Genomic DNA, 55,275 nt, shown 5'->3' on the forward strand with positions numbered 1-55,275 from the left:
TGCCCCTGGCCCACCCGGCGGCTCGCCAGGACAACCAGCACCTCACCCCCAGCCCCCTCAGCACCCTGCTGCAGACGCGTATCTCGGACGGGCTGCCACCGGCTCAGGCCCTGACGGACGTGCTGCTCGCCCTGGCCCCCCTTCACCCCGGCCCAGATCTGGCGGCACTGGCGCAGCTGGGCGACTTCAACCGCGCCCTCGCCGAGCTGGCCCTCGCCGCCTTAGATGACAAGGCCACCCTGCCCACCTTTGCCGCCAGCGAACGCCGCCTGCAGATCTGGCAGGGGCTGGTCACCCTGCTGCCCGAGCTCGCCCGGCACTTTGCCGCAAGCCCCGAGCTACTGAGCCAGCAGGCCAGACTCGCCGCCGTGCTGATGCAGCAGCAACCCCGGGCGTTGGTGACCGCAGGTGGCGTCACCACCTACACGGACGGGGTGGATTATCTGCTCGACCAGGAGCCTGCGGATCACCCGGGCCAGGAGGCGAGCCTGGGCCAGGCGCCCCTGCGCTATCGCAAGCTGGACGGCAAGGGGCAACCCCTGGCGGACAATGCCGACGAGTGGGAGTGCGTGGAGGATCTCAACACCGGCCTCGTCTGGGAGAAGAAGCTGGCGGATCCGGACAGTCCGAGGGATCTGCACCGCACCTTCGCCTGGGAGTTCGACGACTATCACCCGACCCAGGAGGAGCGGGATTACGCCTGTCCCGAGGGGGAGGCCATCTGCACCACGGAGCAGTACCGTCAGTGGCTCAATGCACAGCAACTGTGCGGCATCACCCACTGGCGCCTGCCCCACGCCCGTGAGCTGATGAGTTTGCAGCACTACGGCTCCCTCGCCCGCCAGGATGGCCAGCTCGTCACCCTGGATGTGCGCTACTTCCCCGATGTCGGCACCGGACTCAATGGCTTCGATGGCTATTACTGGAGCCAGACCCTGACCCCGTCCCGCCGGCTGGAGAGCGCGCCTCTGAGCGCCATCGCCCACATCTTCCTCGGCGAGGACGCCGGTGCCGACTATCCCACCCCAGTTCAAAACAGCAATGACGCCAACGGTCTGCAACTGCGCCTGGTGGCCGAGGTAACCCGATGAACAAGTATCTTCTGACCCTGCTGCTCACCCTGTGCAGCCCCCTGGCACTGGCCATCGCCATCTGCGACGACGCCCTGCCCCGTACCAGTCCCACCGCCCGTTTCCAGGATCACGGCAACGGCACCGTCACCGACAGGGGCACCGGTCTGACCTGGATGCGCTGCCAGCTCGGCCAGACCTGGCGCAACCAGAGCTGCGAGGGGGAACCTACCCGCCTCTACTGGCAACAGGCACTGCAGACGGCGGAACGGATCCGTACCGAACCGAGCCATGCCCTGTATGGCTTTGGTGGTCATCACGACTGGCGCCTGCCCACCATCAAGGAGCTCGCCAGCATTCTGGAGTCCGCCTGTTACAAACCGGCATTGAACGAAACCATCTTCCCCCGCGCCATGGCCGGGGATGGCAAGGAGGTGAACGACGGCTATGTCTATCTCTGGTCCTCCACCCCGGTGCCGGCCCTTCAGGGCGTCGCCTACCTGGACATCACCAGCGGCTCCGTCGCCCAGCGCGCCCCCCGCGCCTGGGCGAAACAGGTCCTGCTGGTGAGGTGACAGCCTGACCATGGGGGCCACCCGGCCCCCTGTTTGACACGAGACAAGAAGCGCCAGGGTGACCCTGGCCGTCAAAAAAGCATCAAATTGCGTCATGTGATGCCTGTTCAGGGCGGTTTTGCACGCCGCAGCGCTGGCATGAAACCGGCAGAGCGGTTAGTCTAGCGGCGTTGAACCAATCCCAAGAGGTACAGATGAAAACCGTGTTGCGTTTTAGCCTGCTGGGCGCCTTGCTATTGGGTGGCCATGCCTTCGCCGCCGAACCGAAAAAATTTGATATCAGCATGTTCCCCGCCGCCGAAGTGAACCAGGAACGTGTCGTGATCCGTCTGCCGGAAGTCGAGAACGAAGCCGACATGATGGTCGAGCTGCAAGTCGGCAAGAAGATGCTGGTCGACTGCAACCTGCCCCGCTTCGCGGGCAATCTGGAACAGCACAGCGTCAAGGGCTGGGGTTACAACTACCTGACTCTGGGCCAGGTCACCGGCCCCGTCAGCACCCTGATGGCCTGCCCGGACGGCCAGAAGAAGGAGAGTTTCGTCCAGATCTACGGTCAGGGCTTCTTCGTGAACTACAACTCCAAGCTGCCCTTCGTCATCTATGTGCCCCAGGAGTACGAGGTGCGCTATCGTCTGTGGCGTGCCGACAACCTGGCACAGCCAGCCATGATTGAGTGAGTGCCGCGCACTCGGGTTCAGCTCAGTCATGATGATAAGAAGGCGCCATACGGCGCCTTATTTTTAGCGTCCGAGCCCGTTTTTGAGCGGTTTTTCCTGTACAAAATCTGACATAACTCCACTATTTTTCAGGCTTTTTTGTGCAGCACACCGCAAAATGCCCCCTCGGGATGCGACAAACTCTGTTCGATAAAAGATATTTATTAACATAGTAAGAAAATTGATTTTGCACTCTGCGACGGCCTGATGATACTTGCCCGCAAAGGTCAAACTAACCAGAACAAGAGCACTATGAGCTTCGAATCAGACAAGCGTTTCAACGACTTCAAACATTTTCCCCGTGGCCTGCGTCGCAGTGGCGAATTCACCGTGGCCGAAGCGGACAGTCTGGAAAAATATGGCACCGTGATGCTGGCGCTCTATCAGGGCAACCTGGCCCCGCGCGATGACGTAGAAAGTGCCTTTATCGAACAGGTCAAATCCGGCGCAGCCGGCAACAACCCCCACGCCAAGGTGTGGTTCAAATACCTGAAGGTGATTGGTCCCAAGCGCGTGCACCGTCTGTGCACCGTCGCAGGCGGCGCCAATGAAGATGCGGGTGGCAGCTTTGAAGGCGGCGGTGGCGGCAGCGACGAGTCCCTCGATTAATGGATACCGAGCTGCTTCGGACCTTCATCGAGGTCAGCAAGACCCGGCACTTTGGCCGGGCGGCTGAAAATCTCTACCTGACCCAGTCGGCGGTGAGCTTCCGGATCCGCCAGCTCGAGCAGCAACTCGGGGTCAGTCTGTTTGCCCGTCATCGCAACAACATCCGCCTGACTGCCTCCGGTGAGCGTCTGCTGCCCTACGCAGACGCCATTCTGCATACTTTGGGGCGCGCCAAGCAGGACGTGGCCCTCTCCCCCGGTTTCAGCCAGCAGCTTGCCATCGGCGCCCCCGCCGTCTTCTGGGAGCTCGACTTCAACGACTGGCTCAACCATGTCTATGCCCTGGCCCCCGGCCTCGCGGTGCGCCTCGAAACGGCCTCCCGCGAGCACCTCTGTCGCCAGTTGCTGGAGCGCTCCCTCGATCTCGCCCTGCTCTCCGAGCCGACCAAGATCGACGAGATTGCCCTGCACCCCATCGGCGAGCTGGTGTTCGAACTGGTGAGCCGGGAGCCAGCCGCAAACGCCGACAGCCTGATGCAGATGCCCCACATTCATCTCGACTGGGGCACCAGCTTCGAACCGCCATCGAGCCGATTGCAGAGCCTGCAGAAGACCCCAGTTCTGCATTCGAGCTCCGCCAGCATGGCCCTGCAATTCGTGCTGGCCAACGGCGGCGCCGCCTACTTGCCAAGGCGCATGGTGAGCCCCTTCCTGGAGCAGGGGCAGCTTCATCTGGTGGAAGGGGGCCAATCCCTGAGCCGCCCGCTCTACCTCGCCTATCTGGAGAAATCCGACCGCCGGGAGCTGATCGATCAGCTGCTGACCCTGCCGCTGGGCTGGCATGACGCCGACTTGCGCCAACCGCCTGCCGAATGAAAGAGGGCGATTTCACGCCCAGACCTCTGTTTTCATCTACCCTGGTTATCGGTGCAGCACAAACAACATGAAAAAGGGGCCATCAGGCCCCTTTTGTATGGATGTCTTTGTGCATCAGCCGTGATGGCGACGGTCGTTGGCCTGGGCCAGCAGGGTGCGGCTCTCGCGCAGGAACTCCTCCGCCCGCTCGCCGAAGAAGCCGGAGACCTGGCTGAAGGCCTCGATGAAGCCCTCCCTGTCGCCCCGCTCCAGCAGGCCCAGCGCCTCGCCGAAGTTCTGGTAGTAGCGGCGGATCATCGCGAGGTTCTGGGGCGACGACAATATGATGTCGGCGTAGAGATGGGGATCCTGGGCGAACAGCCGTCCCACCATGGCCAGCTCCAGCCGGTAGATGGGAGAGCTTAAGGCAAGCAGGCGGTCGATGTTGGCCTGCTCGCGGGAGAGATGCCAGCCGTAGGCAAAGGTGGCAAAGTGGCGCAGCGCCTGAATAAAGGTCATTGCCTCGTCGTGGGCCCTGGCCTCCACCTGCTGCAAACGCGCCCCCCAGATGGTCATCTGTTCCAGCAGCCACTGGCTGGCGGCGGGATCGCGTCCCTGACAGCAGACGATCACCTGCTTGGCGAGGCTCGCCACGTCCGGCCCGAACATGGGGTGCAGCCCCAGCACCGGCCCCTGGTGTACCGCCAGCATATGGGCAAGCGGTTCACTCTTGACGCTGGTCACGTCCACCAGCAGGCAGTTCTCAGGCAGGTTGCCGAGCCGGTCGATCACCTGGCAGGTGACGTCGATGGGCACCGCCACCATCACCAGTCCGGCGCCGTGCAGGATCTCGTCGGCGCGCGGCCAATCGGCCTGACCCAGGGTTTCGACCCGGTAGCCCGAGAGGCTGAACAGGTTGCCGAACAGGCGGCCAAGCTGCCCCTGGCCACCGATGATCACCACCTTGCCGAGCTCAGGCTTCATGCACTTGAAGTGGTGCTCCTTGTCGCTGGCGGACTCCAGAATATAGGACTCGCGCATCACCCGGCGCAACACATCCTCGATAAGGTCCCCCGGCACCCCCAGTGCCTCAGCCTCGGCGCGGCGGCGGGCCAGCATGCTCGCCTCCCGATCCGGTGCATAGATGGGCAGGCCGTGCCGGCTCTTCACTTCCCCCACTTCCCCCACCAGGGCGAGACGGGCAGCCAGCAGATCAATCAGCTGCTTGTCCACCGCATCTATCTTGTCCCTGAGGGCATTCAACTCTTCCGCCATGTCCAGTCCCTGCTGGCGCCGCCCGCAGCGACGCCCTGTCATTCAAGAGGCAACAAGGTATCACTGCGTGGGCAGTGATACCTCGATGGTTCAATCAGTTACAACAAGATACCACGGCTTATGCCGATGTTCTGGCCAAAAGTGGTGCCGCCAGCTGGCTGTGGCAGCGGGCCAGCAGCGCATCCGTGGTCTCCCAGTCGATGCAGGCATCGGTGATGGAGACGCCGTAGCGCATCTCGCACTTGGGCTGCTCGCTGGACTGGTTGCCTTCGAACAGGTTGGATTCGAGCATCACCCCGATGATGGAGCGGTTGCCCTCCTGGATCTGGTGAATGACGTTGTCGGCCACCTTGGGCTGCAGCCGGTGATCCTTGCTGGAGTTGCCGTGGCTGCAATCCACCACCAGACCGGGCAGCAGGCCCGCCTTCTCCAGCGCCTCTTCCGCCAACGATACATTGACCGAGTCGTAGTTCGGGTGCTTGCCGCCGCGCAGGATCACATGGCCATCCGGGTTACCCTGGGTCTGCAGCAGCGCGACCTGACCCTGCTGGTTGATCCCCATGAAGGCATGAGGACTGGAAGCGGCCTGCAGCGCATTGATGGCGGTGCCGAGGTTGCCGTCGGTGCCGTTCTTGAAGCCGACCGGCATGGAGAGGCCGGACGCCATCTCCCTGTGGGTTTGGGATTCGGTGGTGCGGGCACCGATGGCCGACCAGGAGAAGAGCTCCGCCAGGTATTGCGGGCTGATGGGGTCGAGCGCCTCGGTCGCCAGCGGCAACTCCAGCTCGGCCAGCCAGCAGAGCAGCTCGCGGGCGCGGTGCAGACCCAGCTCCACGTCAAAGGTGCCGTCCAGGTTCGGATCGTTGATAAAGCCCTTCCAGCCGACCGTGGTGCGCGGCTTCTCAAAGTAGACCCGCATGACAATGTAGAGAGAGTCCTGATAGGCATCATGCAGCGCTTTGAGTCTGGTTGCGTACTCTTTGGCGGCGTCCATGTCGTGGATGGAGCAGGGACCACAGATCACCAGCAAGCGGTGATCGCGACGGTGGATGATGTCGGCGATGGTATTGCGGGCCCCTTGCACGAATGCCAGCGCGCGATCGGAGATGGGCAGTTTCTCCTTGAGCTGGGCAGGCGTGATCATCACTTGTTCGGACTGGATATGGATGTTGTTCAGGGGATCTCTTTGCATTTTCTCATTCTCTCTACTGTTTCAAGCCAAGGGTGCTGATCGTTCATTTATGTTTACACAAGTCAGCACTTTGTTACGCAACCGCCCCCACCTTACCAAGGAAAAACAAACAATCAAGTGAAACTAGCGTCTTTGCACGCTAACAGATGGATAAATGACCAAGAAAGCAGAATGAAACAACTCAAAAGTAGCGACTCGCGAGGCCAGAACAGCCTCAAATCGTAAACATTAAATTACACCCACCCATTTCAATATCATCTATCTGCCCCCTCTCATGACCCCTTATCCGGCCCCTCATCCCGGCGATAATGCCGGGCACAAAAAAGCGGGGCACCTGGCCCCGCTTGCATTCCCGTGTTGCTCTTCTTTTATTATTTGCCGTGGGCCTTGATAGCCTCGACCGCCTTGTCGGGGAAGTCGCTGAATACCCCATCCACATCGGCCTGGTAGAGGAAGATGTTGAGCAGGTCGGTGAAGTCTTTCGCATAGGCCGGGATCTGCCCCTCATCCTGACGGAAGGTATAAGGATGCACCTTGAGGCCGGCCGCGTGGGCCTCTTTCACCATGCCGGTGAAGACCGGCTTGCCAGGAGTGCCCGGCTCGGTCACCACCATGGGTTTCCAGGGACCGATCCCCTCGGCATAGGTGGCGATGGTCTTCATGGCCCCCGGCTTGAACATCCAGTCATAGCTGTAGGGGGTCGCCTTGCCCTTGGCGTCATAGACCATGGTCTCGTTCCAGTCGGTCTCGGCCATCAGCTGCACCAGCTTGAGATCCATGCCCATGGCGGGCATCAGCTCGCCGTTGATGCGCTTGAGCTCATTGGCATCGAAGCACTGCAGATAGACCTTGTCGCTCTTGCTGGTGTAGCCGTACTCCTTGAGCACGTTCAGCACCGCCCTGGAGATGTCCTTGCCCTCGTGGCGGAACAGCCATGGAGCCTTGATCTCCGGGTAGATGCCGATGTGCTTGCCGGTGCTCTTGTTGAGCCCCTGGATCATCTCGATCTCTTCCTGGAAGGTGTGGATCCTGAAGCTGGACTTCCACAGCGGGAAGCGCGCCGGATAGACCGGCACCTGCTTGCCGTCCACCAGCTGGAACGGCTCAGTCATGCGCAGGGAGCGCACCTCGTCCAGGGTGAAATCCACCACATAGTAGCGACCGTCCGGGCGGGCCCGGCCGGGGAAGCGCTCGGCCACGTCCGTGATGCCATCGAGGAAGTGATCGTGCATCACCACCAGCTGGTCATCCTTGGTCATCACCAGGTCCTGCTCCAGATAGTCAGCGCCCATGCCATAGGCCAGGGCCTTGGATTCCAGGGTGTGTTCCGGCAGGTAACCGGAGGCACCCCGGTGGGCGATCACGATTTTGCCTTCGTCGGCCGCCAGTGCGGGCAGCGCCAGGGCGGCCCCGAGGCCAAGGGCTATCAGGGTACGGTGAGGTTGCTTCATCAAGAGGTCTCGTTGTTATGGTGTGTAGGATGCAGGTAATTGTTATAGCAGGGGTTTATTGCAGTTTGACGGCGGGCGGCAAAGGCCGCCCGCCATGGGTCATCAGCAGGCTTCGGGCAGGGCGTGGTGGTGCTCGAGCAGCCAGGCAGCCAGCTGCTGCTGTTCGGACTCCGACAGGCGCAGCCCCAGCTTGCTGCGGCGCCACAGGATGTCCTCCAGGGAGTGAGCCCATTCGCGCGCGATGAGATAGCGCACTTCGGATTCATACAGCCCGGCGCCAAAGTGCTGGCCGCGCTCCTCCTTCAGCCAGAGGCGGGCATGAGCGCCATAGGCTTCGGCGATGCGCAGGGCGCTGCGATCGTCGAGCCAGTCGAATTCCAGCGCAAAGGCACGCGCCAGTTCACGCACCGAGCAGTCGAACTCGCCACCGGGCAGCCGGCAGGAGGCGGTCCAGTCCTCTCCCATCTGGCTGAACCAGGGCTTGAGCTTGTTGCAGGCGGCCTGGGCCAGCTTGCGATAGGTGGTGAGCTTGCCGCCAAACACCGACAAGAGCGGCGCGCCGTCGGATTCACCACTGAGCTCGAGCGTGTAGTCCCGGGTCACCGCCTGAGGTGAATCGGACTCGTCGTCACACAGGGGGCGCACCCCGGCATAGGTCCACACCACGTCTGCCGGGCTTATCTGCCTGGTGAAGTGGGCATTGACCACCTTGCACAGGTAGTTGATCTCGGCATCGCTGATCTTGGCTTCCCGCGGGCTGCCTTTGTGCTCCACGTCCGTGGTGCCGATGAGGGAATAGTCCTGCTGGTAGGGGATGACGAAGACGATACGGTTGTCCTCGTTTTGCAGGATGTAGGCCTCTTCGCGCTCATGGATGCGCGGCACTATCATGTGGCTCCCCTTGATGAGGCGAATGCCGCGGGGGGATTTCTCGCTCAGGCTCTCGTCATAGAAGGTCTTGACCCAGGGGCCCGCCGCATTGACCAGACCACGGCAGCTGACGGTGAACTGCTCGCCCCCTTCCCGCTCCAGCGTCAGGGTCCAGTGCTTGGATCCGCGCACCGCCTTGACGCAGCGGGTACGGGTCTGGACATCGGCGCCCTTGTCCCGCGCCAGCATGGCATTAAGCACCACCAGCCGGGCGTCGTCGACCCAGGCGTCCGAGTATTCAAAGCCCTTGTTGATACCGCTCTTGAGACCGTCCTGCGGCAGGAAGCGCAGGCCGCAGCTCCCCTTGAGCTTGTCCCGCTTTGCCAGGTTGTCATAAAGGAAGAGACCGGCGCGGATCATCCAGGCCGGACGCAGGTGCGGGCGATGAGGCAGACGAAAACGCATGGGACGGGCGATGTGGGGAGCCATACCGAGCAGGACCTCCCGCTCCGCCAGCGCCTCTTTCACCAGCCGGAATTCGTAATGTTCGAGATAGCGCAGGCCGCCGTGGATCAGCTTGCTGGAGTTGGACGAGGTGGCAGAGGCGAGATCGCTCGCCTCGAACAGCGCCACCTTCAGCCCCCGCCCCGCCGCATCTGCCGCGATGCCGACCCCGTTGATGCCGCCGCCGACGACGACCAGATCATAATGTTCGCTCATGTTCACCTACTTTCTTATTTTGTGTTTGCCATGACAGCAATGTTTGATTTCGCTCATATTAGAACATGAAAAACCAATAAACGAACATTTCGTGAGAGAAATGTGATCGCGATTGTTTTCACAATGCTAAAAATGCTGCCAGTCGGTGACGGCCTGGCCAGGCTAAGGTCTGCCGGAAACAGCCATTTCGGGCAGGGAGGAGAACAAAGAGTCCCGGATGGGGGCGCCCATGGGGCAAGGTGATGAACGCGATGGCGTGAATCCCTCGCAGGCGCCTGGCGTCGGTGCAAACCGGGTGCCCGAGTGCGGGGACAACATCAGGGGTCAAAGAAGGTGTGTCAGCGCCAGGAACTGGCCGCTTAGGCGCCGCAAGGGAGACGCCGCAGGCCGGGAGGGGGCAGAAAAAAAAGCGGCCGCCCCGAGGCGGCCTGATGCCTGTACGGGGAAGCTCAGCAGATATGGCAGGCGATCTGATGCTGGGACATCAGTCGCATCAGCTTCTCCGGCGGCTCCTGATCCGTGAACAGGGCGTGGATCTGGTTGAGGTTGCCGAGGTTGACCATGGCGTTGCGGCCAAACTTGGTGTGGTCGGCGGCAAGGAACACCTGGCGGGAGTGGGCGATGATGGCCTGGGCGATCTTCACCTCGTGATAGTCGAAATCGAGCAGGGAACCGTCGCTATCGATGCCCGAGATGCCGATGACGCCGTAGTCCATGCGAAACTGGCCGATGAAGTCGCGGGTCGCCTCCCCGACAATGCCGCCATCCCGGTTGCGAATTTCGCCGCCGGCGATGATGACGGTGAAGTCATCCTTGGCGGTCAGGATGCTGGCGACGTTCAGGTTGTTGGTGACCACGCGCAGCTCCCGGTGGTCGAGCAGGGCCCGGGCGATGGCCTCGGTGGTGGTGCCGATGTCGATAAAGAGCGACGAGCCGTCGGGGATGTTGGCGGCCACTTCCCGGGCGATGCGCTCCTTCTCCTTGAGCTGCATCACCTTGCGGGCGCTGTAGGCGGTGTTGACGGTGCTCGAATGCAGTGAGGCCCCGCCGTGATGGCGCCGGATCTTGTTCTGTTCGGCGAGATCATTGAGATCCCGGCGAATGGTCTGGGGGCTGACGTCAAAATGGGTCACCAGATCGTCGGTCGAGACGAAACCCTGCCGGGTCAGGACGTCCAGGATCTCCAGATGTCGTTGGGTTTGCTTCACGCTTGCACTCCGCAGATGAGACGAAAAAAGGCCCCGGCAGGTGCGGGGCCTTTGGCAGTGTACCTGATCCCTTTTCCAATCGATAAGGGCAGGATCACGTTTTATGCCTTATGGGCAGCCGCCTTGGCGGCAATCGACTCGTTCTCGTGCTTGAGGGTCATGGCCAGCAGGATGATGGAGAGCACGCAGGAGACGGTGAGCACCATGAAGCCGCCGTCCCAGCCGAAGTGGTCAACGGTATAGCCCAGCATGGCGTTGGCCGCGACCGCGCCACCCAGATAACCGAACAGGCCGGTGAAGCCCGCCGCGGTACCGGCCGCCTTCTTGGGCGCCAGCTCCAGGGCGTAGAGGCCGATCAGCATGACGGGGCCATAGATGAGGAAGCCGATGGCGACCAGGGCCATCATGTCGATGGTCGGGTTGCCCGCCGGGTTGAACCAGTAGACCAGCACGGAGAGGGTCACCAGCACCATGAACAAGATGCCTGCCGGGGCACGGCGGCCCTTGAACATCTTGTCGGAGATCCAGCCGCACAGCAGGGTGCCCGGGATCCCCGCCCACTCATAGAGGAAGTAGGCCCAGGAGGAGTGATCCACGCTGAAGTCCTTGGCCTCTTTCAGATAGGTGGGCGCCCAGTCCAGCACGCCGTAACGGATGAGGTAGACGAAGGCGTTGGCGATGGCGATGTACCAGAGCAGCTTGTTGTGCAGCACGTACTTCATGAAGATCTCCTTGGCGGAGAACTCCTGCTCGTGGCTTTCGTTGTAATCCTTCGGGTAGTCGTTCTTGTACTCCTCGATGGGGGGCAGACCGACCGATTGCGGGGTATCGCGCATCACGAAGAAGGCGATCACCGCGATGGCCGCCGCCGCCGCCGCAGGCACATAGAAGGCGCTGCGCCAGTCGTTGAACCAGCCCATGCCGAGGATGAACAGGGGGCCTATCATGCCGCCGCCCACGTTGTGGGCCACGTTCCAGACCGAGACGATCTCACCCCGCTCCTTCTGCGACCACCAGTGCACCATGGTGCGACCGCAGGGAGGCCAGCCCATGCCCTGTGCCCAGCCGTTCAGGAACAGGAGCACGAACATGATGCCAATGCTGGAGGTAGCCCAGTGCATGGTCCCCATCATGAACATGATGCCTGCCGAGAGCAGCAGACCGGCGGAGAGGAAGTAGCGCGCGTTGGATCTGTCCGACACGTTCCCCATCAGGAATTTGGAGAGACCGTAAGCGATGGAGACGCCGGAGAGGGCCAGACCCAGATCCCCACGGGAGAAGCCCTGCTCGATGAGGTAGGGCATCGCCAGACTGAAGTTTTTCCGTACCAGGTAGTAACCCGCATACCCGAAGAAGATCCCGAAGAACACCTGCCAACGCATGCGTTTGTAGAAGGGATCCACCTTGTCGGCCGGCAGCCGGTCGATATGGGGTGCAGGCCTGAAGAGACTAAGCATGTTCTGCTTCCTTTTATTGTTGTTCTGGGCGGTTGAGGACGCCCCGCTCATGCCGGCGATCAGACGCGTCTTGATTCGCAAGCGAGCCTATTGTGCTCATTTGTGAACATTTAATCTGTGATGAGCGCTAAATTATTGCAGTTTTATTACAAAAATTGTGACGCAGTGAGTGAACGCGCATCCAGGGTCAGCCCACGCATGGCGTGGCTTTTGGCTACTCACTAAGGAGTAATATGGCCGACAACTGTTGCTTTTCGTCACATTTTCTTAGCAATGAATGGGATCTTGCCCACATTTCCGGTGGCGGGGGTATGGTGAATTGACGCAGAAGGTTTATTTTCTCTCTCGTCCAAGAACGAGCGCAAACGAGCATAACGTTTGCGCAAGCTCAAAAAACAAGAAGAAACGTTTTCGGGCGCAATGAATGGAAATGGAAGATAACAAAACGGAACATCAAACCTACTGTGGGTGGATATAAGGAATAACAACTATGAGCATACAAAGACCCAATACCCTGCTTGGCGAGTGCCTTGCCGAGTTTATCGGCACAGGCCTGCTGATCTTCTTCGGCGTCGGTTGCGTGGCCGCCCTGGTGCTGGCTGGCGCCAACTTCGGGCAATGGGAAATCTCCATTACCTGGGGCCTGGGTGTCGCCATCGCCATCTATGTCACCGGTGGCATCTCCGGTGCCCACCTCAACCCTGCCGTGACCCTGGCCCTGATGACCTTCTGCGGCTTTGACAAGCGCAAGGTGGTGCCCTTCATCATCGCCCAGATAGCCGGGGCCTTCGCCTCCGCCGCCCTGGTCTACGCCCTCTACAGCAACCTGTTCACCCAGTGGGAGCTGACCCACAACGTGGTGCGCGGCAGCGTCGAGAGCCTTGGCACCGCTGGCATCTTCTCCACCTACCCCAATGCCCTGCTCTCCAACATGCAGGCTTTCGCGGTCGAGATGGTGATCACCGCCGTCCTGATGCTGGGCATCATGGCACTGGGTGACAACAACAACGGCGCCCCCAAAGGCTTCGCCGCCGCCCTGCTCATCGGTATCCTGATCGCGGTGATCGGCGCCTCCCTCGGCCCCTTGACCGGCTTTGCCATGAACCCGGCCCGTGATTTCGGCCCCAAACTGTTCGCCTTCGTGGCTGGCTGGGGTGACGTGGCCCTGACCGGTGGTCGTGACAACCCCTACTTCTGGGTCCCCATCCTTGGCCCCATCGTCGGCGCCCAGATCGGTACCGCCCTGTATGTGAAAGTGCTGGCTCCCTGCGTCCCGGGCAACCGCGTCGCCACCGAAGAAGCCGCCAAGCTGTCTAACAAAGAAGAGGCCGCCGCCTGAGAGCGGCCCTCCCCAACGTGTAACAACGTGGAAAATAAAAACGTGGAGAACATCATGTCTGCTGAAAAGAAATTTGTCGTTGCGCTGGACCAGGGCACCACCTCCTCCCGTGCCATTGTCTTCGATCAGGACGCCAACATCGTCGCGACCTCCCAGCGCGAATTCACCCAGCACTACCCGAAAGCGGGCTGGGTCGAGCACGACCCCATGGAGATCTGGGCGACCCAGTCCTCCGTCTTCACCGAAGTGCTGGCCAAGAGCGGCCTGCACAGCGAGCAGATCGCCGCCATCGGCATCACCAACCAGCGTGAAACCACCGTCGTCTGGGAAAAGGCCACCGGCAAGCCCATCTACAACGCCATCGTCTGGCAGTGCCGCCGCACCGCGGCCATCTGTGAAGAGCTCAAGGCCCGGGGCCTTGAAGAGTACGTTCGCGAAAACACCGGCCTGGTGCTGGATGCCTACTTCTCCGGCACCAAGGTGAAGTGGATCCTGGACAACGTGGAAGGGGCCCGCGAGAAGGCAATGAACGGCGAGCTGCTGTTCGGCACCATCGACACCTGGCTGGTGTGGAAGATGACCAACGGCGAGGTGCACGTCACCGACCCGACCAACGCCTCGCGCACCATGCTCTACAACATCCGCGACCTGAAGTGGGATGAGCGCATGCTGGACGAGCTGGGCATCCCCGCCTCCATGCTGCCGCAAGTCAAACCCTCCTCCGAGGTCTATGGCTACACCACCCGTGGCGGCGGCGCCCGCATCCCCATCGCCGGTATCGCCGGTGACCAGCAGTCCGCCCTGTTCGGCCAGCTCTGCTTCGAAAAAGGGATGGCCAAGAACACCTACGGTACCGGCTGCTTCATGCTGATGAACACCGGCACCGAGCCGGTTCGTTCCAGCAACGGCCTGCTGACCACGGTCGCCATCGGCCCGAAAGGGGAAGTGAACTACGCACTGGAAGGGGCGGTCTTCATGGGCGGCGCCACCATCCAGTGGCTGCGTGACGAGCTCAAGATCATCCACGATGCCCGCGATACCGACTACTTCGCGAGCAAGGTAGGCGACACCAACGGCGTCTACCTGGTGCCGGCCTTCGTGGGCCTGGGCGCCCCCTACTGGGATCCGTATGCTCGCGGCACCATGGTCGGCCTGACCCGTGGCGCCAACCGCAACCACATCATCCGTGCGGCGCTCGAATCCATCGCCTACCAGAGCCGCGACGTGCTGGATGCCATGCAACAGGACTCCGGCATCAAGCTGGCAGCCCTGAAGGTGGATGGCGGCGCCGTGGCCAACGACTTCCTGATGCAGTTCCAGGCTGACATGATGCACACCCCTGTGGTGCGTCCGACCCGCATCGAGACCACCGCCATGGGCGCCGCCTTCCTGGCCGGCCTCGCCGTGGGCTTCTGGAAGAGCTCCGAAGAGCTGGAAGACAAGTTCAGCGTGGACCGCGAGTTCATCCCGCAGATGGACCGCGACGATCGCGCCAAGCGCTACAGCGGCTGGAAGAAGGCGGTGGAACGTTCACGCCGCTGGGCCGAAGAGGAGTGATGGGGTAACCGACGCATCCTTGAGATGAAAAAAGCAAAGAGGCCGACAGCGATGTCGGCCTCTTTATATTGGCGAGCGCGAGTGTTCTGACTGCCCCCGACCCCAACCCTTCCCTTGCCAAGGGGTGGAAGAAAATGCCCCCTCCCCCCTCGTGGAGGGGGAGGCCGGGAGGGGGTTTGAACTGTCGGCATACCCTCTACAACGCTTCAGCGCCGAGCTGCTCTTTCAGGAAATCGAGCCAGACCCGCAGCCGGATGTCCCGCTGGGCATCGGAGTAGAAGACCGCATGGATGGGGCGCGAAGCGCCGCTGTTGCTGCGGGCCAGCACCTCCACCAGCGCCCCGCTCGCCCTGTCATCTCCTGTCATGAAGTCCGACAGGCAGACGATCCCCTGCCCCGCCAGCGCCAGCTGACGCAAGGTTTCCCCGCTGCTGGCCCGCAGGGTCGGGGTGATGGCGAATCGGTCCCCCTGCTCCTCGCTCAATAGGGGCCAATGATTGAGGTGATCGGGGTGCAAAAAACCGAGCAGCTCGTGGCCAGCCAGCAAGTCAGCTGGCTGGCGTGGGGTACCGCGTGCCTTCAGATAGTCGGGGGAGGCCAGCAGCCGCAGCCGCGAGCGGCCAAGGGGCAGGGCCCGCAGGGAGGAGTCCGTCAGCTCGCCGATGCGAATGGCCATGTCCACCCGCCGCTCCATCAGGTTGATGAAGCCCTCGGAGCTGTGCAGTTGCAGCTCGATGGCGGGGTAGCGGCGGCGAAACTCGCCGATGATGGGCACCAATCTATGCAGGATGAAGGGGGTGGCGGCGTCCACCCGCAATATGCCCTCCGGCTGCTCCCGGCGCATCAGCAACAATCCTTCTGCCTCGCTCATCTCGGTCAGGATCTTCACCGCCCGCTGATAGAACCAGCTCCCCTCCTCGGTCAGGCTGACCCGCCTCGTGGTGCGGTTGAGGAGCACGGTGGCGAGCTTCTCTTCGAGGCGCTTGATGCCGCGGCTCACCACGGAATTGTCCATGCCGAGATTCTCCGCCGCCTGGCGAAAGCTGCCCGCCTCCACCACGGCCACAAACAGGGTCAATTCATCGGAATGGGTCTTCATTGTTGTCATCCTGGCAAGAGTAATGGGTCTTTATAGGTGCAATGGCCGGGAGTTGGCAAGACAGGCGTCGCTTCGTATCGTGACGCACCACCTGTTTTATCTGCGCCCTTGCCAGTACAATGCCGCCAACCGGCACCGTATGGCGCCACACTATGACAGGGACGATCCATGACATTCGACAACAGGCTGGCCGCCGCCCATCGGGAGCTGGCCGAGAAGGGCGTGCAAACGCTCAACTACAACCCGCCGATCATCTGGCTGCTGCGAAAGGCGGGGTTCACCATCAGGCCGCCCCACTACGAACGCTTTCTGATCAACGTTCTTGCCTTGGGACTCCCCATCGGCGCTATCTGGGGGGTGTTGATGTGGTGCCTCGGCTGGCAGGATGAGGTGAGCCCGGGGTTTGCCCTGCGCCAGAGCCTGCTGTTTGGCATCGGGCTCGGTCTGCTGATGGGGACCTGGTTCTGGTTTCGGCGCAAACAGCTCAAGCTGACCCCCTGGGACGCCTTGCCCCACTCAACGATCCGCACGCAAAAACGCTGGCAACCGAAATAATCACCGACAAGGAGAGCCCATGACCAAGGCCCATGAAAAACTGAACTATGTGGAGTTTGCGGCCAGGGATCTTGCCGCCACCAAAGCCTTCTTCATCGCCGCCTTTGGCTGGCAGTTTGCCGACTACGGCCCCGATTATTGCGCCTTCGAAGGGGAAGGGCTGGATGGCGGCTTCTACCGCGCCGAACCGTGCAGCCAGAGTGCTCAGGGCGGGGCCCTCCTGGTGTTCTACAGCGCCGATATCGAGGCGACCCAGAGCAAGGTAGCCGGCGCAGGGGGCACCATAGTGCGCCCCCTGTTCGATTTTCCCGGTGGCCGCCGTTTCCACTTTGTCGAGCCCAGCGGCAATGAATTTGCGGTCTGGTCGGAACCGGCGTCCTAAATGGTGAGGGGCGGTAAGGAAAAGTCCTTCCATCCCGGCCAGTTCACAAGAATATGTTAATATCTTGTATGCCGATTAAGATAAGAATTCATAATCTATCGCGTGATCTTATGTTGCTGCTCAATGTTATAGATAAACTTTATTTTTAACTCCGGCCCCTCCCGCTTTAATGAGATGGCTTCAAGTTATAACGATTGGTAATTAAAACAAACCATTGAAAAGACAAAATATGGATATGTCATGACCCTACTGAAAAAGTCTATAATAGCAGACGTTATACAAACATTAGATAGCTCTGAATTTTGTTCAGAAGACTTTAAATTGTCTTTCCCTGAAAATGGAAGCACCTTGTTATCCATAGTCTTCTTAGCAAAAGAGCAATATTATTTCTCTGTTAAGGAGGATAAGAAATCTGTTACTTCTTTTGCTAATCATGCTTTGATTGCACTAGGAAGAAACACTACAAATGAATACATTGATGAATTTAAATGCCACATGTCTCCGGGGAAATATAAAAATACAGAAATAGTTTCTCATAGCGAACTTGATAGTGCCATATCTCACATTCACACATGGACTAGACACATCAGAGAAGAATTAGTTAGCGCAAAATATGCAAACAATACAACACCAGATGATTTCCTTAAAGATATTCACCAATCGATTGATGAGTCTATAGAAAACCCCGATGATTATTTTAGCAAATCAGAGGCTGAGGCACTTCATCAAAAATTAGACTCCTTGCAAGCAAGGCTATCCGAATTAGAGTCAAAATACAATTTAACTGCAGCAGACAAAATAAAATTAGAGGCTACTATAGAAAAAACAAAGTCTGATATCGATGCTTTCCCAAAAGGTATTTGGTACAAAACAGCTGTAAGCAAGATCACCAAAACAATAAAGGAAGTTTTGAAAACTAGTGAGGGGCGCCAAGCCTTATATGATATGACAAAAAAACTTATAGATAGTCTCTAACAAATTTTTAGCCACCGCCCTTTGTCGGTGGCATTTATGTGTCCCATTGCTGCTCTTATCTCAATAGTGTTTTGCGACTGCTGCCCTGTATCCCCCAGTCTGGGGCGGGCATACTGACTCCCGTCTTAACGAGGAGGTTCAGATGCCATCCCCCCTGATTGTGATTGCCCAGCTTGACGCCAAACCCGAATTCGCCGCCCAGTTTCGCGCAGCCCTCGAGCCGCTGATCGCCGCTACCCTGCAAGAGCCAGGGTGCCTTCGCTACCAGTTGCATCAGAGCCTGGAGAGCCCCCACAGCTGGATGCTGTACGAGGAGTGGGAGAGCGAAACCGCCCTGCTCGCCCACCAGCAGCAGCCCCACTACATCGCCTTTGCCAGCCTCGCCTCCCCCTGGTTTGCCAACCGGGTCGTGAGCCGCTACCGGCGCGCCTGACTGCCTCCGCCCTCGGCGCAGGCAAAGCCCATCATTTGAGCGTAGAAACACTAACCTGAGGAATTTGATGATGAAGATGCCCAACCTGGGTCTTGGAACCTTCCGCCTGAAAGATCAGCCCCTTCGCGACTCCCTGCTCCAGGGGCTGGAACTTGGCTACCGTCATATCGATACCGCCCAGATCTATGACAACGAGGCCGAAGTGGGCCAGTTGATGAACGAGAGTGGCGTGCCCCGCCAGGATATTTACCTGACCACCAAGGTGTGGACCAGCGAGTTCGGTCCGGGCAAGGTGATCCCGAGCCTGGAAGTGAGCCTGGAAAAACTCGGCACCGACTATCTGGATCTGGCGCTCATTCACTGGCCCTCCCCCCAGGATGAGGTGCCGATGGCGGTCTATCTGGAGCAGCTCGCCGAGGCCAAAGCCCGGGGCCTGACCCGGGAGATCGGGGTCTCCAACTTCACCGTGGCCCAGCTCAAACAGGCCATCGAGATTTTGGGGCCGGGCGTCATCGCCCACCAGCAGGTGGAGATCCACCCCCTGCTGCAAAACCGCAAGGTGGTCGAATTCTGCCAGGAGCACGATATCGCCATCACCGCCTACATGCCGCTCGCCTATGGCAAGGTGCTCGCCGAGCCGCTGCTGATGGAGATCGGCCAGCGCCACGGCGTCTCGGCAGCCCAGGTGTCGCTGGCCTGGCTGCTGGCCCAGGGCATGACGGTGATCCCGAGCTCTACCAAACGGGAGAATCTGGCCGCCAACCTGGCTGCGCTGAAGGTACGGCTCAGCAGCGACGAGATGGCCGCCATCGCCACCCTGGATCGCGGTGAGCGCTGCGCCAACCCGGACTTTGCGCCGGATTGGGACTGATCCCCCTCATCCCCAGCCCTTCTCCCGCAAGGGGAGAAGGGAGCAAAGAAAACCCGACACCGTCGACGAGAACACCAGCGGGAGGCCCAGTGCCTCCCGCTTTTTTTGTCCCCAATACCGCGCGTCACCGCCGCCCGAGTCCTCCTCCAACACCTTCCCTCAATCCTTTACCTCTTACCTCATTTCTCTTTCCTCTTTTCTCTCTGTCCCGGCTCGCTCTGCACGGGTTGCCGCCGTGCGCGTTGTCTCTGCACCCACCTCGCGCGCTACAGCCGCTCTTGCCGCAGTTGCCTCGACCACTCCCACTACCCCATTTCACGGCCCCATTGCTGCTGATTTGGCAAAAGTAATTTGACGTTGCCGTCATTTTTACCAACAAACACCCTCGGCATACTGGCGCCATTCTCCCGTCGGGAGTCCCAATCCAAGGAGTTGTTATGCCACTGGCGTTATTTGCCCTCACCTTAAGTGCCTTTGCCATAGGCACAACCGAATTCGTGATCGTGGGGCTCATCCCCACCATCGCCGAGCAGCTCAATGTCTCGCTCCCCTCGGCAGGCCTCCTGGTCAGCCTCTATGCCCTTGGCGTCGCCATCGGCGCCCCCGTGCTCACGGCACTCACCGGCAAGCTGCCGCGCAAGTGGCTGCTGGTGGGGCTGATGGCCCTCTTCACCGTCGGCAACCTGCTGGCCTGGCAGGCCCCCGGGTACGAGAGCCTGATTGTGGCCCGCATCCTCACCGGGCTGGCCCACGGGGTCTTCTTCTCGGTAGGCAGCACCATCGCCACGGGTCTCGTGGCCAAAGAGAAGGCGGCCAGCGCCATCGCCATCATGTTCAGCGGCCTCACGGTCGCCCTGGTGACCGGCGTCCCGCTTGGCACCTGGATTGGTCAGGTTTTCGGCTGGCGCGAAACCTTCCTGGTGGTGAGCCTGCTCGGCCTCGTCGCCATGGTGGGCAGCCTGCTGCTGGTACCGGGGAACCTGCCGAAGGGGGCCGCCTCCAGCGTTCGCGAGCAGCTCTCGGTGCTCACCAGAAAGCCCTTGCTGCTGGTCTACGCCAAGACGGCGCTCGGTTACGGCGGTGCCTTCACGGCGTTTACCTTCCTCGCCCCCATCCTCCAACAGGTGAGCGGCTTTAGCGCCAGTGCGGTGAGCCTGATCCTGCTGGTGTACGGGGTATCGGTCGCCGTCGGCAATATCTGGGGCGGCAAGCTCGCCGACCGGATGGGCCCATTGCCCGCGCTGAAGCTGCTGTTCGCCGGGCTCGCCGTGGTGCTGCTGGTGCTCACCTTCACCGCACCGCACCCGGTGCTGGCGGTACTGACCGTGCTGGTGTGGGGCGCCTTCGCCTTTGGCAACGTGCCGGGTCTGCAGGTACTGGTGGTGAAACAGGCCGAGCGCCACACCCCCAATGCCGTGGATGTGGCCTCCGGCCTCAACATCGCCGCCTTCAACGTCGGCATTGCGCTGGGCTCCGTGGTCGGCGGTTTCGTGGTGGAGCACCTCGGCCTGATGCACACCCCCTGGATTGGCGCCCTCATCGTGCTGCTGGCCTACGGCCTCACCCATGTCAGCGAAGCGGGCGAGCGCCGCGCCGCCCTTGCCTGACCCCGGGCAAGCAAAAGGCCGACATCCTGTGTCGGCCTTTTTTCATGGGCAAGATGCGAGGCTCAGGGCTCCTTGAGATCCTCATCGGCGGCCCAGCGCGCCTCCAGCCAGAGCAGATTGACCAGCCCGCAGAGCAAGGCGAACCCCAGCCCCAGCAACCAGGTGAAATACCACATATCGCGTTGATCCTTGTGTTGAAGCGGATTAGTAGAGGCTGTGGCCGTGCTGGCGCACCTGCTCGGCGCTGACCCTGCCGCGCACCACCCGGTAGACCCAGAGGGTGTAGCCGATGTTGACCGGCATCAGTACTCCGACGATCCCCAGCATGATAAGCAGGGTGCGCTCGCTGGAGGTGCTGTCCCACAGGGTCAGGCTGCTGGCCGGATCCAGGGACGAGGGCAGCACGAAGGGGAAGAGCGCGATGGCCACGGTCAGCATCATGGCGGCGCAGGCACCACCGCTGGCCACGAGAGCCAGCCCGGACTTGCCGAGGCGGCTTGCCAGCGCGCACACCAGGGGCAGCAGGAGCCCGAGCACAGGCACAGCCCAGAGCACCGGATGGGCAACAAAGTTGCCAAGCCAGCCTGCCGGCACCGCCACCACCTCTTTCATCAGCGGAGTGAGGGCGCCGTTGAGATCGCCGATGGCCGTGATGCGATACCCCGCCATCTCTCCAAGCCAGACGCCACCAAGGGCAAAGAGGGCGCTCGCCAGGGGGCCGAGCCAGAGGGCGAGGCGGGTGCTGCGCGCCGCTATGGCTCCCTGTGTCTTGCACTGCAGGAAGCTGGCACCGTGCAGCAAGAGCAGCGCCAGCGCCGTCCCCATGGCGGTCAACAGCAGCGGCCAGTGGAACGCAAAGGCGCCATAGTGGATGCGAAGGGCCGCATCGAAGCGAAACGGCAGCCCTTGCAGCACCAGGCCAAGGGTGGCACCAAACACCAGGGTCGGCAGCAGACCGCCCACCACCAGGGCGCGGTCCCACCAGCGGCGCCAGACCGGGTCCGGCAGCTTGCTGCGATAGTCAAAGCCCACCGGGCGCAAAAAGAGGCCGAACAGCAGGAACATGAAGGGCACGTAAAGCGCCGAGAAGGCGGCGGCATAGACCAGGGGCCAGGCGGCAAACAGGGTGCCGGCACCGGCGATGAGCCACACCTGGTTGCCCTCCCACACCGGCCCCACGCTGTTGAGCAGCACCCGCCGCTCGTCATCCGTCTTGCCGACCACGGGCAACAGCATGCCGACCCCGAGATCGAAGCCATCCATCACCACGAAGCCGACCAGCAGGAAGAGCACCAGCCCCCACCAGATCACTTTCAGGGTTTCGTAATCCATCAGGCAGGACTCCCGTTTTGCAACACTTCACCTTGATAACGACCCATCTGCAGGCTGGCAGGCCCTTTGCGGATCACATGACGCAACAAGAACAGCTCCACCACCAGCAGGCTGCTGTAGATGAGGAAGATGGCGATGAGGCTGAACCAGAGCTGCCCCGGTTGCAGCAGGGAGACGGAGGCCGACACCGGCAGCACGTCGCTGATGGTCCAGGGCTGGCGACCGAACTCCGCCACGAACCAGCCCGCCTCGATGGCAATCCAGGGCAGAGGAATAGACCAGAGCAGGGCCCTGAGCAGCCGCGGGGATTGCACCAGCCTGCCCCGGCACAGCTGCAGGAAGGCGGCGGCAAAGAGCGCCAGCAGCGCCACGCCGATGCCCACCATCAGGCGAAAGCTCCAGAACAGCGGCGCCACCTGGGGGATGGAGTCCTCCATCGCCTTGGCGATGGCCCCCTCGTCCGCCTTGCCAATCTCCTTGGCATAGGGGGTGAGCAAGAGGCCGTAGCCGAGATCGGCGCGGTGGCGCTCGAAGGTGGCCCTGGCCTCGGTATTGCTACCATCCGCTCGCAGGGCTTCCAGGGCGTCGTACGCCTGCATGCCGCTGCGGATGCGCACCTCGTGCTGCGCTTTCAGATCTTTGAGGCCCGTCACCTGCTCATCCAGGGAGCGGGTGGCGATGATGCCCATCAGATAGGGTATCTTGATGGCCGCGTGGGTGGTCTCGGCACGCTGATCCGGCAGGCCGAACAGGGTGAAGGAGGCAGGAGCGGGTTCTGTCTCCCACTCCGCCTCGATGGCGGCGAGCTTGACCTTCTGCACCTCCCCCGAGCGATAGCCCGACTCGTCCCCGAGCACGATGACAGAGAGGATGGCCGCGAGGCCAAAACCCGAGGCGATGGCAAAGGATCGCAGGGCGAAGCGCACCTCCATGCCGCGCAGCAGATACCAGCTGCTCACCCCCATCACGAACAGGGAGGCCGCCACATAGCCCGCCGCCACCGTGTGGACGAACTTGACCTGGGCCACCGGGTTGAAGATGACCGCGGCCACGTCCACCAGCTCCATGCGCATGGTCATGGGGTTGAACTCGGCGCCGACCGGGTTTTGCATCCAGCCGTTGGCGATGAGGATCCAGAGGGCGGAGAGGTTGGAGCCGAGCGCCACCAGCATGGTCACCAGCAGGTGCTGACCGCGGGAGAGCTTGTCCCAGCCGAAGAAGAAGAGGCCCACCAATGTGGACTCGAGGAAGAAGGCCATCAGCCCCTCCACCGCCAGCGGGGTGCCGAAGATATCGCCGACATAGTGGGAGTAATAGGCCCAGTTGGTCCCGAACTGGAACTCCAGGGTGATCCCGGTGGTCACCCCCATCACGAAGTTGATGCCAAACAGCTTGCCCCAGAAGCGGGTGATGTCCTTGTAAATCACCTTGCCGGTCATCACGTAGGCCGACTCGGCGATCACCAGGATCCAGGACAGCCCCAGGGTGAGGGGCACAAACAGAAAGTGGAACATCGCCGTCGCCCCGAACTGTATTCGGGAGAGGCTGACCACATCATCCAGGCTTATCATGCATGACTCTCTATGTTGCATTTAACGGACAGGTTTTCGCCCGCCAAGTACACCATGGTCCATGACACCTATAACAGATGCAGTTATAGTGAAAAACACCTATAACAGTTTGGGCCCACCATGTCCCGCTACGGCCAGTTGGCAGACCAGCTGCAACAGCAGATCACGAGCGGCCTCTGGCAGCCGGGGGAGCGCATCCCCTCCATCCGTCAGAGCTGCAAGACCCATGGCCTCAGCCCCATGACGGTGCTCCAGGCCTATCAGTTGCTCGAAAGCCGGGGCCTCATCCTGGCGCGGCCCCAGTCCGGCTACTACGTCAAGGCCGCGAGCACGGCCCGGCGGGAGAGTCAGCCCCAGCAGGCCCGCTACAGCGGCTCGGTGGACATCAACGATCTGGTGTTCGAGGTGCTGCAGGCGAGCAAGTCACGGGAGCTGGTGCCCCTTGGCATGGCGGTGGCGGACCCGACCCTCTTCCCCCACCCCCAGCTCGGTCGGGCCCTCGGCAGTTGCATGCGCCGCCTCGATCCCTTCAGCACGGTGGCAGATCTGCCCCCCGGCAACGAGGCACTGCGCCGCGCCATCGCCCGGCGCTACGCCGGCGAGGGGATGGCGGTGGATCCCCAGCAGATCATCATCACCACGGGGGCCATGGAGGCGCTCTCCCTCAGTCTTCAGGTGCTGACCGAGCCCGGCGACTGGGTGGTGGTGGAGTCCCCCACCTTCTACGGCGCCCTGCAGGTCATCGAGCGGCTCAAGCTCAAGGTGGTGGAGATCCCGGTGATCCCCGGGGTGGGCATCGATCTCGCCCTGCTGGAGGAGGCCCTCGCCCAGCGCCCCGTCAAGGCGTGCTGGCTGATGGGCAATGTGCAGCACCCCCTCGGCCACACCATGCCGGATGAGCACAAGCAGGCGCTGATGGGGCTGCTCAACCGCAACCTGGTCCCCCTGGTGGAGGATGACGTCTATGCGGAGCTCTATGTCGGGCGCGAGCGGCCAAGGCCCATTACCCATTGGGATGCGCGGGGAGAGAGCCTGCTGTGCGGCTCCTGGACCAAGTGTCTGGCGCCCGGCTTTCGGGTCGGCTGGGTGGTGGCGAAGCGCCACGCCGAGCGCATCCAGCGGCTGCAACTGATGTCGACGCTCTCGACCAATGTGCCCAGTCAGCTGGCGCTGGCCGACATACTGCGCCAGGGCGGGGTGGACGCCCACTTTCGCCGCCTGCGCCACACCCTGGCCCAGCGCCAGCAGCAGATGCGGGCGGCCCTGATGCGCCTCTTCCCCGAGGCGCGCATCTCCTCCCCCGACGGGGGCTACTTTCTCTGGCTCGAATTTGACGCCCGCCTCGATGGCCGGGCGCTCTATGCCAGCGCCATCGAGCAGGGGGTCTCCATCGCCCCCGGGGCCCTCTTCTCCAGCCAGGGCCAGCACAACCACTGCCTGCGCCTCAACAGCTCCCATCCCTGGAGCCCGCAACTGGACGCGGCGCTCAACCGGCTTGCGGGCCTCATCGCCCGGCAACGGGAAACCTGGCAGAGCCCCCCTGACGCCTCACACGACAAGGGCCCGTAACGGGCCCTTTTGCAAGCGAGTGCGCCTTATCTGGCCATGGTCTGTGACTGGGCCTTGAAGCCCAGTCGCTCGTAGAGGGCCCTGGCCCGCTCGTTGAAAGCCATCACCTCCAGGCGCAGCTGGCTTGCGCCCCGAGCCTTGCCCCACTGGTCCCCGTGGGCGATCAGCGCCCGGCCGATGCCCCGGGAGCGCTGCCCCTCATCCACCACCACGGTCGTGATGCGGCAGACGGGCAGCTTGCTGAGAAAGGGGACGCTCTCGTTGAGGTCGATGCGGGCAGTGAGAAAACCCGCCACCTCCCCCGCCACCACCGCCACGCAGAAAAGACGCGCCTCGTCGGCTATGGCGCCGAGCAAGAAGGCCCTGTCCTCCGGGGACGGGGGGCAGAACACCTCGGGCACCTGCTCGAAGTGGAGCTGACCTATCTGCCGGTTCAGGGCCAAAATAGCGTCGATATCCTGTTCAGTTGCCTTGCGAATGTCCACCTGATGCTCCTTGCAGTGAGGGTCGCCAGCGAGGAAAGAGGCTCGGCGGTCACCCTTTGGAACCCGCATCTTATCGGCTCGTCACGGCAATCAACAGCCCCCGGCAACGACAAGGCCCCATGACGGGGCCTTGTGGACAATCCTGATGGCAATGCGGGCTCAGCCCGGCGCCCCCAGCTGGGCCACCTGGCGCTCTATGCTCCCCTTGAGGTTGTCATCCAGCTTCAAGGCCCGCGCCAGCTCGTCCAGATAGCCGCGCTCCATGAAGTGATCCACCTCGATGGTGAGCAGGGAGGCGAGGTAGACCTCGGTCGCCAGCTCCATGTCGGTCACTTCTCGCGCCAGGACATGGGGGTCAAGGGGGCGGGAGAGCTCGGCGTCAATCCAGCGGGCCGCATCCCGCTCCCCCTGTTCGGTCAGGTACTCCTGGATCTTCTGGCGCTCGGCGGCATCGATGTGGCCGTCGGCCCGGGCCGCCGCCACCATGGCGCGCACCAGCAGGTTGGCGCGGGCATCCAGGGCCTTGCCCTCCAGGGTGTCCAGGGGCTGGGTCGGCTGGGCCGGGGTGGACTGCTGGGTCTGCCAGTCCTGATAGAGTTTGTAGGCCAGCCCCCCGAGAGCCGCCGCGCCCCCCACCGCCGCCACCTTGGTGCCATATTTGCGCATCTTCTTGTTACCAAGCAGCAGCGCCATGGCCCCGGCGGCCAATCCCCCCTGCGCCATGCCCTTCATCTGGGCCTTGCGCGTGTCACCACCGTCGTTGAGCCAGCCCTTGCCAGCTCCCATCAATTGCTCCAGCATCTGTTTCATGGGGCCTCCTCCCTCGCGTGATGAGTCATGCTGGGCCGCCTGCGCTGAACTCAAGGTGAATGACGGCGCAGGCAAGAAAGGCGCTGGTTGGATCAGTACCGGCCCCGACCGCTGCTATTGTCCCCGGGGGACAGCCAAGGAGTCCCCCCTTGCCTCGACATAAGGAAGTACCATGAGCGCCCGTGAACTGACCCTGCAATTTCTCGCCGAACCCGCCGACGTCAACTTTGGCGGCAAAGTCCATGGCGGCATGGTGATGAAGTGGATTGACCAGGCCGGCTACGCCTGCGCCGCCGGCTGGTGTGGCGGCTATGCCGTCACCGTCTATGTGGGGGGCATCCGCTTCTTGCGCCCCATCCAGATAGGCCAACTGGTGGAGGTGCACGCCAAGGTGATCCACACCGGCACCACCAGCATGCACCTGGCGGTGGATGTCTACAGCCGCCACCCCACCGACCCGGAGCGGCGCAAGACCACCCACTGCATCATCATCTTCGTGGCCATGGACGAGCATGGCAAACCCACTCCGGTGCCCCAGTGGCAGCCGGTGAGCGAGAGCGATCTGCAGTTGCAGCAGTACGCCAAAAAGCTGATGGCCCTGCGCGAGGAGCTGGACAAGGAGATGCGCCAGCACATGTGACCCGCCCCGGGCAGCCGGGGCGTGTCTTCGCGCCGCCGGGCGCTATAATGGCGACCACCCTTGCCCTTGAGAACCCAAGATGTCCCTGGAAAATGCCCCCCCCGAGGTCCAGCTCGCGGTGGATCTGATTGAACTGCTGGAAACCAACCACATCGCCCCCGCGCTGGCCCTGGCGGCACTCGCCATCGTTCGCCGGGATTATGAGCGCAAGCTCGAGGAAGGTCGGGAGGCCTGAGCGCCCCCGCAGGAGGCATCATGTCAGCACCCATTCGCATCGAACAAGGCCGCGCCATGCTCCTCGGGGGGCTGCGCCGTCACCACCCCTTCGAGCAGGGGGACTTCGCCGGCCAGTGGCGCGACCTCAGCGCCCTGCTTCCCCTGCCGGGGCAGCTCGGTGAGCACGCCTATGGCGTCATCTGCGCCGCCACCGACACCCACTGCGAATACCTCTGCGGGGTGGAGGTCGCCGCCCTGGAGGTGCTGCCTCCCGGGCTTGGCCGCATGCGCATCGCCCCCCAGACCTACGCCATCTTCTTGCATCAGGGGCATGTCGCGACCCTGCCGCACACCTGGCGCCAGGCCCTGGCGTGGCTCGCGCAGTCGGACTATCAATCTGCCCAGCAGCCGGATTTCGAGCGCTACGGCGCCCGCTTTGACGCCGCCACCGGCAGCGGCGAAGTGGAAATCTGGCTCGCCGTGGTGCCAAAACAGGCCCTGGCCTGACCCCTGGCCGCCCGGGCTACCTCGGCCCCATCACCTCGTCACAGAGCGCGATCAGCGCCTCCCCCAACCGGGCGAGGGGCTCGCTCGTGCCCGGCCCCTGGTGCAGGGCCAGCTCCACCGAGCGCACCGCAGGCCAGTGGGCCAGCACCACCTGATCCGGTTGCAACAGGCGCGCCGGCAGCAGGCTGACCCCGATCCCCGCGCTCACCGCCCCTTGCAGGCTGGCGAGACTGCCGCTCACGTAGGCGATGCGCCAGGGGATCCCCTCGGCATCCAGGGCGTCGGTCATCTGGCGCCGGTAGAGCCCCTCGCTTGGAAACACCACCAGAGGCAGGGGGTCGCGCCCGGCGGCGGGCCACTCCCGGCTGTCAATCCAGGCCAGGGGCTCGCGCCAGCGGGCGATGGGCTCCCCCTGGCCGCGCCCCTGCTTGATGAGGGCCAGATCCAGCTCTCCCCCTTCGAACGCCTGCCACAGGGCATGGCTGAGATCGCTTTGCACCTCCAGCCGCACCTGCGGGTGCGCGCGGGCGAAGGCGGCCAGCACCGGGGTCATGGCCCCCGCGGCAAAATCCTCCGGCACCCCGAGGCGCAGGGGGTGGCTCGCCTCGCTCACCCGCTCCCCCGCCCGGGCCAGCAGCCCCAGGATGCGGCGCGCCAGCCCGAGCAGGGTCTCCCCCTGGGCCGTGGTCACCACCTGGCGGCCGGATCGGTCGAGCAGGGTGCAGCCCAGCTGCTGCTCCAGGCGGCGCATCTGCTGGCTCAGGGTGGACTGGGTGAGGTGGATACGCTCGGCGGCGCGGGTAAAGCTGCCGGTTTCGACGATGGCGACGAAGCTCTGCAGCAATTGGGGGTCCAGCAGAGGGCGCTCCATGGGCAATCTCCATTTATAAAACCACTGGAAGTCATTTTATCATTTAATTTCCAAATGATGCGGCGACCCTCTAGGCTGCTGTCCTCCCCCTTTTTGCCAGGATATGACCATGCCACCCCCTTCCCAGTCCGGTGCCCGCCTCCTCAACTCCCTCACCGCCGCCTCGGCCCCCAGCCATCAGGAGTGGCTGGAGCAGGCCCTGCACCTGGCCCTGACCCATCGCCAGCAAGGGGGGCGCCCCTTCGCCGCCCTGCTGGTGAGGGAGAACCGGCTGGTGGCGAGCGCCGTCAACCGCATGCTGGAGGCGGGGGACCCCACCCGTCACGCGGAGCTGGAAGCGCTGCGGGAAGGGAGTCGCCAGGGGCCGCTGGCCGGGGCCATCGTCTATGCCAGCGGGCACCCCTGCCCCATGTGCCTGTCGGCCCTGGTGATGAACGGCATCCAGGCGGTCTACTACGCCTTTGACAACGACGATGCCGCCCCCTTCGGCTATGACAGCCGCGGGGCCTACGCGGCGCTGCGACTGCCGCTGAGTCCGCCGCCCCTGCCCCTCATCAAGCTGGCGAGCCCCATCGCGGCTGAAACCCTCTACGGTCCCCTGCCCCATGCATAAGCGCCGCCTCCCCCCGGGCAGCGGCGCCTTGCTGGTGCTGGTGATCCTCATCGCCCTCAACCTGCGCCCCTTCCTCACCGCCATCGGCCCCCTGGCCCCTCGCATCGACGCGAGGCTCGCCCTCGGGGTGGATACCCTGGCCTGGGTCACCCTGCTGCCCCTCTGGCTTATCGGGGTCGGCGTGCTGCTCACCCCGGCGCTCCTGGGTCGCACGGGCCCGCGCCCCCTGCTCGGGACGGCCCTGCTGTTGCTCGCCCTTGGCAGCGCCCTGCGCGTCGATCTGGCGAGCGGCACCCTGCTCATCGCCAGCGCCGCCCTGTGCGGGCTGGGCTCGGCCCTGGTGCAGGGGGTGCTGCCCGGCCTCATCAAGGAGGGGTTCGCCCAAAAGGTGCCCCTGGTGATGGGGATCTTCTCCGCCTGCATGATGGGGGGCGGGGCGCTCGGGGCCGTGCTCACCCCGCACCTTGCCGAGTATCTGGACTGGTCTCGGGCGCTGGCGCTCTGGGGCCTGCCGGTGCTGCTGGCCCTCGGCTGGCTGGCCTGGCGGGTGCCCCTGCCTGCCCCGGCCAGCACGCCCGCCCCCACCGGGGAGCAGCGGCTGCTCCCCCTGCCCCGCACCTGGCTGCTCATCGCCTGTTTTGGCATCATCAACAGCGGCTACGGCATCGTCGTGGCCTGGCTGGCCCCGGCCTACATGGCTGCGGGCTGGAGCGCCCAGCAAGGGGGCGAGCTGGTGGCCTGGCTCGCCCTGGCCCAGACCGCGAGCGGCCTTGGCCTGCCCCTGCTGGCAGCCGGTCGGCTGGACCGCCGCCCCTGGATGGCGCTGGCCATCGCCATGCAGCTGGCGGGCTTTGGCGGCCTCTGGCTCGCTCCCCAGACAGCCCCCCTGCTCTGGTGTTTGCTGTGCGGCGCCGGGCTTGGGGGGAGCTTCTCCCTCATCATGGTGATTGCGCTGGATCACCTGCCCGACCCGCGCCGGGCGGGCGCCCTCTGCGCCCTGATGCAGGGGGTCGGCTTCATGGTGGCGGCTACCGGCCCCTGGGTGGCGGCCCGCCTGCACCATGCAAGCGGTGACTTCGCCGCCGCCTGGCAGTGGCAGCTCGGCGCCCTGGTCCTGATGAGCCTGCTGGTGGTGCGTCTCAACCCGCACCACTACCCAAGGGCCATGGGCCTGCCCCCGAAGCAGACCATGGCTGTGCAGACGGCAGGCCACAAGCCTGCCTGATCCGGCGAGCACCGGCCTTGGGGGCCGGGGGCCAGAAAGCACAACACCGGCCTTGGCCGGTGTTGTTCATCAGGGTGCGGGAAGGCCTGGTGCTCAGCGCCCCTTCTTCTGGCGCCCGCCCTGCCCTGGCCGGGGTTTGCCCGGGGCGGGTTTGCCCCCCTTGCCGGGCGCGCTTTTACCTGCCCCCCCTTTGCTGGCAACCCCTTTGCCCGCCCCGCCCTTGCCTGCGGGGCTCTTCTTCTCGAAGGCCTCGGGGCCCGGCACATTGGGCCGCCCGCCAATTTCGTGATCGTCGCTGCGCCGCGGCTTCTTGCCCTGGGCCGGGGAGCCGGCCGCAGCCGCCTTGGGCTTGGCAACCTGAGCCCCCTTGGCCGGTTTGGCCTCGGAGGAGGAGTCCTCAATCAGCTTGAACAGCTCGATCAGCTCGTCGTCGGTGAGGTCGCGCCACTCCCCCACCGGCAGCCCCTTGAGGCTGACGTTCATGATGCGGATGCGCTCGAGCTTGGTCACCTCGAAGCCGAAGTGCTCGCACATGCGGCGGATCTGGCGGTTCAACCCCTGCACCAGGGTGATGCGAAACACGAAGGGGGCCTCTCGTTTCACCTTGCACTTCTTGGTGACGGTGCCGAGGATGGGCACCCCGGCCGCCATGCCCCGGACGAACTCGTCGGTCACCGGCTTGTCCACGGTCACCAGGTACTCTTTCTCGTGATCGTTGCCCGCTCGCAGGATCTTGTTCACCAGATCCCCGTGGTTGGTGAGGAAGATGAGCCCCTGGGAGTCCTTGTCCAGGCGCCCTATGGGGAAGATGCGGGTACTGTGGTTGACGAAGTCGACGATGTTGTCCTTCTCCCCCGCCTCCGTGGTGCTGACGATGCCCACCGGCTTGTTGAGGGCGATGAAGACCAGGCTGTCGGCTTCCCGCGGCTCGATCACCTGACCGTTGACCTTGACCAGATCCCCGGCAAACACCTGATCCCCCACTCCGGCCCGCTTGCCGTTGATGAAGACGTTGCCCTGCTCGATGAAACGATCGGCCTCACGACGGGAGCAGATGCCGCTCTCGCTGATGTATTTGTTCAGGCGCATGGATTCATCGGCCAGCATGGGTCACCTCCCCGGTCGGATGGGCCTTGAGAATGGCAGGCTGGATCAGCCGCGCTGTGGTCGGGTTCGTCTGCATACAACTCCATGAAATAAGGGCCTGCGCCCTGCATGTTCGGCAAAAAACGCCGCTACAGTAGCACATTGCACGCGCCCGCGCCCGGCCCCGTCGCACCCTGGCCGCTGGCTCTCGGGTGGTGCTGCCCCTGATGCAGCAGCAGGCCCCCCATTATCCAGCGTGCGGTGACGCCGCGGCCCTGATTGGGCTGCACCGCGCACTCCCCGCCTCTTTTCACTTCATGGTGCTCACTTCATGGGCCAGGCCCCCGCCGCCGAAGATAGGGTGCGGCCTTTGGCAGATAGCCAGATGATCTAACGCTTGATATTTATCCAGCAAAAATGCATAAAAAGATTTTGGTCATCGCGAATTATCTGCTCTGACCCGCCGACGACGGGAAATGACACCCCCATCGGGGCGCAACAACGGGCCCCTTGAGCCCCGCGAACCCTGAAGACGGGCATGATCCCCTCTCTGGCAGGACGCCACTTTCATCATTCACGACAGGAGTTAAAGATGAGTCATTCCCTCTCCCAGGAGGCCTTCCTGGCCCAGGTCGCCAGCCGCAACCCTCACCAGCCCGAGTTTATCCAGGCCGTGAGCGAGGTGATCGCCTCCATCTGGCCCTATGTGGAGCGCCACCCCCGCTACCTGCAACACGGCCTGCTGGAGCGACTGGTGGAACCCGAGCGCCTGGTGCAGTTTCGGGTAAGCTGGGTGGATGACCAGGGTCGGGTGCAGGTGAACCGCGGCTACCGGGTGCAGCACAGCTCCGCCATCGGTCCCTTCAAGGGCGGCATGCGCTTCCACCCCTCGGTGGATCTCTCGGTGCTGAAATTCCTCGCCTTCGAGCAGACCTTCAAGAACGCCCTCACCACCCTGCCCATGGGCGGCGGCAAGGGGGGCAGCGATTTCGATCCCAAGGGCAAGAGCGAAGGAGAAGTGATGCGCTTCTGCCAGGCCCTGATGCTGGAGCTCTATCGCCACTTGGGGGCCAACACCGACGTGCCGGCGGGCGACATCGGGGTGGGCGGGCGCGAGGTGAGCTACATGGCGGGCATGATGAAGAAGCTCACCAACAGCGCCGAGTGCGTCTTCACCGGCAAGGGACTCTCCTTTGGCGGCAGCCTCATTCGTCCGGAAGCCACCGGCTACGGCCTGCTCTACTTTGTCGACGCCATGCTGGCCCATCGCGGCCAGTCCCTCGATGGCCTGCGGGTCTCGGTGTCGGGCTCGGGCAACGTGGCCCAGTACGCCATCGAGAAGGCGATGGCCCTCGGCGCCCGGGTCATCACCGCCTCCGACTCCGGCGGCACCGTCTATGATCCGGACGGCTTCACCCCCGAGAAGCTGGCCCGCCTGATGGCGCTTAAAAACGAGCAGCGCAAGCGGGTCGCCGATTACGCCCATGAACTCGGGCTCGAGTTCTTCAGCGGCCGTACCCCCTGGCACCTGGCGACCGACGTCGCCCTCCCCTGCGCCACCCAGAACGAGCTGGATGCCGAAGATGCGGTGCAGCTTATTGCCAACGGCGTGCAGTTGGTGGCCGAGGGGGCCAACATGCCCTCCAGCGCCGCCGCCATCCGTCTCTTCCACGAAGCAAAGGTGCTGTTCGCCCCGGGCAAGGCGGCCAACGCCGGCGGGGTTGCCACCTCGGGCCTCGAGATGAGCCAGAATGCCCAGCGCCTCTCCTGGACCCGGGAGGAGGTGGACGCCCGCCTCAAGGGGATCATGACCAGTATCCATGCCACCTGTGTCCGTTACGGTCAGGATGATGGTCATGTGAACTACGAAAGCGGCGCCAATATTGCCGGCTTCGTCAAGGTGGCTGACGCCATGCTGGCGCAAGGGGTCTGCTGAGCGCCCTGGCCCGGGGCTTCCCCCTCAACACAACGGCAGCCCGAGGGCTGCCGTTGTGTTTTGTGCCTGGCGCGACTTCACACTCGCTTCACCCAGGCATGAAAGTCTCCCATCCGTTCCATCTCGCTGACGAGGATGACAAGATGACGATGAAAATAGGTGCCCTGCTGATCCTGGCCGGGCTCGGCTGCTTTGTGGCCTTCAACCTGCTGGGCTCCACCCTCGATGCCCAGGGCTTCCTGCACGAGCCCTTTGCCCTGCTTCCCTTGGGCTATCTGCTGCTCTTCATCGGCATGGTACTCAGCTTGCGCCCTCTACTGCGCAGGGCCCTCGCCAAAGGGGAAGAGAACCGGCCCTGATGCGCCAGGGGCTCAGCAATAACGGCTGATCTCGATGAGGTTCTGATCCGGGTCCAGGCAATAGACCGATTCGATGGGACCACAGGCACCGCTTTTCATCACAGGCCCCTCCACTATCTCGACCCCCTGGCTCGCCAGCTGGGCCATCACCTGATCCAGGGGCCAGCGGGTGATGAGGCAGAGATCCCCCGACCCCACCTGCGCCCGGTTGCGCGCCTCCTCCCCCAGCAACTGCAAATTGATCTTCTGGTTGCCAAAACGCAGCGCCCGGCGGCCTGCCCCGAAGGTGATGGGCTCCATCTTGAAGGCGCCGCTGTAAAATGCCACCGCCCGCTCAATGTCGCTGACCGTCAATACCAGATGGTCGATATGGCTGATCATGGTCTCTCCCTGTGGTGGTGATTACCGCACCATCATAGCCAGTCCCCTTGGCAGAGAGTGTGCCTTGGCCCGCAAAGCCTTTTATCCTGATGGCCCAACTGAAAGAGGCCATGAAGCCCCAACTACTGCTTGGCATCATCAATGTATTGATAATATGAGGGTTTATTAACCTTCCTACTGAATTGCGGCTTCGATTGAGTTAACCTTCTTGCAATGAAATACAACTCGGACGAGTCGGCTTTGCGCAACACATGGACAGAAGAAGAGTTAAGGGCGACGGTGACCGCCTATCTGGAGATGTACAAGAAGGAGTTGGAAGGCACTACCTTTGTCAAAAAGCACTATTACGCAGAGTTAGCGGCTCGATTCCAACGGTCCGATAAGTCGTTTGAATATCGGATGCAAAATATCTCTTACGTCTGCGTCTTGATGGGCAGAGCCTGGGTCTCTGGGCTAAAACCGGCCAAGAATGTAGGGGCGCAGAACGCGTCTATTATTGAACGCCTGATCTGTGAGTTAGACGGACAACCATTTAGCGGACAAGCAGAATTCGAACATCAGGTCATCCAATACAAGGAGAAACCCATCTCTCCTCATCCCCCAGGTATAGAAGAGCCATCCCCGCGCTACCTGACCACAACAAGTTATGTGAGGGATCCCCAGGTCAAAGCCTGGGTGCTGGTGGCCGCAGCCGCGAAATGTGAGGGTTGTGATGCACAAGCCCCCTTTACCACGGCAACCGGAGAACCTTTTCTCGAGGTGCATCACCTGCGCACCTTGGCTGACGGAGGCTCGGATACCATCAACAATACGGTGGCGCTCTGCCCTAACTGCCATCGCGAGCTTCACTATGGCGCCAATCAGGTAGAGAAACGCGATGCACTCTATCGAAAGCTACCCAGGCTGAAGAGAGAATAATCCCCAGCCCTCAAAGCGGCCCCCACGGCGGGCCGTTTTGATCTGGGTCAGCAGGCAATCCGCTCTATGCGACCGCCACTGAGTTTGAAGAAGGCATCCTGCGGCAGCTCCTGCAGCCAGGTGGTGGTGTAGTCAAGATCCACATAGGCGCCGCGCAGCATGGCGCCAAAGAGACCGTGAGAAACCACGATGGCCTGCTCGGCAATCTGCTCGTCCTCAAGCCATTGCCGGGCCCGGCCTTGAATGCTCTCAAAGCTCTCGCCATGGGGGGCCCGCAGATACCAGTCCGGCTCCTCCAGATCCAGCTCGGGGTGGGCCGCCAGCAGCTCGGGCACCCGGCGACCCTCCCACTCCCCCATCCCCAGCTCCACCAGCCGCTCGTCCCAGATGATGCGCTCCTGGTCCAAGCCAAGCTGCTGACACACCCGCTCCGCCGTCTGCCGTGCCCGGCCGAGGGGGCTGGCGTAGATCGTCCAGTCGGTGGGCTCGGCCAGGAGCTTGGCCAGACGGGCCCCCATGGCGAGGGCCTGGGCTTCGCCCCTGGGGGTCAGCTCGGAGTTGCAACGCCCCTGCAACCGCAATTCGGCGTTGTAACGGGTCTGGCCATGGCGCAGCAAATAGAGGGTTCGAGACATGGTTTCTCCAGCAGAGTCAACGAGATAAGAAAACAGGGGGAAGATGATAACAGATGTACCGGGTCAACCAAGACCCGGAGGATGCAGACTTGTGCTGACTCCTTGAGCGCCTGGTCTGCGGCGATCGTGAAAGGACGACAGGGGCTGCGAGCCTTTATCGCACAGGCGCCTTGTGCGCATACCACACGCCTTCGCCACGGGCCCGCCAGCGCCGTGGCAAGCGCCCCATGCTCTCCTATCTTGTTGTTCAGACGGGATAAAATGGGGATGTGCCGGTTTATCGGTCACAGGATGGCGGCCAATGCCAGAAAAGACAGAGTTTTTGCTCTGATCCGGGGGCCATTTTGGTACGTATCTCTGGCTCACGACAGGGACGCCTGGTGTACAATCTGCCACCCGATTTCCCCTGACCCGGCCCAGGCTCAGGCCCTGATGTACCCCAGAGTAAATGAACGTGACCCCAACCCACCCCATGCTCGACAGTTATTACAGCCAGGATCTGGTGTTCTTCTCCATCCTGGTGGCGGTGCTCGCCTCCTACACGGCGCTGACCATGACCAGCCGGGTGAGCCAGAGCCGGGGACGGGCCGCCGTGCTCTGGCTCGCGGGGGGAGCCTTCGCCATGGGGCTCGGCATCTGGTCCATGCATTTTATCGGCATGCTCGCCTTCAACCTGCCCATCGCGCTGGGATACGATCTGACCCTCACCGGTCTCTCCCTGGTGGCGGCCATCGGCTCCTCGGCCTTTGCGCTCTGGCTGGTGAGTCGTCCCCAGCTCCCCTGGCACCAGATCCTGTTCGGGGCCGTGCTGATGGGGGCCGGCATCGCCACCATGCACTACATCGGCATGGCGGCCATGAAGATAACGCCTGGCATCCACTACCTGCCTGGGCTCTTCATCCTCTCCATCCTCATCGCGGTCTTCGCCTCGGGTGCCGCGCTCTGGATAGCGTTTCGCCTGCGCAACAGCTCGCCCCGCGCCTTCTTCAGCAAGGCCCTCGCCTCCCTGGTGATGGGGGCGGCCATCATCGGCATGCACTACACCGGCATGGCGGCGGCCCAGTTCCCCGCAGAGAGCCTGTGCGGGGCCCTCTACACCGGTCTCAATACCCAGTGGCTGGCAACCGTGGTCATCATAGTGACCCTGGCGGTGTTCGCCATCGCCTTCGTGCTCTCCATGCTGGATGCCCACGCCGCCAGGCTCTCCACCTCCCTGCACCAGGCCCACGACGAGCTGCTCAAGCTAGCGCTCCATGACAGCCTGACCCGGCTGCCGAACCGGCTGCTGTTTGCCGATCGGCTGGAGCAGCGCATCCAGGAGTGCCAGCACAGCCAGCGCAGCTTCTCCCTGCTGTTTCTCGATCTCGACGGCTTCAAGATCATCAACGATGCCCACGGCCACCACACCGGGGATCTGCTGCTGGCCGAGGTGGCCCAGCGCATCACCGGCCTGCTCGGTGCCAGCGACACCGCCTCGCGCTTTGGCGGGGACGAGTTCGTGCTGGCCCTGGCGCCGGGGGATGTGAGCCAGACCACGGCCTTCGCCGAGCGACTGCTGGCCACCCTGGCCCAGCCCTATGAGTGGGAGCACCACAGCCTGCACATCACCGCCAGCATCGGCATTGCCGTCTATCCCCAGGATGGCACCAGCCTGCACGAGCTGACCCTCAACGCCGATGCCGCCATGTATTACGCCAAGGAGCAGGGGCGCAACGACTACTACTACTTCGACAGCGCCATGAACGCCAACGCCCACCAGCAGTTCCTGCTGCACAAGGAGCTGCAACACGCCCTGGAGCGGGGGGAGCTGGCCCTGCACTACCAGCCCAAATACTGTGCCCGCAGCGGCCAGGTGGTCGGCGCCGAGGCCCTGCTGCGCTGGCAGCACCCGGAGCATGGTGCCGTCTCGCCGGCCAGCTTCCTGCCGCTGGCGGAGAAGAGCAGGCTCATCATCCCCATCGGCAACTGGGTCATCGACGAGGCGTGCCGCCAGATGAGCGCCTGGCGGGCGGCGGGTCATCACGACTGGAGCGTGGCGGTCAATCTCTCCACCATACAGCTGGCGAGCCCCGGCCTGCTGGAGGAGGTGCAGGGCGCCCTCGCCCGCCATCGGCTCGAGGCCCGTCACCTGACCCTGGAGATCACCGAATCCACCGCCATGCAGAAGGCCGAGGAGAGCCTCGCCATCCTCAACCGTCTGGCCGAGCTCGGCCTTGGCATCTCCATCGACGACTTCGGCACCGGCTACTCCAGCCTGCTCTACCTCAAGCGCTTCCCCGCCAACGAGCTCAAGATTGACCGGGGCTTTGTCACCACCCTGGAGCGGGGAGGCGACGATGCCACCATCATCGCCGCCATCATCGCCCTGGGTCAGGCCCTGGAGATGCGCATCGTGGCAGAGGGGGTGGAAACCCCGGAGCAGCGCGACCTGCTGACCGAGCTGGGCTGCGACACCTTGCAGGGCTACCTGCTCGGACGCCCCATGACCGGGGAGCAACTGCTTGTCCACTGCGCTCCCGAGACTCCCCAACGGGTGCTGGAAGGTGTGCTTGCCTGACAAGCAGGTGGGGCGCTACGCCCGTGTCGCCAGGGTCATCACCAGCCCGATTGCGTCCCTTCACGACTCAAGGTAGTCTGCTGCAAGACTCGAATGCTCCTTTATCTTGCCGGGCGCATCGAGCGCCCCCATGGCAGATCACCCGTTCAGAGGAGCCACATCCATGGCCAGATACCAGTTCTTCAGCGTCCCCGCCTCCCGCCGTCAGCAATATACCTATGTCGACATGGCCTCCCCCACCTTCCTCACGGAGAAGGAGGCGCTGCTGACGCAAGGGTTCGAGGTGGAAGAGGATTTCATCGACGCGGCCACTCCCCGCGAGGCGGTGGAGAAGTACAGATCCGGCTTTCTCTACGTGGCTGACGAGATAGGCAAGTCAGACGAGACCTATGCGGCGGCAACGGCCTTGCTGGAGATGGGCAAGAAGATCCTGGGCCGCAAGGCGGGCTGAGCAAGGCGGGACGCCGGGACGATACCCCCGATGGCCCGCGGGCAGTCAGCGTTGGGGGTGCTGGCGGAGCATCTCCACCAGCTCCTCTTCACTGCCGGGTTCATGGGCAAGCTGCAGGCTGGGGGCGGCGCCCCCCATCAGCATATAAACGTGAGTGCTGCAGTGATCGTAGTGATACCACTTACCGTCGATACAGACGTCGGTATAGCATCTCGGGTCCCTCTTGAGTTCCATACGCACATCCTTATGTGTCATTCACCAACATCACCCTTGACCGTAAAATAAGCGGCCCGAGTCCCCCTTGACCTGGATCAAGGGAGGTGGCGGGCAGAAGCGGGCAGTGGCCGGATCTGCCCGGGGCGGGATGCCCCCAGCCCGGGTGACCGAGCCCGCCAACCGGCCCCAGCCAGGCAACAGCGCAACAAAAACGGCGCCCGAAGGCGCCGTTTTTCATGTCCGTCATTTGACCGACGGGGAACAAGCCGCTGGCTTATTCGTCTTCCAGGTAGGCGTAGCCTTGCAGACCCAGCTCCAGCTCGTCGAGCAGGGCCTTGCGGGTCTCGTCGTCCAGCGCCGGGTGGGAGACGATGCGCTGGTAGTTCTCGCGGATCACGGACGGGTCGATGTTGACGTAACGCAGCAGCTGGTCGACGGTGTCGCCACGCACCACGTTGCGGATGTCCATCTTGCCTTCTTCATCCAGCCACACTTCCGCGCAGTGGGTGTCACCGAACAGGTTGTGCAGATCCCCTAGGATCTCCTGATAGGCACCCACCAGGAAGAAGCCGACGTGGCACTCTTCGCCTTCACCGTAGACCGGCATCGGCAGGGTGCTTTCCACCCCCAGACCGTCGACGTAGTGCTCCACCTGACCGTCGGAGTCACAGGTGATGTCCATCAGGATACCGCGGCGGGTGAGCGGACGCTCGAGGCCGGAGAGCGGCATCACCGGGAACACCTGACCTATGCCCCAGGCATCGGGCAGGGACTGGAACAGGGAGAAGTTGGCAAAGCACTTGTCAGCCAGTTTCTCGGAGAGCTCGTCGGCCAGGGCGCGGTGGTTGCGGTTGACCGGGTTCAGCAGCTCCTTGAGCGCCAGACAGGTGTTCTGGTGCAGCATCTCGGCCCAGGCGCGCTGCTCCAGGTTCAAGAGGCCCATGGTGTACTGGGCGTTGACGTCACCGAGATCCGCCACGGAGTCGTGGAAGATCTCCAGCAGGGAGGGATCTTCCCCGCGCAGGTCCAGCCAGCCTTTCCACATGTTCTGCAAGATGGTGGGCGCGTCTTCGTCCGGGGCGCTGATGTCGTTCACCTCCACCCCTTCGGCACCAATGATGTTGGTGACCAGCACGGCGTGGTGCGCAGTCAGGGCACGGCCGGACTCGCTGATGATGGTCGGGTGCGGCAGGTCGAACTCGCGGCACACATCGCCGATGCCCCAGACCACGTTGTTGGCGTACTCGGAGAGGCTGTAGTTCGCGGAGCAGTGGCTCTGGGAACGGGTGCCCTCGTAGTCCACACCCAGGCCGCCGCCCACGTCCACCACCTCGACCTTGGCGCCAAGACGGCACAGCTCGGCGTAGAAGCGGCCGCACTCGCGGATGCCGCCCTGGATGTCGCGGATGTTGGCGATCTGGGAGCCCAGGTGGAAGTGCAGCAGTTGCAGGCAGTCCAGCTTGCCGAGGCTGCGCAGACGCTCCACCAGCGCCAGGATCTGGGAGGCGGAGAGACCGAACTTGGACATGGAACCGCCGCTCGATTCCCACATGCCGGAGCCGGTGGACGCCAGACGGGCGCGCACCCCGATGTTGGGCTTGATGTTGAGACGAGCAGACTCGTCGAGCACCATTTCCAGCTCGGAGGGCTTCTCCACCACGATGTAGACCTTGTGGCCCATCAGGTTGCCCAGGAGGGCGTGGCGGATGTATTCGCGGTCCTTGTAACCGTTGCAGACGATCACGGACCCTTGCTCATGATGATGGGACAGCACGGCCAGCAACTCGGGCTTGGAGCCCGCTTCCAGCCCAAGCCGGGGCTTGTCGCTGTAGGACTGACTGATGGTCTCGATGACGCGGCGCTGCTGGTTTACCTTGATGGGGTAAACGCACAGGTAATCCCCTTCATAGCCTGACTTTTCGATGGCCTGACCGAAGGCGTTGAACAGCGCATCGACCCGGCTCTTGAGGATGTCGGGGAAACGCAACAACACCGGCGTGGTCAGCCCGGACTGGCGCAGTTGCTCGATGGCCTCGGACAGCACGATCTGAGCCTCGGGGCGAGACTTGTCGGGAGAGACGGTCACATGACCGGCGTCATTGATATTGAAAAAACCCGCACCCCAGTAGGGAACGTTGTAGACCTTCAAGGAGTCCTTGCTGGACCAGTTAGTCATGGGCTATGCCTCGCAAATGAGCGGCCGTGGGCCGCCTTCGTTACCCTCAATCACATCCAGACCATTGATTGCAAAATGCGGCAAGCCAGAGCGGCCTGCTGACGTTGGACCCGCAACGGAGCATGCTCCGCCACATCCTGTTCATTGCACATCGCGGCAAGCCAAGGCTGCCTGGTGGATCTTGGGAAGTAACGAGTCTTGATGTGGGGCTGGTGGCTTTACATCAAGCTCAACGGTATGCGGTAACACCTTGCCGGCGTACCGCGGTACTTTGATGACAATCGGCATCAGCCACGCCGTTTGTTCATCATTCGGCAGCCATCCCGACGGACAGGAGAGGGTTTCAAGGAAGAGAAGGGAAGACGTCAGCACGCATCGTGTTGATGGACGACAACCACTACGACCCGCTCAACGCCAGTGACCGCCCATGACAAGGGAGATGATGAGCCCGAAGCCCACTCGGTCAGCTGAAAGATGAGAGTCCGTTGTTCTCCCTGATACCGGAGCCTAACCGGTATTAAAGAAACCATTCCCCAGCAGTGTCTGTCGTTTCTGCGTGCCTCGCCCTATAGGCGTCATGATCCTGCGGGTCTGGCGGACACGGCCTGCGCAGGGTTGCCCTTGGATCGGCGCGGAGTGTACACACTTACCGCAGCCAGTGACAATAAAAAATCGTGTTAAAAAACGGGTTTTCATCGGGGGGCAAAATCTCGCTGCCAGCAAGGCGGGCTCTGGGATGGCGGGGGATGGGAGTGCGTGGGCGAGGCGATGAAAATAACCAACACGTCACGCTTTTTGGGTCACCCCTTGCCAGCGCTGGGCCGAGGGGAAATTCAGCTTTTCCGCAATTGCTTAACCAGTTTTCATTTTGGAATTTTTATGCAAACTGCCGAGCAATGATCCCCGCCCCTCCCCTTCGATGGCCCTCCTCTCCCCCACAAAGTCATCAAAAACTGCGCTGACGCAATAAGCGGCGCCGCCGTCTTGGCCACAATGACTCCTCTTTCGTGACCCGAGGCTTGCCCATGAACACCCTGCTTTCGCGCTTTCTCCACTACCTCACCTTTCATACCCGCTCCGATGCGACCAATCCTGACTGCCCCAGCAGCGAGGGACAGCGCCTCTTCGCCCGGGCCCTGTGCGACGAAATGACGCAGATGGGGCTGAGCCAGGTCACCCTGGACGAGCATGGCTACCTCACCGCCTGCCTGCCGGGCAACCAGCCGGATGCCCCCGCCATCGGGCTCATCGCCCACATGGACACCGCCGATTACGAGGCCGAATGCGTCGTTCCCCAGATAGTCGAGCACTATCAGGGGGGCGATATCTGCCTTGGCAAAGGGGACGAGGTGCTGGCCATCCGCCAGTACCGCTTCCTGAAAAACTACCTGGGGCAGGATCTCATCACCACCGACGGCACCACCCTGCTGGGGGCCGACGACAAGGCGGGCATCGCCGAGATCCTCACCGCCGTGGAATACCTGCAGGCTCACCCCGAGATCCCCCGTGGCGATGTCTGGGTCGGCTTTACCCCGGACGAGGAGATAGGGCGCGGTGCCGACCGCTTCCCGCTGGACCGCTTCCCGGCCAAGTGGGCCTACACGGTGGATGGCGGCGAGCTCGGCGAGCTCGAATGCGAGAACTTCAACGCCGCCAGCGCCACGGTGCGCATCACAGGCAACAACGTCCACCCCGGCACCGCCAAGGGCAGCATGATCAACAGCCAGACCCTGGCCGCCCGCTTCCATGCCGCCATGCCCGCCGAACAGACCCCGGAGTGCACCCAGGGGTATGAGGGCTTCTTCCACCTGGCCCGGATGGAGGGCACGGTGGAGGAGACCACCCTGCACTACCTCATCCGCGACTTCGACGATGACTGCTTCGCCGCCCGCAAGGCCCAGCTCAAGGAGCGGGTCGCCTCCCTTCAGCTGGACGCCCCCAGAGCGCGCATCACCCTGGAAATAGTGGACAACTACCGCAACATGCGCAGCCAGATAGCGCCCCATCCCCACATCGTCGAGCTGGCCAAAGCCGCCATGGAGGCCGCCGACGTGGTGCCCAAGATCAAACCCATTCGCGGCGGCACCGACGGCGCCCGGCTCTCCTTCATGGGGCTGCCCTGCCCGAACCTGTTCACCGGCGGCCACAACTTCCACGGCAAGCACGAGTTCATCCCCCTGCAATCCATGGAAAAAGCGGTCGCCACCCTGGTGGCGCTGGTGCGCCTCACCTCTGCCTGGCGGGCAGAGTAAGGGGGCAAGGACGGGGCTCGCCCCGTCATCAAACCGTCACCCAACCGACACACGAAAGGCACGCAGGGGCGTCAAGCTGGGGCAAAGTTCAGCGGAGCCTTGCCCATGTTCGACGTCGATACCCTGTTGGGGCAGCACCTGCCCCACCTCGCCAGCCAGCCCCTCCTCCGTCCCCTGATGAGGCAGGGGCTGAGCTGGTTGCTGCATGAGGAGGCCTTCACCCGCTTTGCCGCGCGCCATCCCCACCTGCGCGGTCTGGACTTCGTCGAGCAGGCCCTCACCGAGCTCCACTTCGACTACCGGGTGAGCGAGGCCGAGCTCGAGCACATTCCCGCCAGCGGCCGGGTCATTCTTGTCGCCAACCACCCCATCGGCTCCCTGGACGGGCTGGCCCTGCTGCGCCTCATCGGGCGCATTCGCCCCGACGTCAAGATAGTGGCCAACCAGGTGCTGGCCCAGCTCGCACCGCTGCGCCCTTTGCTATTGCCGGTGGACAACCTGGGGGGCAAGACCGACAGGCAGGCCATCCTCGCCATGAACGAACACCTCGCCGCCGACGGGGCCCTGGTTATCTTCCCCGCAGGCGAGGTCTCCCGCCTCGGCCCCAAGGGGGTGAAGGATGGCCCCTGGCAGGCCGGCTTCATCAAGCTGGCCCAACGCACCCGAACGCCCCTGGTGCCCATTCACCTGGGAGGGCGCAACAGCCTCTGGTTCTATCTCGCCTCCTGGCTCAACAAGCCCGCCTCCGCCCTGCTGCTGGTACGCCAGCTGTTTCGCCAGCAGGGGCAGACGCTGCCTGTGACCATAGGGGCGCGCATTCCCCTCGCCAGTTTTCAGGAGCTGCCGGCCAAGACGGCGGCCCGGCTGGTGCGCGGCCACCTCTACCGAATCGCTCGGGGCAAGGCGGGACGGTTGCAGACCGAGGCCCCCATCGCCCTGCCAGAGGATCGCCGCCTGCTGAAACAGGCCATCGACGGGTGCGAGCTGCTCGGCCAGACCCCGGACGGCCAGCGCATCCTGCTCTATCGCCGCCACGAGCAGAGCCACTCGGTGATCCTGCGTGAGCTGGGGCGCCTGCGGGAGATCGCCTTTCGGGCGGTGGGGGAAGGGTCGGGCAAGCGGCGGGATCTCGATGCCTTCGACGATGACTATCACCACCTCATCCTCTGGGATCCCGCCCGCCTCGACATCATCGGCGCTTACCGTTTCGCCCCGGTGGCCGAACGGCTGGCCAGCAAGGGGCTGGATGGCCTCTACAGCCACACCCTGTTCGGCTTCGAAGAGAAGCTGCTGCCCCGGCTGGAACAGGCCATCGAGCTTGGCCGCAGCTTCATCCAGCCCGCCTACTGGGGCAAGCGGGGGCTCGATTACCTCTGGTTCGGCATCGGGGCCTATCTGGCCCGCTATCCCCAATACCGCTACCTGTTCGGGCCCGTCACCCTCTCCGGCAGCCTGCCACCAGCGGCCAAGGATCTGCTGGTGAGCTTCTATCGCCAGCACTTCGCCCCCGCCCTTGCCCTCGCCCCTTCCCGCCGCCCCTATCCCGCCACGCCGACGCTGTTCGAGGGGCGCGATTACGGGGACGACCTCAAGGTGCTCAAGGCCGGGCTCGACAACCTGGGCTGTGCCATTCCCACCCTCTACAAGCAGTACGCCGAGCTGTGCGAGCCGGGGGGGGTGCAGTTCATGGACTTTGGCATCGATCCGGACTTCAACCACTGCATCGACGGCCTGGTGTGGGTGGACGTGAGCCGCATCAAGCCCCACAAGCGGGCCCGCTATATCGGCCTCCCCGCCGGGGAAGCGCTGGCCACCTCTGGCGACCGTTGACCGGGGGCCGCAACGAAAAAGGGAGGCCTGCGCCTCCCTCTTTCACATCATGGGTGATGCCGCCTACTCGGCTGCGGGTTTGCGATCCGCATGGCCGAGATCCCGCTCCGGGGCGATGACATCCCGTACCCGCTGCTTGATCTCCTTGGCCTCGGGGAAGCCCTCGTCGGCCACCCTGTCCCACACCAGTACCCCGTCCACCAGGATGCGAAACTCCCCCTTGCTGGCGGGCACCAGGGCCACCTCGCCCAGTTCGCCGTCGAAGGTGGAGAGCAGCTCCTGGGCGAGCCAGGCGGCTCGCAGCATCCAGCGGCAGAGGGTGCAGTAACGGATTTCGATGCGCGGTTTCGCAAGGGGCAAATGGGTATCTGTCATGGGGTGACTCCGTGAAAATCGGTCAACCAGTGGCGAGCGATACGCTGCATGGTGGCCTGGGGCAGTTCGTGAAGGCCCGGGGTGGATGCCTGATGGGCCAGTTGGTGCACCCCTTCGATGATCTCCGCCAGCACGAGGTAGACATATTCGCCGATGACGGCGCCGTGGACGAAGTTGACCGCCTCCCCCCGGTTGAGCAAAAAGATGGTGCTGCCGTCCGGCCGGGTCAGGGCCAGCACATGGGGACACACCTCCTCGCTCGGCCAGGGCAGCTGGGCGAGGCTGAAGGCGAATTCGTCGTCGGCGGAGGTGACCGAGGCCAGCATGGCGCCGGGGCGCAGGGCCTGCAGATCGGATATATCGAGGGAGCCGTTGCCGGTGGAGCAGATCACCAGCTCGGCGCGGCCCAGGGCCTCGGCCTTGTTCACCAGCTTGAAGCCGTGGGAGAGCGCCTCCACCTGGCGCAGGGCATCCGTCTCCACCAGCTCCAGATGCAGGTTGCGACAGCGCAGTTCCCGGGCGATGCTGCGCCCCACCTTGCCATAGCCGAACAGGGCGGCCTGGCAGACGTTGAAGGTACGCCTCAGGGTACGCGCCAGGGACTCCGCGGAGTAGACCACGCTCAGGCCGATCTGGATATCTTCCGCCTGCTTGAGGGGGCTGCGGGCCACCGAGATGACGGGGGCCGCCAGGGACTCCTGTTCATACCGCTGATGGCCGTTCTCGGTCATCTCCACCACCCCGATGAAGCGGGCGCCAAAGTGCTCGGCCAGTACCGCCTGGCTCTTGGCGAAGTAGCCGCCGATGTCGAGGATGATGAGCCGCTCGTGGGACATCACCAGGGGGGCAATCTGGGCGATCACCTCACCGGGATCCGAGGTCCAGTGGCGATTGAGGGGCAGCACGGGGTAGTGCTGCTGGGCCCAGGCCAGGGTCGGTCCATGCACGGACTTGGGTTTGGGCAGGATGGCACCGACCCGGCCCACCCGATCGAGCACCTGGATGAAGTCGGGTCTGTCGGGAAGCAGGTGGGTCACCAGCAGGATGCAGAGATCCCCAAGACATCCCTGTTCGGTGAAATGGCGAAAAAACAGATGCTCAGATCCCTGACTGCGCAACTGTGGCCTCCTTAGCGTGCCGCGGGAAAGCAGGCAAACAGAACCCGGCATAGCCGGGTTCTGTGTGTATCCAGATAATTGAAAATCCTTTTTATCCGAAAGCACCATGGGTCTCAATCTTTATCTGTCCAGACTTTGACAAGCCCATCAATTTCTAAGGTAATAGCCTGTTTTTCATGCAGAAATCAGTAAAGTGACGCCTCTGGCCATACCCACCACAGACTCACTCCGGCACCGACGGCCGCCACCAGGATCAAGACCCCCCAGCGAGAGAGTCCCGGGCGCCCGTGCAGGGCACGTTCCAGCAGCGGCAACAGCCAGACCGGCAGCAGCACCAGCAGGGGCACTTCCACGTACTGCCAGGCGAGCATCTGCACGAAGGCGAGTGAAAGCCCCAGGGCAGCCGGGGTCACCTTGACCCCTGCAAAGGCGCCGAGCAGGGCACGGAATCCGGCAAACGCGGCCAGGGCCCCCGTCAGCTGGGCGATGAGCAGGCTGCCATCGATGCCGATGACCAGCGCCAGCCAGATGAAGGCCAGGGCGAAGCCGAGCCCCTCCTCGCTGTCACCACGCCAGCTCGTCCAGCCAGACCAGAGGATGGCGGGCAGCAGGGCCAGCCAGATCCCGGGCTCGCTCGCCAGCACGGAGGCCAGCCCCTGCCACCACACCAGGGCGCCCAGCACCCCGAACAGCGCGAGGGCGATCCCCTTGCTGGTACCCTGGGTCAGGGCGGGCACCAGCAGGGTCAGCGGCAGCCACTGCCACGCCTTGACCGGCAGGCCATAGGCACCGCCCAGCAGGCAACCCACCAGCCAGATCCCCAGGGCGCCCCACAGATAGCCCAGCCGCGGCCAGCGCCATGACAGCAAAGCGGCCCCTAAAGGAGCCGCCAGGGTTTGAAGCAGGAGTGCTGCGCCCATTACTTGCGCACGCCTTCAACGAACAGGTTGATGGTCATCTCGTCAGGGATGTTCGGCACCATGTAGTTCACGCCGAACTCGCTGCGCTTGATGGTGGTGGTGGCGTTGAAGCCGCTGCGGTAGCCGCCCCAGGGATCCTTGCCCTCGCCAATGTGGACCAGGTCGAAGGCCACGTCCTTGGACACGCCGTGCAGGGTCAGGGTGCCCTTGAGCACGCCTTTGTCCTTGGTGCCTTCATAGCCGGTGCTGACGAAGGTCATCTTGGGGTACTGCTTCACGTCCAGGAAGTCGGGGCTGCGCAGGTGCTTGTCGCGGGCCTCGTGGTTGGAGTCCACGCTGGCGGCATCGATTTCGAAGCTCGCCTTGGCCGCCGCCGGGTTGGCGTCGTCCATGCTGAAGGTGCCACTGAAGGTGTTGAACCGGCCGACCAGTTCGGAGAAGCCGAGGTGGCCCACCTTGAACTGGACTGTGGTGTGCGCTGCATCGACATCGTAATCGGCAGCCATCAGGGGAGCCGCCATAAACAGGCAGGAGGCCAGCAGGGCCTTGGTCATTTTCATTCCGATCGTTCCTTCATTGGGGGTTCACAACGGTGTCCAAAATGCTAACCTCCTATCGAGAATAGATAATCATCGATTTATTAAAATAATTATCAACCGAGAGTGGAATATGGATCAGATAGCCGCCATGCGCACCTTCATCAAGGTGGTGGAGTGCCAGAGCTTCACCAAGGCCGCCCACCAGCTCGGGATCTCGGTCGCCATGACCTCCAAGCTGATGCAGCAGCTCGAGGAGTCCCTCTCCACCCGGCTGTTGTCGCGCACCACCCGCCAGGTCAACCCCACCGAGGCGGGCCAGTTCTACTACCAGCGCTCCCTGGCCCTGCTGGCGGAGCTCGAAGAGACCCACAGCCAGCTCACCCACAACAACCAGCAGCCCCAGGGCACCCTCAAGCTCTCGGTGCCCATGGATTTCGGCTACCTGCACCTCTCCCCCGCCCTGCCCCTGTTTCGCGAGCGCTACCCGGACTTGAAGCTCGAGATTGAGTACAGCGACCGGCGGGTGGCCCTGGTGGAGGAGGGGTTCGATCTGGCCCTGCGCATCGGCAACCTGCCGGACTCCTCCCTGGTGGCCAAGCCGCTCGCCATGATGAAGATGGTGGTGTGCGCCAGCCCCGACTACCTGGCCCGCCGGGGCAGGCCGAAGACCCCGGAGGATCTCAAGCAGCACGACTGCCTCATCTACACCCTGACCCAGCCAGACTGGGTCTTCAAACGGGATGGGGAGGAGCACAGCATTCGCCCCCAGGGGCCCCTTCGCGCCAACAACGGGGTGGCCCTGACCCGGGCCGCCTGCGACCACCAGGGCATCATCTTGCAGCCCACCTTCATCGTGGGGGATGCGCTGCGCTCGGGGGCGCTGGTCCCCTTGTTGCTGGAGTGGGAGAAGGGGCAGGTGGGGCTCTATGCCCTCTATCCGCACCGCCGTTTCGTGTCGGCCAAGGTGCGCTGCTTCATCGAGTTCGTGCAGGAGCGCTACCTGGCGCCCCACTACTGGGACAGGGAGACCTGAGCCCGGGCTCAGGGGGTGGGCATCAGCTCGGCCACCAGCAGGTGATCCTGCTGGCTCATCTGCCAGCGTGGCAGACGCTGGCGCAAGGCGGCGAGCTCGGCCTCCCCCAGCGCATAGGGCAGGGTGACGTGCAGGCAGTGGCAATCCAGCATGGCCGCCAACTGCATCATCAGGGCGAGGTTCGCCTCGTCGCTCTTGTGCTTGTTGATGCGCTTGCCGAGCTCGTGACGAAAGTGGGTCTCGGGATCCTGGGTCATCGCCTGCCAGCCGTAGCCAAAGAGCGGGATGAAGGCGCTGACGATGCCAAGGGCGGTGAGGGGCCGTTTGGGCGGGTGATAGAGGGCGTTGAGATCCAGCAGGATGGGGCTTTGATGGGGCTCACGACTGCCGGATAAAATAGTATTGCTCATTGGATTACCCTGTTGATTCCTCTAGACTTCGCCGCATATTTGACCTGACATGCCAACGAGGTGCTGATGCTAAGCGATATCGAGATCTCCCGCCAGTCCCCCCGCCTGCCCATCGCCGAGGTGGCAGCTCAGCTCGGCATAGCGGCCGCCCATCTCCACCCCCACGGCCATTACAAGGGCAAACTCGACCTCGCGCTGCTCCATCACGCCCCCGCCCGCGAGCCCGGCAAGCTGGTGCTGGTGAGCGCCATCACGCCCACCCCCCTTGGGGAGGGCAAGACGGTCACCACGATCGGCCTCTCCATGGGGCTCAACCACATCGGCCAGCCCAGCATCGCCACCATTCGCCAGCCGAGCCTCGGCCCCGTCTTCGGGGTCAAGGGGGGCGCCGCCGGGGGCGGCATGGCCCAGGTGGTGCCGATGGAGGAGATGAACCTCCATCTCACCGGGGATTTTCACGCCCTCACCGCCGCCCACAACCTGGCCTCTGCCGCCTTGGATGCCCGCCTGTTCCATGAACGCAAACTCGGTGACCAGTTCAGCGCCAGAACCGGCCTGGCGCGGCTCGATATCGATGCAGACAACATCCTCTGGCCACGCACCCTCGACATGAACGACCGGGCGCTTCGCCACCTCACCCTCGGCCAGGGCGGCGCTGCCGATGGGGTCGAGCGCCCCGATCGCTTCGTCATCACCGCCGCCTCCGAGCTGATGGCCATTCTGGCGCTGGCCAGGGATCTCAAGGACTTGCGCGCGCGTATCGGCCGCATCCAGCTCGCCCTCGACCTGCGCGGCAAGCCCATCACCGCCGAGCAGCTGGAAGTGGCGGGGGCCATGACGGTGCTGCTCAAAGACGCCCTCAAGCCCACCCTGATGCAGACCACGGAGCAGACCCCTGTGCTGGTCCACGCCGGCCCCTTTGCCAACATCGCCCACGGCAACTCCTCCGTCATCGCCGATCGCATGGCGCTGGGTCTTGCCGACTACGTGGTGACCGAGGCGGGTTTTGGCTCCGACATGGGGCTGGAGAAGTTCTTCAACATCAAGTATCGCCAATCCGGCCTCGCCCCCGCCTGCGTGGTGCTGGTGGCCACGGTGCGCGGCCTCAAGGCCAACAGCGGCCTGCTTGACATCCGGCCGGGCCAGCCGCTGCCGGCCAGCCTGCAAGGGGAAGATCTCCCCACCCTGACAGCGGGGTGCGCCAACCTCGCCTGGCATATTCACAACGCCCGCCGTTACGGGGTGCCCGTGGTGGTCGCCATCAACCGCTTCCCCACCGACAGCGACGCCGAGCTGGCCCTGCTGGAGGCGGCGGCGCGCCAGGCCGGTGCCTGTGGCGTCGCCCTCTCCCGGGCCTTCACTGACGGTGGCGCGGGTGCGGCGGATCTGGCTCACGCCGTGGTGGCGGCCTGCAAGCAGCCCAGTGAGGTCAGGCTGCTCTACCCCGATGAGATGAGCCTTGCCGCCAAGCTCGCCACCCTGGTGGAGTGCGGCTATGGCGGCCGGGGCGTCACCCTCTCGGACAAGGCGCGCCAGCAACTGGCCAGACTCTCGGCAGAGGGTCAGGATCACCTGCCCGTCTGTATGGCCAAGACGCCGCTCTCCCTGAGCCATGACCCGGCCAGGAAGGGCGTGCCGACGGACTTCGAGGTCCCCATCGAGGAGGTGAAACTCTGCGCGGGGGCAGGCTTCGTCTATGCCCTGGCGGGCCCCATCATGACCATGCCGGGCCTGGGCAGCCTGCCGGCCTATCGCCATATCGACATCAACGATGACGGCGACATTGTCGGCCTGAGCTGACGTACAGGCTGGCAGTCTGCCGTCCCTGAACACCATATCGACATCGACGATGACGGCGACATTGTCGGCCTGAGCTGACGTACAGGCTGGCAGCCTGCCCTCCCTGAACACCATATCGACATCGACGATGACGGGGAGATTGTCGGCCTGAGCTGACGGCGCCCAGGTCCAGCCAGAAACAACAAGGCCCCGCCGATTGGCGGGGCCTTCTGCTATCTGCCGAACAAGGCTTACAGGGTAAAACGCTGGGTCATATGGTGCAGGGTATTGGCCAGCTTGCTCAGCTCGACACAGGCCTGGGCGGTCTGCTGCGCCCCCTGGGCATTCTCGTCGGCGGCGGTGTGGATCTTGACGATGCTGCGGTTGAGCTCTTCGGTGACCGCGTTCTGCTGCTCGGTGGCGGTGGCGATCAGGGTGTTCATGTCGGTGATCTGGGTGACGGCACCGTTGATGCTGTCGATGCTGCTCCCCGCCTCCCGCGCCAGCTCCACGCTCTCCTGCATCTGCTGACGGCTCAGCTGCATGGCGCTGCCCGCCTCGGCGGTACGCTCCTGAAGCACTTCGATCATCTTGCTGATCTCGGCGGTGGATGCCTGGGTGCGCTGGGCCAGACTGCGCACCTCGTCCGCCACCACCGCAAAGCCACGGCCCTGCTCGCCGGCCCGGGCCGCTTCGATGGCCGCGTTGAGGGCCAGCAGGTTGGTCTGCTCGGCGATGCCGCGAATCACGTCCAGCACCATGCTGATGCTGGCGCTGTCGGTCTCCAATTGCTGCACCACGCCCCCGGCCTGCTCTATCTGACGGGAGACCTGCTCTATGCTGCCGATGGCGCTGCGTACCACCTGGTTGCCCTGGGTGGAGGTGCGGGAAGCCTGCTTGGCCGCCCCCATGGCGTCCGTGGTGTTGCGAGCCACCTCATTGACGGTGGACTGCATCTCGTTCATGGCGGTGGCGACCTGAGAGACCTCTCCCTGCTGGCTTGCCATGCCTTTGGCGGACTGCTCGGAGATGGCGCTCACCTCCTCTACCGCGCTGCTGAGCTGGCTCACCGAGCCGGAGATTTCGCTCACCAGCTCTGCCAGTGCCCCCTGCATCCGGTCGATGGCCGACCCCAGCTGACCCAGCTCGTCGCGGTTGAAGCGGTTGCCGCGGACCCACTCCTGCAGCTCGCCCCGGCCGAGATCGCCGCTCGCGATGCGCTGGGCCTGACGGGCCAGCATGATGAGCGGGTCGCGGATCTGGCGGGTCAGCACCACCGAGAGGGCGACAACCAGGGCCAGGCCTATCACCAGGGCCAGGGTCACGCTCAGTTTGGCGCTGTCAAAGGCGTCCACCACCTCGGCACGGGAGCCCACGGAGTAGCCGTGGTTGATGCGGATAAGCTCACCCACCGACTTGGTCAGATTGGTATAGAGGGTGACCCCCTCCCCCATGAAGAGGTGCTGGGCTTCAGCCATCTGTCCCGAGTCCTGCATCTGCCGGATGCGCTGGTGCAGGGCGATATACCTCTCCCAGTCCGCCTTGACGATGTCAAAGGCGCGGCGCTCCTCCCGATCCTCCGCCCAGATGGTGCCATCGTGGGCCACTATCTGGCGCGCAGCCTCTTGCAGGCTCTTCTCGCTCTCATTGCGATAGCGGGCCTTCTGCTGGGCATCGTCCGCCACCAGGAAGACATCCAGTTCGTAGCGGCGCAGGGCATTGATGGTCTCGCCGAGGGTGCTGGTGCGCACGACGGCGGGCAGGATACTGTCGGTAAAGCCGATGGCGGCGCGGTTCATCTTGCTGAATTCAAACAGCGAGAAGCCGCCGATAAAGGCCATCATCAGGCCGAGTACGGCAAAGCCGGCGGTAAGTTTTTTGCCTATCGTCATGGTGTTCATGGCATGTCCTGCATGGGGGAAAACAAGTGGCATTGCTGGGTGCAGGCCTGGCCTGCGCCTTCACTACCCTCCTTGGCAGCACATCTCGTCCCTGTCGGCGCGCACAAGGGCGGGCCCGGGGTGTCGGCGTCAACCAGACCGTCCGACAACACGGAGAGCCATAGCGACCGGCACGGTCACAACTTTAGGTATTTTTCAAAAAAAGTGAGGGAAAGGAGACGGGGCCTGTCGGCGACAGGCCCCGGGAGCACTACCCTTTCAGACCACCGAGGAACTCGGCGCGGGTGTCGGGCTGGGTCTTGAAGACGCCGCCCAGGGAGGTGGTGGTGGTGTAGGAGGTGGAGTCCATCACGCCACGGGCCTTCACGCAGAAGTGGGTCGCCTTGATGCTGATGGCCACGTCCCTGGTGCCAAGCAGGGTCTGCAACGCCAGCAGGATCTGCTGGGTCAGCCGCTCCTGTACCTGGGGGCGGCGGGCGAAGAACTGCACGATGCGGTTGATCTTCGACAGGCCAATCACCTTGCCGCGGGGAATGTAGGCCACGTGGGCAAAGCCGTCTATGGTGACGAAGTGGTGCTCGCAGGTGCTGGTGAGGCTGATGTCCCGCACCATGATCATCTCGTCCACCTTCATCTTGTTCTCTATCACCGTCACCTTGGGGAAGGTGGCATAGTCGAGGCCGGAGAAGATCTCGTTCACGTACATCTTGGCAATGCGGTGCGGGGTCTCGGCCAGACTGTCGTCGGCCAGATCCAGTCCCAGCGTCTCCATGATGGCGCGCATATGACCTTCGATTTTTTCCTTTTTCTGCTGGCCGCTCAATTCATTGGCCACCAGAGGTGTCTCAAGGCCCTCGGCCTCGAGCGCCGCCCTGACCAACAGGGCTTCCTGGCTTAAGCTCGTCATCGTGTTTCTCTCCCACGCTCAGGGACTGTGCTGGCCTGCGGCATGGTGCCGCGGCGCAATCTTACAGGGCGATTATTGTCATAATTCTGTCTAACTCAAGCCCGGTGCCCGACTTTATGCCAAACCACCCCGTTTTGTCCGCACCGGCCTGCCCATTCGGGGGCAAGGCGCACGGCCGTGCCGCCTCTTCCCCAGCCACCATCTCGCACAAGCCTCGCTCTGGTTACTCATCAGGAGGTAATTCAACGGGATAGCGCCCCATAATCCGATCACACCGGGGCATCTGCCCCCCATTACCGCACCTTCGGCCTGCCCATCGGAGCGGATTTTTGGGATAATCCGCCCCCTACACACCAGAGAGGTCATGATGATGGGATTCGATACCGGTGCACTCCTCCCCTTGGACAAGGCCCTGCAAGGGATGCTGGAACAACTCACCTGCTGCTGCGAGACGGAGCGGTTGCCCCTGCCCCAGGCGCTGGATCGGATCCTGGCCGAGGAGATAAGCTCCCCCCTCTTCGTCCCCCCCTTCGACAACGCCGCCATGGACGGCTATGCCGTGCGCCTGGCGGATCTCGCCGCCGGGGTGCCGCTCCCCGTGGCGGGCAAGGCCTTTGCGGGCCAGCCCTATGAGGGGGAGTGGCCCGCCGGCCACTGCATCCGCATCATGACCGGGGCCCCTGTGCCCCCGGGTGCAGACGCTGTGGTGATGCAGGAAGAAACGCAAGCCGGCGACAACGGGATCACTTTCCTGACCCGCCCCGTTGCCGGCCAGAACATCCGTCGCCGCGGCGAGGATCTGGCGCAGGGTGACAGGGTGCTCGAAAGCGGCCTGCGCCTGA

The 55,275-nt window shown here is 63.3% G+C and carries 54 protein-coding genes (2 of these 54 running past the window's edge); 29 read left to right on the forward strand and 25 right to left on the reverse strand.

The genetic code is table 11. The features are described 5' to 3' along the window. From AB5Y51_RS06710 to hdfR, 5 genes are all read left to right on the forward strand, one after another. Window positions 1–1,091, forward strand: the 3' portion of a protein-coding gene (locus tag AB5Y51_RS06710) for a DUF1566 domain-containing protein (protein WP_039038622.1). Its footprint begins 277 nt before the window's first position; 1,091 of the gene's 1,368 nt are visible here — the last part of the coding sequence; the start codon falls outside the window, past its left edge; its stop codon occupies window positions 1,089–1,091. Continuing rightward, window positions 1,088–1,645: a DUF1566 domain-containing protein gene (locus tag AB5Y51_RS06715; RefSeq protein ID WP_043155288.1), complete on the forward strand. Its 558-nt coding sequence runs from the start codon at window positions 1,088–1,090 to the stop codon at window positions 1,643–1,645. The genes AB5Y51_RS06710 and AB5Y51_RS06715 overlap by 4 nt, the downstream gene beginning before the upstream one ends. A gap of 194 nt (window positions 1,646–1,839) precedes the next feature. After that, window positions 1,840–2,322, forward strand: coding sequence for a serine protease inhibitor ecotin (gene eco, locus AB5Y51_RS06720; protein ID WP_010674240.1), 483 nt, complete (start codon window positions 1,840–1,842; stop codon window positions 2,320–2,322). Window positions 2,323–2,613: 291 nt separating this feature from the next. After that, window positions 2,614–2,970 (forward strand): DUF413 domain-containing protein, encoded by a 357-nt coding sequence (locus AB5Y51_RS06725; RefSeq protein ID WP_010674239.1) that lies wholly within the window; start codon window positions 2,614–2,616, stop codon window positions 2,968–2,970. Continuing rightward, entirely contained in the window at window positions 2,970–3,845 is an 876-nt protein-coding gene (gene hdfR / locus AB5Y51_RS06730) for an HTH-type transcriptional regulator HdfR (protein ID WP_039038620.1), read from the forward strand. The genes AB5Y51_RS06725 and hdfR overlap by 1 nt, the downstream gene beginning before the upstream one ends. Before the next feature lie 114 nt (window positions 3,846–3,959). Here hdfR and tyrA read toward each other — a convergent pair whose 3' ends face one another. The 6 genes from tyrA to glpT form a co-directional block, all read right to left on the reverse strand. Next, window positions 3,960–5,099, reverse strand: a complete 1,140-nt coding sequence (gene tyrA, locus AB5Y51_RS06735; RefSeq protein ID WP_041215471.1) for a bifunctional chorismate mutase/prephenate dehydrogenase — start codon at window positions 5,097–5,099, stop codon at window positions 3,960–3,962. A gap of 118 nt (window positions 5,100–5,217) precedes the next feature. Next, entirely contained in the window at window positions 5,218–6,291 is a 1,074-nt protein-coding gene (locus AB5Y51_RS06740; protein ID WP_010674236.1) for a 3-deoxy-7-phosphoheptulonate synthase, read from the reverse strand. A 371-nt stretch (window positions 6,292–6,662) separates the two neighbouring features. Then, window positions 6,663–7,742, reverse strand: a complete 1,080-nt coding sequence (gene glpQ / locus AB5Y51_RS06745) for a glycerophosphodiester phosphodiesterase (protein ID WP_201900833.1) — start codon at window positions 7,740–7,742, stop codon at window positions 6,663–6,665. Window positions 7,743–7,844: 102 nt separating this feature from the next. Beyond that, on the reverse strand, window positions 7,845–9,332 hold the full coding sequence (glpD, locus tag AB5Y51_RS06750) for a glycerol-3-phosphate dehydrogenase (protein ID WP_253584649.1): 1,488 nt from the start codon (window positions 9,330–9,332) through the stop codon (window positions 7,845–7,847). Between the two features lie 449 nt (window positions 9,333–9,781). Beyond that, entirely contained in the window at window positions 9,782–10,540 is a 759-nt protein-coding gene (locus AB5Y51_RS06755) for a DeoR/GlpR family transcriptional regulator (RefSeq protein ID WP_010674233.1), read from the reverse strand. Window positions 10,541–10,641: 101 nt separating this feature from the next. After that, complete coding sequence (glpT, locus tag AB5Y51_RS06760; protein ID WP_041212777.1) at window positions 10,642–11,997, reverse strand: glycerol-3-phosphate transporter; 1,356 nt, start codon at window positions 11,995–11,997, stop codon at window positions 10,642–10,644. 490 nt (window positions 11,998–12,487) lie between these two features. Here glpT and AB5Y51_RS06765 point away from each other — a divergent pair, with 490 nt between their 5' ends. Continuing rightward, entirely contained in the window at window positions 12,488–13,336 is an 849-nt protein-coding gene (locus AB5Y51_RS06765) for an MIP/aquaporin family protein (protein WP_039038615.1), read from the forward strand. 54 nt (window positions 13,337–13,390) lie between these two features. Continuing rightward, window positions 13,391–14,893 (forward strand): glycerol kinase GlpK, encoded by a 1,503-nt coding sequence (gene glpK, locus AB5Y51_RS06770; RefSeq protein ID WP_010674229.1) that lies wholly within the window; start codon window positions 13,391–13,393, stop codon window positions 14,891–14,893. A 196-nt stretch (window positions 14,894–15,089) separates the two neighbouring features. On the opposite strand, the gene AB5Y51_RS06775 is transcribed toward glpK, so the two are convergent. Then, complete coding sequence (locus AB5Y51_RS06775) at window positions 15,090–15,992, reverse strand: LysR family transcriptional regulator (RefSeq protein WP_041212776.1); 903 nt, start codon at window positions 15,990–15,992, stop codon at window positions 15,090–15,092. A 168-nt stretch (window positions 15,993–16,160) separates the two neighbouring features. On the opposite strand from AB5Y51_RS06775, the gene AB5Y51_RS06780 reads away from it, so the two are divergent. The 6 genes from AB5Y51_RS06780 to AB5Y51_RS06805 all read left to right on the forward strand — a co-directional run bounded on the left by AB5Y51_RS06780 (window position 16,161) and on the right by AB5Y51_RS06805 (window position 20,815). Then, a complete protein-coding gene (locus AB5Y51_RS06780) occupies window positions 16,161–16,547 on the forward strand; it encodes a DUF6404 family protein (protein ID WP_069784877.1) in 387 nt (128 codons plus the stop codon). 19 nt (window positions 16,548–16,566) lie between these two features. Beyond that, the gene (locus AB5Y51_RS06785; RefSeq protein ID WP_368178197.1) at window positions 16,567–16,929 is read left to right on the forward strand and encodes a VOC family protein; all 363 of its coding nucleotides are present in this window, start codon (window positions 16,567–16,569) and stop codon (window positions 16,927–16,929) included. A gap of 240 nt (window positions 16,930–17,169) precedes the next feature. Further along, the gene (locus AB5Y51_RS06790; RefSeq protein WP_319911190.1) at window positions 17,170–17,904 is read left to right on the forward strand and encodes a hypothetical protein; all 735 of its coding nucleotides are present in this window, start codon (window positions 17,170–17,172) and stop codon (window positions 17,902–17,904) included. A gap of 142 nt (window positions 17,905–18,046) precedes the next feature. Then, window positions 18,047–18,337 carry a putative quinol monooxygenase gene (locus AB5Y51_RS06795; RefSeq protein WP_010674225.1) on the forward strand — a complete coding sequence of 97 codons (291 nt, stop codon included), beginning with the start codon at window positions 18,047–18,049 and terminating at the stop codon, window positions 18,335–18,337. A gap of 67 nt (window positions 18,338–18,404) precedes the next feature. Further along, window positions 18,405–19,208: a 2,5-didehydrogluconate reductase DkgB gene (gene dkgB / locus AB5Y51_RS06800; protein ID WP_239053290.1), complete on the forward strand. Its 804-nt coding sequence runs from the start codon at window positions 18,405–18,407 to the stop codon at window positions 19,206–19,208. Between the two features lie 437 nt (window positions 19,209–19,645). Beyond that, the gene (locus tag AB5Y51_RS06805) at window positions 19,646–20,815 is read left to right on the forward strand and encodes an MFS transporter (protein WP_183148691.1); all 1,170 of its coding nucleotides are present in this window, start codon (window positions 19,646–19,648) and stop codon (window positions 20,813–20,815) included. A 62-nt stretch (window positions 20,816–20,877) separates the two neighbouring features. Here the strand turns inward: AB5Y51_RS06805 and AB5Y51_RS06810 are convergent, their stop codons facing one another. Genes AB5Y51_RS06810 through AB5Y51_RS06820 form a run of 3 tightly spaced genes read right to left on the reverse strand, consistent with a single transcriptional unit; the run spans window position 20,878 to window position 23,718 of the window. Then, window positions 20,878–20,991, reverse strand: a complete 114-nt coding sequence (locus AB5Y51_RS06810; protein ID WP_010674207.1) for a CydX/CbdX family cytochrome bd oxidase small subunit — start codon at window positions 20,989–20,991, stop codon at window positions 20,878–20,880. Between the two features lie 28 nt (window positions 20,992–21,019). After that, a complete protein-coding gene (cydB, locus tag AB5Y51_RS06815; protein WP_048207354.1) occupies window positions 21,020–22,147 on the reverse strand; it encodes a cytochrome d ubiquinol oxidase subunit II in 1,128 nt (375 codons plus the stop codon). Beyond that, window positions 22,147–23,718, reverse strand: a complete 1,572-nt coding sequence (locus AB5Y51_RS06820) for a cytochrome ubiquinol oxidase subunit I (RefSeq protein WP_368178198.1) — start codon at window positions 23,716–23,718, stop codon at window positions 22,147–22,149. The genes cydB and AB5Y51_RS06820 overlap by 1 nt, the downstream gene beginning before the upstream one ends. Window positions 23,719–23,838: 120 nt before the next feature. On the opposite strand from AB5Y51_RS06820, the gene AB5Y51_RS06825 reads away from it, so the two are divergent. Continuing rightward, a complete protein-coding gene (locus AB5Y51_RS06825) occupies window positions 23,839–25,287 on the forward strand; it encodes a PLP-dependent aminotransferase family protein (RefSeq protein ID WP_368178199.1) in 1,449 nt (482 codons plus the stop codon). A 26-nt stretch (window positions 25,288–25,313) separates the two neighbouring features. On the opposite strand, the gene AB5Y51_RS06830 is transcribed toward AB5Y51_RS06825, so the two are convergent. Together AB5Y51_RS06830 and AB5Y51_RS06835 are read right to left on the reverse strand one after the other, a co-directional pair. Continuing rightward, on the reverse strand, window positions 25,314–25,772 hold the full coding sequence (locus AB5Y51_RS06830) for a GNAT family N-acetyltransferase (RefSeq protein ID WP_039038605.1): 459 nt from the start codon (window positions 25,770–25,772) through the stop codon (window positions 25,314–25,316). Window positions 25,773–25,931: 159 nt separating this feature from the next. Further along, window positions 25,932–26,582: a tellurite resistance TerB family protein gene (locus AB5Y51_RS06835; RefSeq protein ID WP_042015902.1), complete on the reverse strand. Its 651-nt coding sequence runs from the start codon at window positions 26,580–26,582 to the stop codon at window positions 25,932–25,934. 172 nt (window positions 26,583–26,754) lie between these two features. On the opposite strand from AB5Y51_RS06835, the gene AB5Y51_RS06840 reads away from it, so the two are divergent. The 3 genes from AB5Y51_RS06840 (at window position 26,755) to AB5Y51_RS06850 (ending at window position 27,945) form a co-directional block, all read left to right on the forward strand. Further along, window positions 26,755–27,222: an acyl-CoA thioesterase gene (locus tag AB5Y51_RS06840; protein WP_010674201.1), complete on the forward strand. Its 468-nt coding sequence runs from the start codon at window positions 26,755–26,757 to the stop codon at window positions 27,220–27,222. 79 nt (window positions 27,223–27,301) lie between these two features. Then, a complete protein-coding gene (gene rsmS / locus AB5Y51_RS06845; protein ID WP_010674200.1) occupies window positions 27,302–27,457 on the forward strand; it encodes a pleiotropic regulatory protein RsmS in 156 nt (51 codons plus the stop codon). Between the two features lie 20 nt (window positions 27,458–27,477). Further along, entirely contained in the window at window positions 27,478–27,945 is a 468-nt protein-coding gene (locus tag AB5Y51_RS06850) for a GyrI-like domain-containing protein (RefSeq protein WP_039038603.1), read from the forward strand. A 16-nt stretch (window positions 27,946–27,961) separates the two neighbouring features. On the opposite strand, the gene AB5Y51_RS06855 is transcribed toward AB5Y51_RS06850, so the two are convergent. Further along, entirely contained in the window at window positions 27,962–28,804 is an 843-nt protein-coding gene (locus AB5Y51_RS06855) for a LysR family transcriptional regulator (RefSeq protein ID WP_201872754.1), read from the reverse strand. A gap of 115 nt (window positions 28,805–28,919) precedes the next feature. Here AB5Y51_RS06855 and AB5Y51_RS06860 point away from each other — a divergent pair, with 115 nt between their 5' ends. Both AB5Y51_RS06860 and AB5Y51_RS06865 read left to right on the forward strand, forming a co-directional pair. Then, window positions 28,920–29,429, forward strand: coding sequence for a nucleoside deaminase (locus AB5Y51_RS06860; RefSeq protein ID WP_368178200.1), 510 nt, complete (start codon window positions 28,920–28,922; stop codon window positions 29,427–29,429). After that, complete coding sequence (locus AB5Y51_RS06865; RefSeq protein ID WP_368178201.1) at window positions 29,422–30,654, forward strand: MFS transporter; 1,233 nt, start codon at window positions 29,422–29,424, stop codon at window positions 30,652–30,654. Before AB5Y51_RS06860 ends, AB5Y51_RS06865 begins: the two co-directional genes overlap by 8 nt. 93 nt (window positions 30,655–30,747) lie before the next feature. On the opposite strand, the gene rluF is transcribed toward AB5Y51_RS06865, so the two are convergent. Then, window positions 30,748–31,761 (reverse strand): 23S rRNA pseudouridine(2604) synthase RluF, encoded by a 1,014-nt coding sequence (gene rluF / locus AB5Y51_RS06870; RefSeq protein ID WP_368178202.1) that lies wholly within the window; start codon window positions 31,759–31,761, stop codon window positions 30,748–30,750. 571 nt (window positions 31,762–32,332) lie between these two features. Between rluF and gdhA the strand changes: the two genes are divergently transcribed. Further along, window positions 32,333–33,676 (forward strand): NADP-specific glutamate dehydrogenase, encoded by a 1,344-nt coding sequence (gene gdhA, locus AB5Y51_RS06875; protein ID WP_010674195.1) that lies wholly within the window; start codon window positions 32,333–32,335, stop codon window positions 33,674–33,676. Between the two features lie 143 nt (window positions 33,677–33,819). Further along, the gene (locus AB5Y51_RS06880) at window positions 33,820–34,035 is read left to right on the forward strand and encodes a DUF3955 domain-containing protein (protein ID WP_368178203.1); all 216 of its coding nucleotides are present in this window, start codon (window positions 33,820–33,822) and stop codon (window positions 34,033–34,035) included. A 12-nt stretch (window positions 34,036–34,047) separates the two neighbouring features. On the opposite strand, the gene AB5Y51_RS06885 is transcribed toward AB5Y51_RS06880, so the two are convergent. After that, window positions 34,048–34,416 carry a VOC family protein gene (locus AB5Y51_RS06885; protein ID WP_041212762.1) on the reverse strand — a complete coding sequence of 123 codons (369 nt, stop codon included), beginning with the start codon at window positions 34,414–34,416 and terminating at the stop codon, window positions 34,048–34,050. A gap of 213 nt (window positions 34,417–34,629) precedes the next feature. Between AB5Y51_RS06885 and AB5Y51_RS06890 the strand changes: the two genes are divergently transcribed. After that, the gene (locus AB5Y51_RS06890) at window positions 34,630–35,334 is read left to right on the forward strand and encodes an HNH endonuclease (RefSeq protein ID WP_368178204.1); all 705 of its coding nucleotides are present in this window, start codon (window positions 34,630–34,632) and stop codon (window positions 35,332–35,334) included. Between the two features lie 47 nt (window positions 35,335–35,381). On the opposite strand, the gene AB5Y51_RS06895 is transcribed toward AB5Y51_RS06890, so the two are convergent. Then, a complete protein-coding gene (locus AB5Y51_RS06895) occupies window positions 35,382–35,969 on the reverse strand; it encodes a histidine phosphatase family protein (protein ID WP_324036064.1) in 588 nt (195 codons plus the stop codon). Window positions 35,970–36,417: 448 nt separating this feature from the next. Between AB5Y51_RS06895 and AB5Y51_RS06900 the strand changes: the two genes are divergently transcribed. After that, window positions 36,418–38,526 (forward strand): bifunctional diguanylate cyclase/phosphodiesterase, encoded by a 2,109-nt coding sequence (locus AB5Y51_RS06900; protein ID WP_227656147.1) that lies wholly within the window; start codon window positions 36,418–36,420, stop codon window positions 38,524–38,526. A gap of 163 nt (window positions 38,527–38,689) precedes the next feature. Beyond that, the gene (locus AB5Y51_RS06905) at window positions 38,690–38,977 is read left to right on the forward strand and encodes a hypothetical protein (RefSeq protein ID WP_042882535.1); all 288 of its coding nucleotides are present in this window, start codon (window positions 38,690–38,692) and stop codon (window positions 38,975–38,977) included. A 45-nt stretch (window positions 38,978–39,022) separates the two neighbouring features. Here the strand turns inward: AB5Y51_RS06905 and AB5Y51_RS06910 are convergent, their stop codons facing one another. After that, window positions 39,023–39,211, reverse strand: a complete 189-nt coding sequence (locus AB5Y51_RS06910) for a hypothetical protein (protein WP_010674183.1) — start codon at window positions 39,209–39,211, stop codon at window positions 39,023–39,025. Between the two features lie 256 nt (window positions 39,212–39,467). Beyond that, window positions 39,468–41,369, reverse strand: coding sequence for a biosynthetic arginine decarboxylase (gene speA / locus AB5Y51_RS06915; protein ID WP_368178205.1), 1,902 nt, complete (start codon window positions 41,367–41,369; stop codon window positions 39,468–39,470). Window positions 41,370–42,394: 1,025 nt separating this feature from the next. Between speA and pepT the strand changes: the two genes are divergently transcribed. Together pepT and AB5Y51_RS06925 are read left to right on the forward strand one after the other, a co-directional pair. After that, complete coding sequence (gene pepT / locus AB5Y51_RS06920; RefSeq protein ID WP_042865220.1) at window positions 42,395–43,621, forward strand: peptidase T; 1,227 nt, start codon at window positions 42,395–42,397, stop codon at window positions 43,619–43,621. A gap of 105 nt (window positions 43,622–43,726) precedes the next feature. Beyond that, the gene (locus AB5Y51_RS06925; RefSeq protein ID WP_368178206.1) at window positions 43,727–45,451 is read left to right on the forward strand and encodes a lysophospholipid acyltransferase family protein; all 1,725 of its coding nucleotides are present in this window, start codon (window positions 43,727–43,729) and stop codon (window positions 45,449–45,451) included. A 63-nt stretch (window positions 45,452–45,514) separates the two neighbouring features. On the opposite strand, the gene AB5Y51_RS06930 is transcribed toward AB5Y51_RS06925, so the two are convergent. The 4 genes from AB5Y51_RS06930 to AB5Y51_RS06945 form a co-directional block, all read right to left on the reverse strand. Further along, window positions 45,515–45,826 carry a SelT/SelW/SelH family protein gene (locus AB5Y51_RS06930; RefSeq protein WP_010674179.1) on the reverse strand — a complete coding sequence of 104 codons (312 nt, stop codon included), beginning with the start codon at window positions 45,824–45,826 and terminating at the stop codon, window positions 45,515–45,517. Continuing rightward, entirely contained in the window at window positions 45,823–46,944 is a 1,122-nt protein-coding gene (locus tag AB5Y51_RS06935) for an adenosylhomocysteinase (protein ID WP_010674178.1), read from the reverse strand. The genes AB5Y51_RS06930 and AB5Y51_RS06935 overlap by 4 nt, the downstream gene beginning before the upstream one ends. 185 nt (window positions 46,945–47,129) lie before the next feature. Next, window positions 47,130–47,864: a hypothetical protein gene (locus tag AB5Y51_RS06940; protein ID WP_161653365.1), complete on the reverse strand. Its 735-nt coding sequence runs from the start codon at window positions 47,862–47,864 to the stop codon at window positions 47,130–47,132. Then, window positions 47,864–48,424 carry a YceI family protein gene (locus AB5Y51_RS06945; protein ID WP_010674176.1) on the reverse strand — a complete coding sequence of 187 codons (561 nt, stop codon included), beginning with the start codon at window positions 48,422–48,424 and terminating at the stop codon, window positions 47,864–47,866. Before AB5Y51_RS06945 ends, AB5Y51_RS06940 begins: the two co-directional genes overlap by 1 nt. Before the next feature lie 109 nt (window positions 48,425–48,533). On the opposite strand from AB5Y51_RS06945, the gene AB5Y51_RS06950 reads away from it, so the two are divergent. After that, complete coding sequence (locus tag AB5Y51_RS06950; RefSeq protein ID WP_039038856.1) at window positions 48,534–49,436, forward strand: LysR family transcriptional regulator; 903 nt, start codon at window positions 48,534–48,536, stop codon at window positions 49,434–49,436. Between the two features lie 8 nt (window positions 49,437–49,444). Here the strand turns inward: AB5Y51_RS06950 and AB5Y51_RS06955 are convergent, their stop codons facing one another. Further along, entirely contained in the window at window positions 49,445–49,846 is a 402-nt protein-coding gene (locus AB5Y51_RS06955) for a hypothetical protein (RefSeq protein WP_010674174.1), read from the reverse strand. 66 nt (window positions 49,847–49,912) lie between these two features. On the opposite strand from AB5Y51_RS06955, the gene AB5Y51_RS06960 reads away from it, so the two are divergent. Further along, complete coding sequence (locus AB5Y51_RS06960; protein WP_368178207.1) at window positions 49,913–51,646, forward strand: formate--tetrahydrofolate ligase; 1,734 nt, start codon at window positions 49,913–49,915, stop codon at window positions 51,644–51,646. 230 nt (window positions 51,647–51,876) lie between these two features. Here the strand turns inward: AB5Y51_RS06960 and AB5Y51_RS06965 are convergent, their stop codons facing one another. Together AB5Y51_RS06965 and folE are read right to left on the reverse strand one after the other, a co-directional pair. Next, window positions 51,877–53,526: a methyl-accepting chemotaxis protein gene (locus AB5Y51_RS06965; protein ID WP_323879385.1), complete on the reverse strand. Its 1,650-nt coding sequence runs from the start codon at window positions 53,524–53,526 to the stop codon at window positions 51,877–51,879. Window positions 53,527–53,776: 250 nt separating this feature from the next. After that, the gene (folE, locus tag AB5Y51_RS06970; RefSeq protein ID WP_010674171.1) at window positions 53,777–54,433 is read right to left on the reverse strand and encodes a GTP cyclohydrolase I FolE; all 657 of its coding nucleotides are present in this window, start codon (window positions 54,431–54,433) and stop codon (window positions 53,777–53,779) included. Between the two features lie 370 nt (window positions 54,434–54,803). Here folE and moeA point away from each other — a divergent pair, with 370 nt between their 5' ends. Further along, window positions 54,804–55,275: the beginning of a molybdopterin molybdotransferase MoeA gene (gene moeA, locus AB5Y51_RS06975; protein WP_368178212.1), read on the forward strand. The gene runs 755 nt beyond the window's last position; the window shows 472 of its 1,227 coding nt (coding positions 1–472); the start codon lies at window positions 54,804–54,806; its stop codon lies beyond the right edge, outside the window.

The organism is Aeromonas sp. R7-1, assembly GCF_040908115.1.
GTDB classification, from domain to species: Bacteria; Pseudomonadota; Gammaproteobacteria; order Enterobacterales; family Aeromonadaceae; genus Aeromonas; species Aeromonas caviae.

Excerpts from the sequence above, each read along its gene's own strand:
- AB5Y51_RS06715 (WP_043155288.1), top strand. The coding sequence starts at position 1,088 with ATGAACAAGTATCTTCTGACCCTGCTGCTCACCCTGTGCAGCCCCCTG.
- eco (WP_010674240.1), top strand. The coding sequence starts at position 1,840 with ATGAAAACCGTGTTGCGTTTTAGCCTGCTGGGCGCCTTGCTATTGGGT.
- AB5Y51_RS06725 (WP_010674239.1), top strand. The coding sequence starts at position 2,614 with ATGAGCTTCGAATCAGACAAGCGTTTCAACGACTTCAAACATTTTCCC.
- hdfR (WP_039038620.1), top strand. The coding sequence starts at position 2,970 with ATGGATACCGAGCTGCTTCGGACCTTCATCGAGGTCAGCAAGACCCGG.
- tyrA (WP_041215471.1), bottom strand. The coding sequence starts at position 5,099 with ATGGCGGAAGAGTTGAATGCCCTCAGGGACAAGATAGATGCGGTGGAC.
- AB5Y51_RS06740 (WP_010674236.1), bottom strand. The coding sequence starts at position 6,291 with ATGCAAAGAGATCCCCTGAACAACATCCATATCCAGTCCGAACAAGTG.
- glpQ (WP_201900833.1), bottom strand. The coding sequence starts at position 7,742 with ATGAAGCAACCTCACCGTACCCTGATAGCCCTTGGCCTCGGGGCCGCC.
- glpD (WP_253584649.1), bottom strand. The coding sequence starts at position 9,332 with ATGAGCGAACATTATGATCTGGTCGTCGTCGGCGGCGGCATCAACGGG.
- glpT (WP_041212777.1), bottom strand. The coding sequence starts at position 11,997 with ATGCTTAGTCTCTTCAGGCCTGCACCCCATATCGACCGGCTGCCGGCC.
- AB5Y51_RS06765 (WP_039038615.1), top strand. The coding sequence starts at position 12,488 with ATGAGCATACAAAGACCCAATACCCTGCTTGGCGAGTGCCTTGCCGAG.
- glpK (WP_010674229.1), top strand. The coding sequence starts at position 13,391 with ATGTCTGCTGAAAAGAAATTTGTCGTTGCGCTGGACCAGGGCACCACC.
- AB5Y51_RS06775 (WP_041212776.1), bottom strand. The coding sequence starts at position 15,992 with ATGAAGACCCATTCCGATGAATTGACCCTGTTTGTGGCCGTGGTGGAG.
- AB5Y51_RS06780 (WP_069784877.1), top strand. The coding sequence starts at position 16,161 with ATGACATTCGACAACAGGCTGGCCGCCGCCCATCGGGAGCTGGCCGAG.
- AB5Y51_RS06785 (WP_368178197.1), top strand. The coding sequence starts at position 16,567 with ATGACCAAGGCCCATGAAAAACTGAACTATGTGGAGTTTGCGGCCAGG.
- AB5Y51_RS06790 (WP_319911190.1), top strand. The coding sequence starts at position 17,170 with ATGACCCTACTGAAAAAGTCTATAATAGCAGACGTTATACAAACATTA.
- AB5Y51_RS06795 (WP_010674225.1), top strand. The coding sequence starts at position 18,047 with ATGCCATCCCCCCTGATTGTGATTGCCCAGCTTGACGCCAAACCCGAA.
- dkgB (WP_239053290.1), top strand. The coding sequence starts at position 18,405 with ATGATGAAGATGCCCAACCTGGGTCTTGGAACCTTCCGCCTGAAAGAT.
- AB5Y51_RS06805 (WP_183148691.1), top strand. The coding sequence starts at position 19,646 with ATGCCACTGGCGTTATTTGCCCTCACCTTAAGTGCCTTTGCCATAGGC.
- AB5Y51_RS06810 (WP_010674207.1), bottom strand. The coding sequence starts at position 20,991 with ATGTGGTATTTCACCTGGTTGCTGGGGCTGGGGTTCGCCTTGCTCTGC.
- cydB (WP_048207354.1), bottom strand. The coding sequence starts at position 22,147 with ATGGATTACGAAACCCTGAAAGTGATCTGGTGGGGGCTGGTGCTCTTC.
- AB5Y51_RS06820 (WP_368178198.1), bottom strand. The coding sequence starts at position 23,718 with ATGATAAGCCTGGATGATGTGGTCAGCCTCTCCCGAATACAGTTCGGG.
- AB5Y51_RS06825 (WP_368178199.1), top strand. The coding sequence starts at position 23,839 with ATGTCCCGCTACGGCCAGTTGGCAGACCAGCTGCAACAGCAGATCACG.
- AB5Y51_RS06835 (WP_042015902.1), bottom strand. The coding sequence starts at position 26,582 with ATGAAACAGATGCTGGAGCAATTGATGGGAGCTGGCAAGGGCTGGCTC.
- AB5Y51_RS06840 (WP_010674201.1), top strand. The coding sequence starts at position 26,755 with ATGAGCGCCCGTGAACTGACCCTGCAATTTCTCGCCGAACCCGCCGAC.
- rsmS (WP_010674200.1), top strand. The coding sequence starts at position 27,302 with ATGTCCCTGGAAAATGCCCCCCCCGAGGTCCAGCTCGCGGTGGATCTG.
- AB5Y51_RS06850 (WP_039038603.1), top strand. The coding sequence starts at position 27,478 with ATGTCAGCACCCATTCGCATCGAACAAGGCCGCGCCATGCTCCTCGGG.
- AB5Y51_RS06860 (WP_368178200.1), top strand. The coding sequence starts at position 28,920 with ATGACCATGCCACCCCCTTCCCAGTCCGGTGCCCGCCTCCTCAACTCC.
- AB5Y51_RS06865 (WP_368178201.1), top strand. The coding sequence starts at position 29,422 with ATGCATAAGCGCCGCCTCCCCCCGGGCAGCGGCGCCTTGCTGGTGCTG.
- rluF (WP_368178202.1), bottom strand. The coding sequence starts at position 31,761 with ATGCTGGCCGATGAATCCATGCGCCTGAACAAATACATCAGCGAGAGC.
- gdhA (WP_010674195.1), top strand. The coding sequence starts at position 32,333 with ATGAGTCATTCCCTCTCCCAGGAGGCCTTCCTGGCCCAGGTCGCCAGC.
- AB5Y51_RS06880 (WP_368178203.1), top strand. The coding sequence starts at position 33,820 with ATGACGATGAAAATAGGTGCCCTGCTGATCCTGGCCGGGCTCGGCTGC.
- AB5Y51_RS06885 (WP_041212762.1), bottom strand. The coding sequence starts at position 34,416 with ATGATCAGCCATATCGACCATCTGGTATTGACGGTCAGCGACATTGAG.
- AB5Y51_RS06890 (WP_368178204.1), top strand. The coding sequence starts at position 34,630 with ATGAAATACAACTCGGACGAGTCGGCTTTGCGCAACACATGGACAGAA.
- AB5Y51_RS06895 (WP_324036064.1), bottom strand. The coding sequence starts at position 35,969 with ATGTCTCGAACCCTCTATTTGCTGCGCCATGGCCAGACCCGTTACAAC.
- AB5Y51_RS06900 (WP_227656147.1), top strand. The coding sequence starts at position 36,418 with ATGAACGTGACCCCAACCCACCCCATGCTCGACAGTTATTACAGCCAG.
- AB5Y51_RS06905 (WP_042882535.1), top strand. The coding sequence starts at position 38,690 with ATGGCCAGATACCAGTTCTTCAGCGTCCCCGCCTCCCGCCGTCAGCAA.
- AB5Y51_RS06910 (WP_010674183.1), bottom strand. The coding sequence starts at position 39,211 with ATGGAACTCAAGAGGGACCCGAGATGCTATACCGACGTCTGTATCGAC.
- speA (WP_368178205.1), bottom strand. The coding sequence starts at position 41,369 with ATGACTAACTGGTCCAGCAAGGACTCCTTGAAGGTCTACAACGTTCCC.
- pepT (WP_042865220.1), top strand. The coding sequence starts at position 42,395 with ATGAACACCCTGCTTTCGCGCTTTCTCCACTACCTCACCTTTCATACC.
- AB5Y51_RS06925 (WP_368178206.1), top strand. The coding sequence starts at position 43,727 with ATGTTCGACGTCGATACCCTGTTGGGGCAGCACCTGCCCCACCTCGCC.
- AB5Y51_RS06930 (WP_010674179.1), bottom strand. The coding sequence starts at position 45,826 with ATGACAGATACCCATTTGCCCCTTGCGAAACCGCGCATCGAAATCCGT.
- AB5Y51_RS06940 (WP_161653365.1), bottom strand. The coding sequence starts at position 47,864 with ATGGGCGCAGCACTCCTGCTTCAAACCCTGGCGGCTCCTTTAGGGGCC.
- AB5Y51_RS06945 (WP_010674176.1), bottom strand. The coding sequence starts at position 48,424 with ATGAAAATGACCAAGGCCCTGCTGGCCTCCTGCCTGTTTATGGCGGCT.
- AB5Y51_RS06950 (WP_039038856.1), top strand. The coding sequence starts at position 48,534 with ATGGATCAGATAGCCGCCATGCGCACCTTCATCAAGGTGGTGGAGTGC.
- AB5Y51_RS06955 (WP_010674174.1), bottom strand. The coding sequence starts at position 49,846 with ATGAGCAATACTATTTTATCCGGCAGTCGTGAGCCCCATCAAAGCCCC.
- AB5Y51_RS06960 (WP_368178207.1), top strand. The coding sequence starts at position 49,913 with ATGCTAAGCGATATCGAGATCTCCCGCCAGTCCCCCCGCCTGCCCATC.
- AB5Y51_RS06965 (WP_323879385.1), bottom strand. The coding sequence starts at position 53,526 with ATGAACACCATGACGATAGGCAAAAAACTTACCGCCGGCTTTGCCGTA.
- folE (WP_010674171.1), bottom strand. The coding sequence starts at position 54,433 with ATGACGAGCTTAAGCCAGGAAGCCCTGTTGGTCAGGGCGGCGCTCGAG.